This window comes from Rickettsia endosymbiont of Ixodes scapularis (genome assembly GCF_000160735.1).
GTDB lineage: Bacteria > Pseudomonadota > Alphaproteobacteria > Rickettsiales > Rickettsiaceae > Rickettsia > Rickettsia tamurae.
In genome coordinates this window covers 1,153,791-1,211,461 of the sequence record NZ_CM000770.1, presented here as the reverse complement: position 1 = coordinate 1,211,461, position 57,671 = coordinate 1,153,791, and the positions used below count along the sequence as shown (strand labels likewise).

Here is a 57,671-nt window from a genome sequence, read left to right as displayed (position 1 = left end):
TGTTAAAATTACTTTAGGTAATTTAAACCAAGTAGCTCTAATAAATTCTAATCTAACAAATACTACGGTTATTAACTCCGTCCTTTCTAATTCACAAATAAATAATATTAACTACCAAGCATATTCCGGTTTTATTAATACTAACGTTTTTAATAATATTATTTTAAATAGCGATAATTCGAGTAAAATTCCACCAAATAATATAGTAATAAGTTCGGTAAAAGATTTGCAAAAAATAACTAACTTAACAAATATAAATTTAACAAATCTTGACTTAAGTAATTTAGTGTTTAATGGAGTAGATTTTTCAAATAATATCTTTAAAAATACTAATTTAACAAATACGGTAATAAAAAACTCTATTCTAAAAGAAGCTAATTTTTCTTCTGCAATACTTACTAAAACAGATTTCTCAAACTCAATATTAACAGATAGCATATTTAAATCAGCTAAAATTGATCAGGCGGGCTTTAGTAACTCTGACCTAACAAATGCCGATTTTACCGAAGCAACAATTAAAGATACTTCATTTGATAAAGCTAAGACAAGCGGAATGAAAGGGGTGGATAATCTTTAAATACCTTGATCCCTATACGAACATTCAGTATGTCATTCCCGCATGGATCAATTCCACCGCTGTCATTCCGCGACTTGATCGCGGAATCCAGTTAAAAATACTAATAATTTTAGTATTTTTTATTGTTTTTGGATACCGTGGTCAAGCCACGGTATGACACCGAATCCATTTTTTGATCCACACGAACAATACCCCGCAGGAATGACATAGAATTTACCTTTGGTTGCCCTTTGAAGATTTTTCTTTATTAGTAGGTGTATTAGAGGGTGTAAATGAATTATTATTTATAAAAGCAGTAGGACTTTGCTTCTTCATTCTATTGATAATTTGTTGTTGTTTAAGATTATTTATCTTTTGTTTTCCGGCTATCCTTATAGATTTAGTAATTTTGGCAGTTTCTACAAATATTTCCTTAGGAGTTTGTAGCTGATCAATTCGCTCATAATGTTTTTTAAGAAACTCTTCTTTTATCTTTGGCTTTACTCCTTTCAAATCAACATATGTTTTATATAACTTCTTTAATTTTATTTTAGATTCTTTTATTTGTTGTTTGGAAGATTTTTGAGGAAGTGATTTAATCGAATTAACAAGACTACTAACTATTTCTTTTATAATATTAACTGCAGGCGAAGCTATTTTCTTTATTCCTTCATAAATTTTACCTAACCCACTAGCGATAACATCTAATATTTTAGGCTCATATTCTTTAGATATAGGGGGTATATCCCTAATAATATCTCTAGCTTCAGTTAGATTATTAGCTAAATGAAGTAATGCTTTTTTCTCTTCTAGCTCGGTAGATCGATTAGCATATAAACTAGCTATATCTGCCTGAGCATCTATAGTATCGGTAATTATTGATTTAGTATCATTAAAAGAAAGATCTATAGGTGTCTTTTTTTGCGTTATAGGGCTGTCTTCTCTTAATTTATCTAGCCTATCACGTATTGCTTGGTCTTTTTGATCATTGAGGCTTTTACTTTTTTGTTCTAGTTTAAGCTCAGATTGCATCTGCTCAATTAGATTGTCTACTTCATTACCGAATTTTTTTGTGGGGATATAAAGTCTATCTTGGAGCTTTGCAAACCTTTCTTCTAATTCTTTTATTATTTGATCATCCTGCTTTTTCTTAGACATATATACCTCTATAATAATTCCTAGATTTTGTGAAGAAAATTAATAAGATTCTTGAGAGGATAGTTGTTCCTATTTCAAAAAAATCTTATGATTTACAGCAAAAAATAGACTAATTTAATTTTCTTTCACAGAGCCTAGTTATTAATAACACAAACTACTAAATAAAATAAAGTATTTTTTAATATGAGTTAAGATATAATTACATAAAGATAGTATTGTTGCGTGGATACCAAATCGTCATTGCAAGCAGGCATTGTTGCGTGGATCAATTTCACCTCTGGTGTGTCATCCCGTGGTCAAGCCACGGGATGACACAGTGGGGGTTTACCGGTCCACGCAACAATGCCTTGCGAGCGACTAAAGGCGTTATTGTATAGCTTGTTTATGTCATTCCCTAACTTCATCAGTAGTATAAGTTTTAAAATCAGGGGCGTTAATGTCCCCCTTCGGGGATAAGAAATCCCTCGCCTTCAGGCGAAGGGAAGATATAATGAAATTGCTTTAGCAATGAATTTATATCAAGAAACATGAGAAGTTATAGAAAGAATAGTCATAGTCAGTATGATTTAAAAGTACATCTTATATGGATACCAAAATATAGGAAGAGAGTATTGATAGGCAAAGTAGCGGAAAGGGCTAGAGATTTACTAAGGCAGATTTGTATGGAACATGAAGTATATATAATTTCAGGGAAAATATCATGTGATCACGTACATATGTTTATCTCATATAAATCACAAATATCTCTTAGCAAGTTAGTACAGTATTTAAAAGGTAGTAGCTTAAGAATTTTATTGCAAGAATTTGCTCATTTAAGAAAACAATTTTGGGGCAATCATTTGTGGGCTAGGGGCTATATGGCGGTCAGTTCAGGTAATATAACTGATGAAATGATACAGCGCTATATTGATGAACAGGAAGGTGAATGATGATCGATTTCTAATCGATGGGTCTGTCAGATTTTTTGTGTAAGTACGATTTCTCCATTTGCCCAATTTTGTAAATTAGTATCACAAAGTATAGCAAATTGATTTAAAGCCATGGCCCAATTCTTAATAGGCATTGTCCATTTTTTAGAAGCATTTGTCAATGCTAAAAAGATTATTTTCTGAATCGATTTATCATCTGGAAATACCCCCTTATTTTTTATAATTTTACGAATTTGACGGTTAGTTGATTCAATAGCATTAGTAGTGTAAATCGCCTTTCTAATGTCTTCCGGAAAGCTAAAGAACGGAGCTATTCCAGACCAATTTCTCTGCCATATATCAAAAATAACTTATTGCAGAATAAACTGCCTTTAAATCAGCTGTTACCAATTTTAAATCTTTATATGATACATATTTTACAGAGTTTCTTACCATATGAACAATACACAGTTGTACTGTGGTTTTTGGGAAAATGCTATTTATTGCTTCTGGAAAACCTTTAAGACCATCAACACACGCAACATATATTTGTTCTACACCACGATTCTTCAGTTCTGTTACTACTTGCATCCAAAATTTAGATCCTTCATTCTTGCCTATCCAAATACCTAATAGTTCCTTCTTGCCTTCTATATTCACGCCAATAGCTAGATAAACTGCTTTATTTATTATTATATGATTGTCTCTTGCCTTAACATGAATACAATCTACATTATAGGATATACACTATCAAGTGCTCTATTCTGCCACGCAGTAACTTCCTCTAAAATGCCATCAGTTACCTTTGATATTAACTCAGATGATACTTTGGTGGCATATAGTTCTTCTAAGTGCCCTTGTATTTCTCGAATAGTCATTCCCCTAGCATATAAAGATATTACTTTATCATCAAATCCTTCAAATCTCCTTACTCCTTTTGGAATTAGTTGAGGTTCAAATTCTCCTTCCCGATCCCTTGGCACTTCTACTATCAATTTACGACCCTCGGAATCTATTAGAGTCTTTTCATAATTGCCATTACGTCTATTATCTGACTCCTTGGTATTCTTAGAATGCTTCTCATAACCTATATGAGATTCCATTTCTTTTTCTAAAATCTTATTTACTATCTGCTTTTTAATTTCCTGAAATATTCCTTCTTTGCCAAATATCTCAGATGGATCACTTTGTGATAGTATTTCTGATACTACTTTTTCTATAGTCGGATTTGATACTTTACTCTTATTCTTCATATTAGCCTCATGTAAGTTGTTTTAATTAATTTTATTCTTAACTATTTTTATAACTTACCTTACTACATGACAATTTTTCATTTTATCATCTTTGGATATTGGAATATCAAGGACAACAGCTGTATCCAACGTACTAAGTAGAAATATTATACAAGATATTAACCAATGTATCTAATCCAACACGAAATATACTAACATATAAATATTTTATATTTAGCTGTCAGTTTTCATGGTATAACGATCCCCCTTTTTGGAATTTTCTAAGTGATAAAAAGTGTGGTAACTCTGATTATATTGAGCGTATTGATCTGATGGAGTGTTTTTTAGAAGTTTTTGACAAAAACCGCATTGAAGCATTAACCGCTGATAGAGAATTTATAGGTAAGGAATGGCTCTCTTGGCTTAGAACAAATCAAATAAGATACGTTTTTCGAGTTAGAGAAAATAGACAATATATCAGTAATGCAAGGGGAAAAATGGTTAAAATACAAGAGTTATTTCGCCCTCTAGCCATAGGATCGCATGTGAGTTTGTCACAACGTAGAATTGGTACAAAAGGTGAAATATTTAATGTAGTAGGGATCAGAAATAAGAAGAGTGAACTTGCAGTCTTAATACATAGTGATGAGATCAAAAATCCTGCTGAGATTATATGCTCAAAGATGGCAAATTGAAACAATGTTCAAAGCTTTTAAATCAGCAGGATTCAACTGTGAAGCAATTCATATTACTAATGATTTACGATTAGATACATTGATGCAAATATTGTCTATTGCATTTTGCCTAGCTTATCAAACTGGAGAGATTATAGTTTTAGATAAACCAATAGTTATTAAAAAACATGGTTATAGGCAAAATAGTATATTTCGTGTTGGATTAGATACATTGGTTAATATCTTGTATAATATTTCTACTCAATTAGTACGTTGGATACAGCTGTTGTCCTTGATATTCCAATATCCAAAGATGATAAAATAAAAAATTGTCATGTAGTAAGATAACTTACACAAACTTTCTGACACCCCCTCGATTTCTAATCGATTCCACTTTATAACCCCTCAGCTTATAGCTGAGGGTTCTTTAGTTCTTTGTAAAGCAATTTTAGCGTCCTCCATATCTTCTTGCATTTCCTGTAGATAATATTCAATTGCTTTACGTACTATATACTTCTTTAACATGAAGAGTTGTTAAAGTGATTAGGAACAATAGTTTGGAAATTGTCATTTACCAATGAAGAAATTTTATTTCTATATTTTTCAATATTCTCAAAAAATAACCTTATAGAATCAGTAAATGTTTCAAAATTTGCATAAAATTTATTGTTACTTATAATAGAATGCATAAATTTCCACAGTCGTTCAATGGGATTCAGATTGGGACTATACGGTGGCAAAAAGACTAGCTCTATTTTACTATTTTGTAGATATTCTCTAACCTTTTTTGACCTACGATATCCCGCATTATCACATATCAGATAAATCTTACTTTTATCTTGATTATTTTCTTCCAATTTCTTTAAAAATTCAATGATATAATCGCCATTAACCTTAGGATTATCAGTTGTTACTACATTTAGACTTTTTAGATTAATTGCACCTATAATATGCTTACGTTTCCATCCACTAAAGCTTGGTAATGTTTTTACTGCATTCTTTCTAATCCAACCAAATCGAGCCCTAGTTTGATATTGTGGATGAACACTATCCATAAAATAAATACACTCATCACTTGCTAAATTATTTCTTAACAAACTATATTGAAGCTTAAATTCCTCTTGTTTATCTAAATCTATTTTTCCAGGAATTAACTTAGGTTTTTTATAACTAAAACCTAATCTGTGTAATAACTTTATTACACCAGCTAATGTATAGATTACTCCATATTGATTTTCTATATACAAACCTATATCTCTAGCATACACATAATTATTAGTTTCAAGGTGCTCTATTAATTCTTCTTCTTGATTTCTAGTAAGTTTACTACAACTACCACCATTTTCCGGCTTCAGCTTCTGATCATTATGATAATCTATTAAATGGTTCCTTATCCCTTCATCACTCAGTATTAACACTTTTGATATCTCACCAATACTATAGCCATCATCATACATAAGAACAGCTTTGATCCTCTGATCCTACCGTCTCTCTCCTGCTTATGACGACTCTTTAATTCTTGCTTTTCTATTATTGATAATTTTTTATATTCCATGATTACTTATTAGCATATTATCTCACTATAAGCAATGTTTCATTTACTAGAGGTATATATCCAAAATTTGGTCAAACTATGGAATGGAACATAGCGGCAGGTCATGCTTTAATTAAAGCCGGCGGCGGTAATATTTTAGATACGCATGGACAAGAAATTACTTACGGCAAAGAAAATTTCGCTAATCCTAATTTTTTGCCTGTAGTAAATATTGATTGGAAAGGGAGGCAAAAATGTCATCCCGCGACTTGATCGCGGGATCTAGTTAAAAATACTAAAATTATTAGTGTTCTTAGTTGTTTTTCTGGATACCGTGGTCAAGCCACGGGATGACATCGAACGCGTTTTTCGATCCACGCATACACTGCCAAACTCACATCAAACCAACTTCTTTAACTCATAAATTAACTCAAGTGCTTCTTTAGGGGATAGTTTATCAGGATCTATAGTTCTAAATTTTTCATCTAATTTGTTGCTTATAGTAGTTTTATTAGGCTCAAGATTGAACAAACTCAAATTATTTGATTCCGTCGATAAGATATTTTTTCCTTTACCTGTAGAAGTTTTTTCAAATTTAAGCAGAATCTGCTCAGCTCTGTTTATAACACTCGCAGGAAGACCGGCAAGAGCCGCAACATGAAGACCGTAAGACCTATCGGCAGCACCTGATATAATATTATGTAAAAATAGAATATCTTTACCTGACTCCTCAATAGCAATAGTATAATTTTGCAAAGCCGGTAGGAAATTACTCATAACGGTTAGCTCATGATAGTGCGTTGCAAATAAACAGCGACATTTTAGCTTATCATGGATATATTCAAGCACCGACCATGCTATAGATACCCCGTCATAAGTGGATGTCCCTCTACCTACCTCATCAAGTATGATTAGTGAGTTTTTTGTAGATTGGGCAAGAATCGCTGAGGTTTCAAGCATCTCTGCCATAAAGGTCGATTGTCCCTTAATTAAGTCATCGGCAGCACCTATTCGGCTAAATATTTTGTCGACTACTCCTATTTTAGCACTTTTAGCCGGCACAAACGAACCTATTTGAGCAATGATTGCAATAATGGCGTTTTGACGTAAAAAAGTACTTTTACCTGCCATATTAGGACCGGTAATTAACCAAATACGCTCAAGCTCCGATAAATGACAATCATTATATACAAAGCTTTTGCTTTCTTGCTGTAGTGCTTTCTCTACTACAGGATGCCGTCCTTTAACGATGTCAAAGCTTAAATCATCGGTAAATTCAGCCTTAACATAATCATATTCATCAGCGATGTAAGCAAAATTACAAAATACGTCAAGTCCGCTTAAAGAGCTTGCAAGTATTCGTAAATAGGAAGCTTTTTCAATTACTTGGCTACAAATATCCGCATATAATTCTTTTTCCAAACTTATTACTAAGGTTTTGGCATTGACTAAGTCGCTTTCAAGCTTTTGTAATTCGGCAGTAGTGTAACGGACATTATTAACTGTGGTTTGACGGTGAATAAATTTGGAATCGGTAATTTTATTGATATTTTTAGCAGTTATATCGATAAAAAGCCCTATAACATTATTATGGGATATTTTTAAACTGTCTATTCCCGTTTCTTTGCGATATTGCTCTTTTAGCTTTTCAATATGTAATTTTCCGTTATTAATTAAATCATGTAATTGTGCTACTTTCGGATGATATTCATGTTTTATTATACCCCCTTCATTTAAATTATTCGGTGCATTTTCCCGTATTGTTTCATCTATTAAATTATATAACTCTTCATTACCTGACAGTGGCTTAATAATTTTTTCAATAAAATCAGGCAAATTAAAACCGTAAGCATCAAAAAATACTCCTTTAATAATCGTTGCAGTTTCCAAGGTATATTTAATACTAAGTAAATCACGACCCGAACTTCTGTTCATCGTAATACGGGTTAAGCAGCGTTCTATATCACTAGTTTTTTTTAGAAGTTCTCTAGTTCTTTTTACTATTTCTAAGTTGGAATAAAAGAACTCGGTAATATTTAAACGATGATTTATTTTAGCAATGTCGGTTAAAGGACTTGAAAGAAAATTATATAGTAAACGTCCGCCTTGTTTAGTAACCGTATGATTAAGGGTGCTTAGTAGACTTCCTTTCGAGCCGCCTTGTGAGTTTGTTACAATTTCAAGATTGCGTCTAGTTGCAAAATCAATAGTCATATAGCTATGAAAATTGATAATTCTAGGGATTGGCAAATGAGGAATATTTTGTTTTTGCGTTAACGATAAATATTCTAAAATGCTACCTATGGCACAAATTTGACTGCTAGATATTTCTCCAACTCCTTTAATATCTTTCATTTTATAAAAATCTAAAATAATTTTTCCACATTTATTAACTGCAAAAAAACTATCAACTTGATAGGTAATACGAAAATTTAATTGTTTAAAAATACTATCCGCAAGATTAGAAGATCTTAGATTTTCGCTAAGTAAAATTTCACGAGGTTTTAAACGGGCAAGTTCATTAAGAATTTCGGCTTCCGGTACATTAACTACAAAATTTTCGGAAGTAGAAAGATCAACATAACAAAGGCTAGCCGTTTCTTTATTTTTTGGTATTACGAGACTTGCTAAATAATTAGGTTCTGCTGAAGCAATTAGATTTTCTTCAATTATAGTTCCTGGAGTTATAATACGTGTGACGTCTCTAGTAACTACCGCTTTATAACCGCCTCTATTCTTTGCTTCTTCAGGTGTTTCTAGTTGATCACAAATAGCAACCTTATAATTTTCTTCAATTAACTTAGTTAAATAATTCTCAAGAGCATGATAAGGTACTCCGCACATCGCAATTTCTTCTTCGCCATTTTTGCCTCGCTTTGTTAAAGCAATGCCAAGTACATTGCTTGCTAGAATTGCATCTTCATAGAACATCTCATAAAAATCACCCATTCTAAATAATAATAAACAATCTAAATGAGCAAATTTAATGTCTAGATATTGCTGCATCATTTTCGTTGCAACATCGTAATTATATTTTTGTTTAAACTCTTGAAGATTCATATTAAGCAAAGTTATATATTAGTTTATCAGATATAGGCTTTATTGCGTAGACCAGTTTCCTAATTGTCATACCATGGCTTGACCATGGGATCCAGTTAAAAATACTAAAATTATTGGTGTTCTTAGTTGTTTTTATGGACCCAGTGGTCAAGCCACGGTATGACACCGAGTGCTTTTTTATATCCATGCAACAATGCCCGCTCGCAATGACGACGTCTATCTATATAAAACTACTTTATCTTTGATAGGCGGGTGCTATGTCTGCCGCCTTCAAATTTGGTAGTTAAAAACTTATCTATAATACCAAATACTATTTTGTGATCTACGGTTTTTGCTCCGAGTATCAAAATATTAGCGTCATTATGAGCTTTAGCATTTTCGGCAGTTAATATATCATTGCACAAAGCGGCTCTTATCTCCGAGCTACGATTAGCAGCTATAGACATACCAATCCCCGTATCACTAATTAAAATACCGATAGGTGCTAATTTTTCAATAATAATATCTACTACTTTCTTAGCATAATCAGGATAATCAACGGTTTGTGTATTATTCGTTCCGCAGTCATAAATCTTTAAAGGTTTCTGCTCTAAATAATTGATAATTTCAGACTTAAGCTCATAACTTGAATGATCACTAGCTATGACAATATTATAAGTTTTCATAGTTAATTTTTTGATGGAAAATAATGATAAAAATTATATACTATGTAAGATTTGTTTTCTAATGTAAATAATAGTTTTGTTAAATATATGAAATATCCTGTTGCACTTAGTATCGTTATATGTTTTTGTTTAGTTTCTTGTGTTGATCAGCCACCGGCTCCAATTGAGTATAAAGTAGGAGATGTTACTGCAAATAATAATTCTACCGAACTAGAACACGACGAGGGGTTGATAGTTCAAAGAACTATGGAAGACGATCCCGTATCAGAAAAAGTTAGCGGTAGACTCGAAGAACCAAAGGCAAAAATTATGGAAGATGATAATGATAATATTGAGATTCCTATATTTCGGAATGAAGATGAAGATGAAGAAGCGATAGAACAATTAAATTTTGTAAAACCGTTAAATGGGATAATTATTACCGAGTTTAGAGCCGGTAAAAGTAAAGGGATAGATATTGCCGCTAAAGAATATAGCGAAGTTAAATCTATTGCTGCAGGAACGGTAATATATTCAGGCTTTAATAAACAATTCGGTAATTTAGTAATAGTTAAGTTAGATAAAGATGATTTGGAAGTAGCATATGCGAGTTTAGACGATTTGTTACTTAAAAAAGGTGATAAAATTGCTAAAAATAGTGTTATCGGACATGTAGAACATAAGTTATATTTTGCTATGCGTAAAAACAAAATAGCGGTTGATCCAAGCAAATATATAGAATTTTAAATGGAAGATTTTATTACTCTTACCAAATACGGCGAACCTCAAAATGTTATAGTAAGGAGGAGTAGCAAAGCTAAAAATATAGCCATCCGAATTACGTCTAAAGGTGCAGAGCTTGTATTACCTCTTAAGGTAAAAGTCGAAAAAGGTCATAATTTTTTATTAAGTAAAGAATATTGGGTTAGGCAAAAATTACGTCGTAATGTAACTGAGATACCAAAGGATGAAGATAAGATTTCTATTTTGGGTAAATCTTATGAAATAATACATATTGATTCGTCTAAAAATCAGATAAAACTAAATGATTCTAAGTTAGAAGTGTATTGCAGTAAGGTACTAAAAAAACTTAGTATAGAAGTATTCCTTAAAAAGAAATTATTAGCAGAAATAAAAATAATAGTAGAGAATATATCCAAAAAACATAATTTGACTTATTCTAATATTAGAATAATGGAAAATGTTAGCCGTTGGGGGAGTTGTTGTAGCAAAGGGAATCTTGCTTTTAATTGGTGGGTAGTTTTTGCCCCCTTTGAAGTACTAAAATATTTAGTAGCTCATGAAATGGCACATTTAAAAGAAATGAACCATAGCAAAAATTTTTGGCAGTTAGTTGAGGATATATATCCTGAATACCAACCGGCAAAATTATGGCTAAAAAGAAACGGTAAAAATTTATATAGTTATTTGTCATGAAATGTCATGCCGTGGGCTTGTCCACGGTATCCAGAAAAACAATAAATAAATACTAATAATTTTAGCATTTTTAACTGGATCCCGTGGTCAAGCCACGGCATGACATAGGTGAAATTGATCCACGCAACAATACCAAGCGGGAATGACATCGGAAAGGTTAATTTAAAGAAAAACATAAAGGATAAATAGAATGCACAACACCACAAAAAGAGTAACAGTTCCGGCACTTGAAGAAATCTTATATGAGCCTATAAAAGTGTTAGATCACGGCTTTATTAGAGTTATCGACTATATGGGGGATGATAGTGCTATAGTACAAGCAGCTCGTGTTTCTTACGGTAAGGGTACGAAGCAATTAAACCAAGATAAAGGGCTGATAAACTACTTGCTTCGTCATTATCATACCACTCCTTTTGAGATGTGTGACATCAAGTTCCATATTAAACTACCGATATTTATTGCACGGCAATGGATTAGGCATAGAACAGCTAGCGTTAACGAATATTCGGCAAGGTATTCTATTTTAGGCAACGAATTTTATTTACCCGAACCGGCAAATATTGCTTCCCAATCTGCCGTAAATAAACAATGTAGGGAAGGGGATAGCTTACCGAAAGAAGTGGCTGAAAAGGTCCTTGCAATTTTAGAGGAAGATGCTAGACAGTGCTACGGGCATTATAAGGAACTGATGAATGCCGATGAAGAAGGTAATATTATAGATGAGAACGCCACAGGGATAGCAAGAGAGCTTGCTCGTATGAATTTAACTTTAAATTATTATACGGAATGGTATTGGAAGATTAATTTACATAATTTACTTCATTTCTTAAGGTTGCGTGCCGCCCCTCACGCACAATATGAAATTAGAGTTTATGCCGAAAAAATGCTTGAGATAGTTAAAGCTTGGGTACCTTTTACTTACGAAGCTTTTGAGGAATATCGTTTGCAGGGAGCGAATATTTCACGTAAAGGTTTAGATGTAATTAAAAGAATGATAAAAGGTGAAAAAGTTACCCATGAAACTAGCGGCATGACTAAAAGAGAATGGGAAGAATTAATGAAGATTTTTGGGTAGTGGATGTCATTCCTGCGAAAGCAGGAATCTAGTAACCTTTAATGTCATACTGCGACTTGATCGCAGTATCCAAAAAAATAACTTATAATAGTGTTGCAAGCTGGATCCCGCGATCAAGTCGCGGGATGACACCGTGCTGACGGAATTTGATAAAAAGGAGTATTTTGAGTGAGAAATATTATATATTTTATATTATCACTATTATTTAGCTTTACCGGCTATGCACTTGAAACAATAAATATTGAGCATGGGCGAGCCGACCCTACGCCTATAGCAGTAAATAAATTTAATGCTGATAGTTCTACTGATAACGTAGTAGGTCACGATGTGGTTAAAGTTATCTCTAATGATTTAAAGCTTTCGGGATTATTCCGTCCTATTTCCTCTGCATCTTTTATAGAAGAGAAGACAGGAATAGAATATAAACCGCTTTTTGCTGCATGGCGTCAAATTAATGCTAGTCTTTTAGTAAATGGTGAAGTTAAGAAACTAGAAAGCGGTAAACTTAAAATTAGCTTTATATTATGGGATACATTGCTTGAAAAACAGCTCGCCGGTGAAATTCTTGAAGTACCTGAAACCTTATGGAGAAGAGCGGCACATAAAATTGCCGATAAAATTTATGAAAAAATTACCGGTGATGCCGGTTATTTTGATACCAAAATAGTGTATGTATCAGAAAGCAGTTCTTTACCGAAAATAAAAAGAATTGCTTTGATGGATTATGACGGGGCTAATAATAAATACCTTACCAATGGAAAGTCATTAGTCTTAACCCCAAGATTTGCTCGTTCGGCGGATAAGATTTTTTATGTTTCATATGCTACCAAAAGAAGAGCACTTGTTTATGAAAAAGATTTAAAAACAGGCAAAGAAAATGTAGTAGGTGATTTTTCCGGTATATCTTTTGCTCCTAGATTCTCACCGGACGGTAGAAAAGCTGTAATGTCGATAGCTAAAAACGGCTCGACGCATATCTATGAAATCGACCTTGCTACTAAACGGCTTCATAAATTAACTGACGGATTTGGTATTAATACCTCTCCTAGCTATTCACCGGACGGTAAAAAAATTGTGTATAATTCCGATAGAAACGGTGTACCTCAATTATATATCATGAATTCAGACGGAAGTGACGTTCAGCGTATTAGTTTTGGTGGAGGTTCTTACACTGCTCCTAGCTGGTCGCCTAGAGGAGATTATATAGCATTTACTAAGATTACTAGAGGAGACGGAGGAAAAACTTTTAATATCGGAATTATGAAAGCATGCCCCCAAGATGATGAGAATAGCGAAAGGATAATAACAAGCGGGTATTTAGTCGAAAGCCCTTGTTGGTCGCCTAACGGACGAGTTATTATGTTTGCTAAAGGTTGGCCTTCAAGAGCTAAAGCTCCAGGAAAGAATAAAATTTTTGTAATTGATCTAACAGGTCATAATGAAAGAGAAATTATAACACCGACAGATGCTTCTGATCCGGAATGGTCAGGTGTGCTGAACTAATGTCATTCCTACGAAAGCAGGAATCCAGTTTTTTAAGCAAATTATATACTAAATTTTCATATAATTTTCTTTATTTTTATCATTTTTTTACTGGATTCCCGCTTTCGCGGGAATGACATAAACGAGTTGTGCAACAAGGTCATACCTCTGCAGGAATGAAGTTAAGCTACTTCTCTACTATGGTTTAAAATAAACTTCTTTATTTTTTCAAAAGCCGTATTTTCTATTTGTCTAATACGTTCCTTAGAAATATTATACTCACTGCTTAGAATATCTAGAGTTTTAGGAGTATCTGTTAATTTACGCTCTGTTAAAATACGAAGTTCCCTATCGTTTAAAATCTTCATAGCATTTGATAGTAACTTCCTTTTACTGGTAGAATTTTGCTTATTAATAGCCATAGCTTCGGGAGTAGGGCGTGTTTCCGGTAGTAGTTCTATTAACTCTCCGGATTCTGCATCGTCACTATTTATAGAGTTATTTAACGATAAATCAGGACCTGAAATTCTAGTATTCATTTCGGAAACTTCATTAATCGAAACGCCTAGCTCATCTGCTATTTGTGCAAAATCATCGGTAGTAATAGCCCTTGAGTATAAATTAGTAATTTTATGCTTAACTTTATTAAGACTAAAAAATAATTTTTTTTGTGCGGCCGTTGTTCCCATCTTTACTAATGACCAAGATTTTAATATATATTCTTGTATGGCTGCTTTAATCCACCACATCGCATATGTTGATAGGCGGAAACCAAGTTCGGGATTGAATTTTTTTACTGCCTGCATTAAACCTATATTACCTTCTGAAACCAATTCGGTAATAGGAAGACCGTAAGTCCTATAGCCGCTTGCAATTTTTGCAACAAGCTTAAGATGGCTCGTTACTAATTTATGTGCAGCTTGTAAATCATTCTCTTCTAAATAGGATTTCGCTAATAAAAATTCTTCTTCTTGCGTAAGTGAAGGAATTTTATTGATTTTCTGTAAGTAGCTATAAAATCCTGATTCGCTAGAAATTGCTAATGCATTAATATTATTAGTCATACTAACCTTAAAAACTATTTTTCTTTATACTAACACATATATGATCTAAAATAAACTTTTTCTAGAGTATTTTTAAATAAAATCAAATAATGTCTAAAAAATCCAATAAAAATTTAGCTTTTTCCTTGCTGGGATTAATAATTAGCATGGTGTTACTAAGCTTTGCTTCCGTACCTATCTATAATTTATTTTGTAAAGTTACAGGATATGGCGGCACTACTGCAAAAGAAACGGTGAGTGTATATTCTAAGGTAAAAGGCACTAAACCTATAATTATCGAGTTCGATGCTAATGTTGATAAAGATTTGCCTTGGCGTTTTATCCCAAGGCAGCAAAGAGTGCAAATTGTTCCGGGGCAGAATACTCTAGTGTTCTATGAAACGGAGAATCTAAGTGATAACGATATAATAGGTACTTCCGTATATAATGTTACTCCAAATAAAGCAGGAAAATATTTCGTAAAAATTCATTGTTTTTGTTTTGAAGAACAATTATTAAAAGCCGGCGAAAAAGTCTTAATGCCGGTTACATTTTATATAGATAAGGATTTTGAGCTTGATCCTGAAATGCAAGACATTAAAGTACTTACTTTATCTTATAGTTTCTTTAAAGTAAGAGAACTATAGCTGTCACCCCGGACCACGGGGTGACAACGGAGCGTTTTTCAAGAGCCATGCAACAAAGCCCATCATTGATGTTCAATAACCCATTTACGAAGTATAACGATCGGCGGAGTATTTATAAGAGCAGTAGAAGGTAAAACTTTGCCGTTAGTATTAAAGTTAATTATAGGATCTATACCGTATATGCTATACCAAGGCTTTAACGGCGAGCTATTTGAATATTTACGGTGAAACCAAGATAAAGAAGGTGTTGTTTCTTCATACTCTATTACTTTAACCGATTGTGGATTTTTGTGATATATAAGGCTAAGTACCGATTGGTCGGAATGATGCCATTTATATTCATCGTAATTAGGGTAAATATTATAATCTTTGCCTGAAAGAATTCTAATATCTTCACAACTTTTTAGCCATTTTTCAATAAAAGAACGAGAAAGCTTGGTATTACGTACAATAATAACGGCACACCAAATGTGATCGTCATTTCTGCATTCGTCAGTAAGACAATCCATTAAAGCAAAAGTTTCACCTTTAACAAAACTACCGTTTTTACGATTGCGATCATGTACCAGTAATATATCATTATCGTCTAAAAGATTTGTTAAATTACTGATATGCTTTTTAATAACAAATGCTGAATCTAAATATACTATAATAGCTCCTTCCGGTGCATTTTTCATTGTTTCAAGTATAATATAAGGCTTCCATAGCCATAACCCCGCTCCTGCAGGTTCATTAAAAATTTCTTGATTTTTTTCTATAAATGCTTGATTTATATGCTTTTTCTTATAGTTAAATATGAAATCTATACCTTTATTAATCGCATAATGAGTAGTTGCATTTTGATTACGATAAACATACTCCGGACCGTCGGCATAAGAAACTAAATAAATAGGCTCCTTTATAGAATTCTGAATAGATAAATCTACTTTTTGTAATGATAGGTCATTAATAAAACCTTGACGTGCATATTCTAAAATAATCAGTAGAAAATAAATTAGAGCTAATGTAATAACTGTTTTGTATAATATTTTAAATAACATATAATTTTTTAAGCTATGTGTCTTGTTGTGTGGATCAAAAAATGCGTGCGATGTCATACCGTGGCTTGACCACGGTATGACACAGTGGATTTTATCGGCCTACGCAACAATGCCTGCTCGCAATGACGAAATCGATAATTATTAGACAACACCAATTATAGCATTTTAATATATTAAAAGATAGTGTTGTAATTTAATTATAAATTTAGTATAATTTGCTGTTTGTTTAAGGTTGGTATGATTAATTTAGGAGATAAGCAGTCTACTATAGTTGTCGCAATGTCAGGCGGGGTTGATAGTTCGGCGGTTGCCGCAATGCTGCATGAACAGGGACATAATGTTATAGGTATTACCTTGCAGCTATATGATCACGGTATGGCAGTAGGGAAAAAAAATGCCTGTTGTGCCGGTCAGGATATTTACGATGCTAAAATGGTAGCAAATAAGCTAGGTATTCCCCATTACGTACTTGGTTATGAGAGCAAATTTAAAGAGTCGGTAATAGATAATTTCGTCGATAGCTATTTACAAGGTGAAACACCGCTTCCATGCGTGCAATGTAATAAATCGGTAAAATTTAGGGATCTAATTAAAACGGCTAGAGAACTTGGGGCAGATAAGCTTGCTACCGGTCATTACGTACGAAAAATAAACGGTGATAATGGAGCGGAATTACATACAGGGCTTGATCCGGCAAAAGACCAAAGTTATTTTTTATTTACGACAACTAAAGAGCAATTAGAATATTTAAGCTTTCCTCTTGGAGGACTTACTAAGGATGAAACACGAAAGCTTGCTAGTAAATTTGGGCTTGAGGTAGCGGATAAGCCGGATAGCCAAGATATTTGCTTCGTACCTGACGGGAATTATAAGAGCGTAATAAATAAAATACGTCCCGGTAGCAGCGAAAGCGGTAAGATTGTTCACGTAAACGGGTTTGAGCTAGGAGAACATAGTGGTATAATTAATTACACTATAGGGCAACGTCGTGGGCTTGGTATAGCTTATAACAAGCCTTTATATGTAGTAAAGATTGATCCTAAGGACAATATAGTATATGTAGGACCGGAGTCTGCATTACATGTGCAGGAGTTTATAATTAAAGACGTGAATTGGCTTGCAGATGAGACTAAAGATAACGAAAAGCTAGAAGTAGCCGTTAAAATCCGCTCAACAAGACCGCCTCGTTTAGCCGAAATAAGTAAACTCGGTGATGATAAAATGAAGATAAAATTTTTATCCGAAGAAAAAGCCGTCGCCCCTGGACAAGCATGCGTTATTTATGCCGGAGAGAGGGTACTTGGCGGCGGATGGATTACTAGGGATATGAGGTAATTGCGTCATTGCGAGATCGGATAAAAGCGAAGCGACGTGGCAATCTAGTTAGACCTCCTGAGATTGCCACGCTCCTTTTAGTCGCTCGCAATGACACAATTAAAAAAATAAGCTCACTAAAACAGGAGAAAATAATGAGTTTTTTTAAGAAGAAAAGTTTTGAATCAGTAAAAGAGATAGGTAGCTCAAGCGGTCTTAGTAAGACGCTTGGAGCATTCGATTTAATATTACTGAGTCTTGGTGCAATGGTTGGTACGGGCGTATTCGTTGTTACCGGTATAATTGCCGCTAAATTTTCAGGACCTGCAGTGATGATATCTTATATGATCGCCGGTATTACCTGTATTTTCGTCGCACTTGTTTATACCGAACTTGTTGCTATGCTTCCGACTTCCGGCAGTATTTATACTTACTCTTATGTTGCATTCGGTGAAGTATTCGCTTGGATGATCGGTAGCGTTATAATATTAGAGCTTGGAGTATCTGCTGGAATAGTAGCTGCCGGTTGGTCAGGTTATATACAAGGAATATTGGAAGCAGGCGGAGTATATTTACCAAAAGCTTTAACTACCGTACCTTCAAATGGTGGAGTAATAAATTTACCGGCATTTTTAATTTCGGCATTTATTGGATTTATTTTATTTTTAGGTACTAAAGATAGTAAAAAAATAAATGCTATTTTAGTTTTTGTAAAAATGGCAGCAATATTTGCTTTTGTTGTGGCAGCTGCTCCGCATTTTGATGCTACTAATTGGAGTAATTTTATGCCTTTCGGTTTCGGTGGCGTCGTGATGGGTTCTTCTATTTTGTTCTTAGCTTTTACGGGATTTGGAACAATTGCAACTGCAGCTGAAGAATGTAAAAATCCAAAGCGTGATATAATGATCGGTATTATAGGATCACTAGTTTTAACTACTTTAGTATATGTGGTAATGTCAGGCTTAGTTACCGGTATAGCTCCTTTTGATCAGCTAAATAATGATCGTCCGCTTGCTTATGCCTTAACTATCAATAATAGTAAAATTGGTTCAGCAATTGTTTCAACCGGAGCGGTTTGTGGTATGATGACGGTGTTGATGATGAATATTTACGGTACTTCTCGTATTTTTTATGCTATCGCACGTGACGGTTTACTACCGAAAAGTTTTGCAAAATTGCATCCTAAATATGATAGTCCATATGTTACGATTATAATATTCTCTGCACTTGCAGCGTTTTTAGGAGGTTTTTGTCCCACTGAAATTATAACGCAATTAACTTCAATGGGAGCACTTATTGATTATATTGTTGTAGCAATAATAGTAATGATGTTTAGGATAAAATTACCGACTGCTCAAAGAGCATTTAAATGTCCTATAGTATTTGTTATTGCACCGTTTATTTTGTTTGCTTGTATCTATCTATTACTTACACAAATGTATGGTGATGAAATATATAAAGGAAACTTTAATATATTAACGGCAGGTTGTGCGTTAATATATTGGTTTATTACGATATTTGTTTTATATATTATAAGATCGTTCTTTATGAAAGAAGAGCAAAATTAGGGACGTATGTTATACCGTGGCTTGACCACGGTATCTAGAAAAAATAAAAAAACTGGATACCGTGGTCAAGTCGGCGTTGTTGCATGGATACCCGAGTCGTCATTGCGAGCGACTGAAAGGAGCGTGGCAATCTCATGAAGTAGTAAAAATTCCTGAGATTGCCACGTCGAGGCTTTGCCTTTCCTCGCAAGGTATTGTTGTGTGGATCAAAAAACCTACTCGATGTCATCCCCGCGAAAGCGGGGATCCAAAAAAATAACTTCAATATTGATATATAAGTTACATATTTGGTAAAATAAGTCTAAAAAACAAGTTTTTTTAGATTTTACTGGGGCCCCGCTTTCGCGGGAATGACATAAAATGGTCCATGCAACAACGCCTCCTCGCAATGACGTTAATCCATACAAAACCACAAAATTAAGCAAATGACTGAAAAGCTGCAACCACTCCGAGGACTGAAAGATCTTTTGCCGGATGATTATAAAGTTCACGACTATATAATTAACAAAGCAAGAGATGTTGGAGTATTGTACGGCTATAAGCAAATGAGTACTCCTATTTTGGAGTATACTAAAGTCTTTAACCGCTCGATGGGTGAAAGCTCTGACGTAATCAGCAAAGAAATCTATAGTTTTTTAGATAAAAGCAATGATTCCGTAGCATTACGACCTGAATTTACAGCAGGTATTATAAGAAGCCTTATCTCAAACGGATTACAACATAAATTACAATTAAAGTTCTTCTCTACCGGTCCTGTTTTTCGTTATGATAGACCGCAAGCAGGGCGTCAAAGACAATTTCACCAACTAAATTATGAGTATATCGGTGCTAAAGGAGCAATTACTGATGCTGAAACTTCGAAGTTAGCCGTTGATATATTAAAAGCACTCGAAATAGAGCAGGATACTACCTTAGAGCTTAACTCTCTTGGATGTAGTGAATCAAGGAGCGTTTATCAGCAAAAATTAGTAGAATATCTAAATGATTTTAAAGATCAATTATCAGAAGAAAGCAAAATAAGGTTATCCAAAAATCCAATGCGGATACTTGATTCTAAAAGTGAGACCGATCAGAAAATAATAGCAAACGCACCGGTTTTATCTGAATATTACACTGATGAGTCTAAAGAATATTTTGAGGAGTTAATAAAGTATCTAGATATTTTAGGCGTAGAATATACTATAAACCCACGTTTGGTTAGAGGACTTGATTATTACTGTCATACTGCTTTTGAATTCACTACGAAAAAGCTTGGGTCACAATCTACTATTCTAGCCGGCGGACGTTATGACGGGCTTGCTAAAATCATGGGTAATAACGATGATGTACCGGCTATCGGTTTTGCTGCCGGTATCGAGCGAATTGCTTTAATGCGAGAATATAATATATCTGAAGTAAAGCCGGTATTTGTATTACCTATAGGCGAAAATAATATTTGCTATGCTTTAGAAATTGTAGATAAATTGCGAACAGAAAATATTGCTACTATCATAGAACCCCTAGGTAAAATAGCTAAAAGAATGCAACGTGTTCTTAATGAAAATGCTAAACTTATTATTTTTATAGGTGACGAAGAGCAGACGAATAATAGCTTAAAAATCAAAGACTTAAAAAAAGAAGAAGAATATATAGTAGATTTTGCAAAAGCTCTTGAGTTATTGAAGAAATATTAGCATTGCTCCGAAGTAGTTGATATCGTCATTGCGAGGAGAGAAGAGGGGGTTGCACGGATCGGATTCTCATTGTCATCCCGCGACTTGATCGCGGTATCCAGTTAAAAATACTATATTTTAAGTAGTTTTTTGGATCCCGTGGTCAAGCCACGGGATGACACCTAGTGCGTTTCCCGATCCACGCAACAACGCTTACGGCTGCTCGCAATGACGCCTCAGTATCCACACAATAATGCCAATAAGGTCTTTTTAAGGGTTGTATAAAACAAAACCATCTTTTTACCCTAAATTTAACCACAACATCTAAAAATATGATTATTAACGTGAGTTTCGTATTAAGATGCCTAAATTATGGTTAATGAATATGCTATAATGCTTATCCTTTCAAGGTTTGTAAGAGGTGTGACAAGTTTTACAATTTAATAGTTATAGTCAAAAAAGACAATTTACTAAAAATTTATGCAGTTTTAAGTACATTTTATAACAAAAACAGTATTATCAAGATCCCCGTAACCCAGTGTTTATCAGCTATACAGCGACTTTTTGAATACGAAACTCGCGTATATTAAGAAAACAATTAATTTATTAAGGAAATTAATATGCCAAAACAAGAAGATCTAAGACCTTATATGATACCGGATATTTTCATAAATATTTTGCTGGATTTGGATTTGAATAATACAAAAAAATATTGTACAAAATAGAAATTGGATTTATAATTTGTACAATATTAAATAAATTATATTATGTTTGATCGTGATATAACCGATTATATAAAATATTCAGCAAAATATTACCCGGTAGTTACTGTTACAGGGCCTCGTCAATCCGGCAAGACTACTCTAGTAAAAATGATTTTTTCAGATAAACCTTATGTCTCGCTTGAAGATGTAGATATAAGAGAATTTGCTAAAAAAGATCCTAGAGGTTTTTTATCTACTTATAGCCAAGGAGCAATTATTGATGAAGTACAATATTGTCCTGACTTATTTTCATATATACAAACGAAAGTAGATAACGACCAAATCGCCGGACAATTTATTTTAACAGGCTCACAGAATTTTTTATTACTTGAAAGTATCTCACAATCCTTAGCAGGTAGAGCAGCTATAGTATATTTACTGCCTCTTAGTCATAACGAAATCAATAGTAAATTACCTGTTACGGGAGAACCTCTAAATTTTATATTTAAAGGTTTTTACCCTAAACTTTACACTCAAGACTTATTGCCTACAATATGGTATAGAAACTATATACGTACCTACATCGAAAGAGATGTTAGGCAACTTAAAAACATTACCGACATTTCAACATTTCAAACTTTTTTGAAAATCTGTGCTACTCGTATAGGACAATTAGTAAATTTCTCATCTATAGCTACTGAATGCGGTGTTAGCTATAACACGGTAAAGTCATGGCTTTCTCTATTACAAACAAGCTTTATAATCTATTTAGTTAAACCACATCATAAAAACTATAATAAACGTTTAGTTAAGCAAGAAAAATTATATTTTTATGATACCGGTCTTGCATGCACTTTACTTGGACTCGAATCAATTGAGCAGTTAGAAAAATATTATGCTAAAGGAAGTTTATTTGAGAATATGATAGTAGTTGAAATACTTAAAAATCGTCTTAATAAAGGGCAAGAAGAAGGTATATATTTTTGGCGGGATAGCCATGGACATGAGCTTGATATATTAATTGAAAGTAATACGCTAACTCCAATTGAAATTAAAGCAAGTAAAACTATAATTCAAGAATTTTTCAAAGGAATTAATTATTGGAACAATTTAGCAGGTCAAGCAAACGGTTATATTATATATGCAGGCACTACTGAGCAAATAAGAGGAAACATAGAAGTTTTGCCTTGGAATAAAATTAATAAAATCATTACATCTGTATCACCCAAAACTCCAACTTAAATATAAAGACCTTTTTATTTCTAACTAAACATTCACTATCATTTTAAATTAAAAACTCTATAGCATAGGCAATTAAGATAGTGATATTAATAAAAGGATATGGTAAAGTAATTAGAAAATAGTTATGCCAAGTCCATATTCATATGATTTAAGAAAGAGAGTGATTCAATATATTGAGTCAGGGAAAAGAATAATAGAAGCAAGTCAAGTATTTAATATCAGCCGTAAAGTAATATATGATTGGAAGAAACTAAAGAACCCTCAGCTATAAGCTGAGGGGTTATAAAGTGGAATCGATTAGAAATCGATCATCATTCACAGGTTCACCTTCCTGTTCATCAATATAGTGCTGTATCATTTCATCAGTTATATTACCTGAACTGACCGCCATATAGCCCCTAGCCCACAAATGATTGCCCCAAAATTGTTTTCTTAAATGAGCAAATTCTTGCAATAAAATTCTTGAGCTACTACCTTTTAAATACTGTACTAACTTGCTAAGAGATATTTGTGATTTATATGAGATAAACATATGCACGTGATCACATGATATTTTCCCTGAAATTATATATACTTCATGTTCCATACAAATCTGCCTTAGTAAATCTCTAGCCCTTTCCGCTACTTTGCCTATCAATACTCTCTTCCTATATTTTGGTATCCATATAAGATGTACTTTTAAATCATACTGACTATGACTATTCTTTCTATAACTTCTCATGTTTCTTGATATAAATTCATTGCTAAAGCAATTTCATTTTATAACAAAAACAATATTACTAATATCCTCGTAACCCAGTTACTATCAGCTATTCAGTTCCTCTATTAATACGAAACTCGCGTTTAATTGTTCGGTTGATCAGATATTAGGTAGACGCAACTTTTTACCTGCAATAAATTTGACAGTATCTTTTAATAATCTGGACTTACATGATATAAATTCTAATCTCTGTAATTTTTTAAAAGAAAAAATAGCTCAAAATGATATATCAACTTATGTTTTAAGCCTTACTACATGACAATTTTTAGAGATGTAAGGACTAAAGGATTGAATTTTGCTGATAATTCATGATGATAACAGGGAAAGAACTTGGTTTACATATGAAAGATCATTCCGCCCCTCTAGTCGAATTATTACAAAAACATATTTCGCTTAATTTATCAAGAGCAAAATGTTTAGGATTATTTATCATTTCAATGCTTAACAGCATGACAGTAAACATGTCATTGTTATGCAATAGAATGCCGTCTGGGATTAAAGCAGCTTCATGGTATAGAAGGATGCAAAGATTTATCTCTGAAATCTCAATATCATGGAGAGTATTACCTGTTATGTTAGTCATGATGACTGGGTTTGAGCAGGAGCAAAAATGGTTATTGTGTTTAGATAGAACGAATTGGAAATTTGCTTACTACATGACAATTTTTCATTTTATCATCTTTGGATATTGGAATATCAAGGACAACAGCTGTATCCAACGTACTAATTGAGTAGAAATATTATACAAGATATTAACCAATGTATCTAATCCAACACGAAATATACTATTTTGCCTATAACCATGTTTTTTAATAACTATTGGTTTATCTAAAACTATAATCTCTCCAGTTTGATAAGCTAGGCAAAATGCAATAGACAATATTTGCATCAATGTATCTAATCGTAAATCATTAGTAATATGAGTTGCTTCACAGTTGAATCCTGCTGATTTAAAAGCTTTGAACATTGTTTCAATTTGCCATCTTTGAGCATATATCTCAGCAGGATTTTTGATCTCATCACTATGTATTAAGACTGCAAGTTCACTCTTCTTATTTCTGATCCCTACTACATTAAATATTTCACCTTTTGTACCAATTCTACGTTGTGACAAACTCACATGCGATCCTATGGCTAGAGGGCGAAATAACTCTTGTATTTTAACCATTTTTCCCCTTGCATTACTGATATATTGTCTATTTTCTCTAACTCGAAAAACGTATCTTATTTGATTTGTTCTAAGCCAAGAGAGCCATTCCTTACCTATAAATTCTCTATCAGCGGTTAATGCTTCAATGCGGTTTTTGTCAAAAACTTCTAAAAAACACTCCATCAGATCAATACGCTCAATATAATCAGAGTTACCACACTTTTTATCACTTAGAAAATTCCAAAAAGGGGGATCGCTATACCATGAAAACTGACAGCTAAATATAAAATATTTATATGTCGTTTACCAAATTTCCAATTCGTTCTATCTAAACACAATACCCATTTTTGCTCCTGCTCAAACCCAGTCATCATGACTAACATAACAGGTAATACTCTCCATGATATTGAGATTTCAGAGATAAATCTTTGCATCCTTCTATACCATGAAGCTGCTTTAATCCCAGACGGCATTCTATTGCATAACAATGACATGTTTACTGTCCTGCTGTTAAGCATTGAAATGATAAATAATCCTAAACATTTTGCTCTTGATAAATTAAGCGAAATATGTTTTTGTAATAATTCGACTAGAGGGGCGGAATGATCTTTCATATGTAAACCAAGTTCTTTCCCCGTTATCATCATGAATTATCAGCAAAATTCAATCCTTTAGTCCTTACATCTCTAAAAATTGTCATGTAGTAAGGTACAAAATACAAATTGCTAACTAAAGAACCCTCAGCTATAAGCTGAGGGGTTATAAAGTGGAATCGATTAGAAATCGATCATCATTCACAGGTTCACCTTCCTGTTCATCAATATAGTGCTGTATCATTTCATCAGTTATATTACCTGAACTGACCGCCATATAGCCCCTAGCCCACAAATGATTGCCCCAAAATTGTTTTCTTAAATGAGCAAATTCTTGCAATAAAATTCTTGAGCTACTACCTTTTAAATACTGTACTAACTTGCTAAGAGATATTTGTGATTTATATGAGATAAACATATGCACGTGATCACATGATATTTTCCCTGAAATTATATATACTTCATGTTCCATACAAATCTGCCTTAGTAAATCTCTAGCCCTTTCCGCTACTTTGCCTATCAATACTCTCTTCCTATATTTTGGTATCCATATAAGATGTACTTTTAAATCATACTGACTATGACTATTCTTTCTATAACTTCTCATGTTTCTTGATATAAATTCATTGCTAAAGCAATTTCATTATATCTTCCCTTCGCCTGAAGGCGAGGGATTTCTTATCCCCGAAGGGGGACATTAAAATATGGTATTTATAGTATTAGAAAAAAGTTTATAGGTTATTGAAAAAACTTTAAGAGCAATAACCTATGATAATGGATTTTACAGAAATATTTTGTTACGTCGATGATTTTTTTCAAGAATTAGACAAGCATACAAATTCAATTACTAACCATAACAACAAATCTGGTCCTAAAAAGTGAGTTTGGATTCGGATTCTATAAAAACGCGAGTTTCGTATTAATAGAGGAACTGAATAGCTGATAGTAACTGGGTTACGAGGATATTAGTAATATTGTTTTTGTTATAAAATGTACTTAAAACTGCATAAATTTTTAGTAAATTGTCTTTTTTGACTATAACTATTAAATTGTAAAACTTGTCACACCTCTTACAAACCTTGAAAGGATAAGGATTATAGCATATTCATTAATCATAATTTAGGCATCTTAATACGAAACTCGCGTTATAAAACAACCACTAATAAAATTAAGAGAAAAGATAGTTGAGTTGGTACCGTCTTTAGAGTTTTTATGCATCTTAAAAATTGAAGATACTCATGAGAGTACAATAAAAGCGATGACAGAGTGTAAACTACTTCAAGTTGAAGCAGCAGGAGAAGAGGTGGTTCCTACTGACTTAGTTTAAAGATTGAGGCTGGTACTATGTCATTCCTGCGAAAGCAGGAATCCAGTTTTTTTCGGTGTCATACCGTGGCTTGACCACGGTATGACAATAATTGCTTCACACTATCAACCCTTTTACTTTACTTGAGAGTTCCATAATTTTTGATATAGCTTACTATTTTTCAGTAATTCTGCGTGGCTACCGTCATCGATTATACTACCTTTTTCAAAAACTAAAATTCTATCCATATTGAGTAAAGTAGATAATCTGTGGGCAATAACTATCACGGTTTTATTTTGCATTAAATAATCCATTGATTCTTGAATTAGGCTTTCCGTTTCGCTATCTAAACTACTTGTTGCTTCATCGAGAATTAAAATAGGAGCATTTTTTAAGATAGCTCTTGCTATAATGATTCTTTGACGCTGACCGCCGGATAAATTATTTCCCCGCTCTCCGCACATAGTATCGTAACCGTCCGGTAAATTATCGATAACATCGTGGATATGTGCAACTTTTGCTGCTTCTATAACCTCTTCAAGAGTAGCTTCTTTTTTTCCGTATCTGATATTTTCCAAAATAGTACGATGAAAAAGTACCGGTTCTTGCGGTATAAGGCTAATAGCTTTTCTAAGAGAGTCTTGAGTTACGTTTTTAATATTTTGATTATCTATTAAAATCACCCCTTCTTCTATATCATGTAACCTAGTGAGCAAACTAATAAAAGTGGTTTTCCCTGAACCGGAAAAGCCGACTAGTCCTACTTTTTGTTTACTCGGTATTAATACTGATTTATTATAAAATAGATTGTTATTATGGTGATAATTAAACGTAACATTTCTAAATTCAATAACACCTTCTTTGATATCTAAAGGAGTAGCATTTTCAATATCCGTTATAATATGCGGTGCCATTAGGGATAAACCTTGATTAAATGCTCCGACCTGCTCAAACATATCACCGATTTCTTGCGTTAAATCCCAAATATCGTCTGCTACATTTATACATAATGTTAGCACTAATACGCAATCACCTATGCTTATAGATAATTCGCTATGAAGTTTAGATAAATAATAAATCATTATAAAAATCATTATTGAACAAGAAGTCCCAAGAGCATAACGCAATTTGAACATAAAGAATTGCATAGTTTGTTCATCGGCTACGGCATTTTCTACTCTTGTTTCTAGATGTTGACGTTCAAGTTTATGGGCTGTAAACATTCTAACCGCATTAATATTGCTAATTGCATCTACAATACTGCCGGCAACAAAAGATTGGCTTCTAGCATAATTTAACGAGTATTTATTGATTTTATCTGAGAAAAGAACGTTAAGTCCTAAAAAAACTGTAATCCATAAAATAAATATCGTAGCAAAAACGTAATGTACGGAATATAAAGCAATTAACGCAAATACAATAATGGCAAGTTTATGAAGAATTTTTTCGCCGAATATTGAAATGATCATCTCAAATGATCTTGCGGTTTCGGTAATACGATTGCTAATATGTCCTGCTAGATTATCCTGAAAGAATTTATGGCTATGATATTGGGTATAATTATAAAATTCATTTAGTATTTTCCCTTTTATTACGGGCATAGTCTTTAGATACAAATAATCATATGAACGATATGCTATATTAATACTCTCCCACCAAAAAGCATAAAATACTGCCCAGTAAATCATGGAAGATAAAGGATTATTAGCGTTCTCATCGCTGAAAGATTCTATTAAATCAATGATTTTCTGAAGTAATATACTATCAATCGCCGGAATCATACCGAGTAAAATACAAATTACAGTCAATAAAGTAATTTTAACTTTATCGAATTTTAAAAAATAAATACCTAAGCTAAATGTTGATTTAGATAAAGTAGGGTATTTTATCACGATAATGTACCTCGATTTTAAAATAATATATTAATTCGCGTGTTATTTTGGAGCATATAATTTAATTATTTTGCAAAAATATACCTAAAAATATTAAATCTATGGAAAAATAATAAACAAGCCTTGCTTCTTACCTTAAATAATGCTACAAAATTCAGAAAATAACTTTAAAATCATTAGAAATGCAAGAAAAAGAATTATCTAATAATTTTTTAGAAGAACAGGAAAAGTCTAAGGAAGACGATTCTCCATTCTTTGATGTAAAATATATTTGTCAAGCGAGTTTATTAATTACGGATTCTATCCGAAAAGGGTATGATGTAACGCAATTGTCCAATGGTAATATTAATGTTACAGAAGTAAGAATAGTAAATGTTCATTATAATTGGAACTCTAAAAAAGGAAAATTTGTTAAAACTAATCAGATAGAATTTAATAATAGCAAAGGTGGATGATTAAATCAAATACTGTATTGATGTTATTGTGTGCTTCAGTTTTTTTGTCATTGCGAGGAAAAATTGAAAATTTTAACAAAGCAATCCAGTAAAAAATTTTGATTTACAGAATTTTTTATTATTTTTCTAGATTTCTACGCTCCTTTTAGTCGCTCGCAATGACGTTGAATCTTAAAACAGCAGCTTAAATATGGAATTTGATCAAGTATTATTATCGAGGATTCAGTTTGCTTTTACCATAAGTTTTCATATAATATTTCCTGCTTTTACTATAGGGCTTGCAAGCTTTTTAGCGGTAATTGAAGGGTTATGGTTAAAAACAAAAAAGCCGGTTTATCAAGAAATATACAAATTTTGGGTGAAGATTTTTGCCGTTACTTTCGGTATGGGAGTAGTTTCGGGCGTTGTAATGTCTTATCAATTTGGGACTAACTGGTCGAATTTTTCAGATAAGGTTGGAAATGTCCTTGGTCCGCTTCTCGGTTTTGAAGTATTTACTGCATTTTTCCTCGAATCTTCTTTTTTAGGTATAATGTTATTCGGCTTTAATAAAGTCAGTAAAAAAGTACATTTTATTTCTACGTTAATAGTTGCCGTTGGTACTGTAATCTCAGCTTTTTGGATACTTGCAGCTAGTAGCTGGATGCATACGCCTGCTGGTTTTGAACTGCGAGGCGAAGGATTCTTTTATCCTTTGAATTGGTTAGAAATTATCTTTAACCCTTCTTTCCCATATCGCTTTTTCCATATGATTACGGCGGCTTATTTAACTACTTCTTTTGTTATCGGTGGTGTAGCTAGCTTTTATTTACTAAATAATCGTTATAAAGAGCATGCTAAAATTATGTTTTTTATGGCGGTGTTAATGGCGTTAATTGTTGCACCTATTCAAATATTTATCGGTGATCTGCATGGTTTAAATACTCTTAAATATCAGCCGGTTAAAGTTTCGGCTATGGAAGGTATTTGGAATACGGAAAAAGGAGCAGCTTTTAATCTTATCGGCTTTCCTGACGGGGAAGAAGAAAAAACAAAATATGCTGTAGAAATACCTTATGCTAATAGTTTAATCTTAACGCATAGTTTAGACGGTGAAGTGAAAGGATTAAAAGAATGGATAAAAGAAGAGCGTCCGCCGGTTGCAGTAGTATTCTTTAGCTTCCGTATTATGGTAGGAATCAGTTTCTTAATGGTATTTACAGGTATTGCCGGCTTATATCTTTATTTGAAGAAAAGATTATATACTACGCATTGGTTTCAATATTGGTATATATTAATGTCACCTTCAGGTTTTATTGCAGTACTTGCCGGCTGGTTCGTAACCGAGGTAGGTAGACAACCTTATATAGTGTATAATATTTTAAAAACCGTAGATACGGTATCACCGGTACTCGGCAAATATGTATTTATTTCTCTAATTGCTTTTGTAGTAGTGTATGTGATCATTTTCGGAGCGGGTATATATTATATAATGCATTTGATAAAGAAAGGTATAGAAGCGATAGATAATAAAGAAATGTACGGAGAGATCGGTTTGAATAACCCATTATTAGAAAAGTAATAAGCTTATGTTAAATTTTGCACCTTATATAGATTTACCACTTGTTTGGGGTGGGCTTATAGCTACCGCTATTTGTTTATATGTTTTATTAGACGGTTTTGATTTAGGAGTAGGGATCTTATTTCCATTTGCACCTACTGATGATTGCCGTCATAAAATGATTAATTCTATTGCTCCTTTTTGGGACGGTAACGAAACTTGGTTAGTACTTGGCGGCGGTGGTTTATTTGCAGCTTTCCCGCTGGCATATTCGCTATTAATGCCGGCTTTATATATTCCTATTATATTAATGTTACTTGGCTTAATATTTCGTGGTGTAACTTTTGAATTCCGTTTTAAGGCTCATATAGGTCATCGTTATATTTGGGACTACGCTTTTCATTTCGGTTCTATGCTTGCTGTTTTTTGTCAAGGTTTAATGCTTGGTACGTTTGTCCAAGGAATAGAGATAGAAGGACGAGAATTTGCAGGGGGGAGCTTTGATTTTCTTACTCCCTTTTCCGTTATAACGGGGATAGCATTAATATTCGGTTATGCACTTTTGGGTGCTACTTGGCTTATTCTGAAAACAGAAAAGAAAACACAAGATTGGGCTTATAAATCTGCTTTATATATTTTATTTTATGTTGCACTTTTTATGGGACTTGTAAGCTTATGGGTTCCTTTCTTAAATAACCACATAAATCATCGTTGGTTTAGTGTACCTAATATTTACTATTTATCTATTGTACCTATTGTAACTGCTTTAATATTTATCAAGTTAATTAAAGCCGTTAAGCAAAAAAAAGAAGTAAAGCCGTTTATTTATACGATCTTGTTATTTTTATTAGGATATTTAGGGCTTGCGATAAGCATATGGCCATATATCGTTCCTTATAAAGTTACGCTTGAAACTGCAGCAGCAGCACCGGAGTCACAGTCTTTACTGTTGATAGGGGCTGGAATATTCCTACCTGTCATACTTGGCTACACATTCTATTGTTATTATATATTCCGTGGCAAATCATCTCATCATCCGATATATTAAAAAAATAACCTCTTGTCTAAAAGGGTGGCAATGGTTTATTATTCTATGGCTCAGCGGATTATTATCCACATTACTTTTAACTTATGTAGTTAAGTTGGTGTTTAGGATGATAGGGTAACGCGAGTTTCGTATTCAAAAAGTTGCTGAATAGCTGATAGTAACTGGGTTACGGGGATCTTAATAATACTGTTTTTGTTATAAAGTGAGTACAAAATACAAATTGCTAATTAAAATATGGTATTTATAGTATTAGAAAAAAGTTTATAGGTTATTGAAAAAACTTTAAGAGCAATAACCTATGATAATGGATTTTACAGAAATATTTTGTTACGTCGATGATTTTTTTCAAGAATTAGACAAGCATACAAATTCAATTACTAACCATAACAACAAATCTGGTCCTAAAAGTCGACTGAACAGAAGTGAGGTAATAACAATTATAATAGGCTACTGGCAGTCATCTTATGATTGTTTTAAGAATTATTATCTGAAGCAAATATGAATTCATCATCAAAGAGATTTTCAATTAGTAAGCTATAGTCAATTTATAAAAATAATAGGTCCACATTTACCACTATTAGTACTAATATTCAATTCTATTTTGGATCAGTGTGACGGACTCTCTTTTGTAGATTCAAGTAGTATAGAGGTATGTAAGAGATACCGTATTTCAATGAATAAAGTGTTCGCCGGCATAGCAGCAAGCAGTAAGACAACAAAAGGTTGGTTCTATGGACTTAAACTACATCTAATAATTAATAGAGCCGGTGGTATAGTTAAAGCATCTTTTAGCCCTGGCAATAAGGATGATAGAAAACAGCTGGAACTGATAATCAAAAATCTTTTTGGTAAAGTATTCGGAGATCGTGGTTATATTTCGCAACAATTATTTCTACAACTTTTAGAGCAAGGAATTTTTATGGTAACTAGGGTAAAGAAAAATATGAAAAATAAACTTATGTCTATGTTGGATAAAATATTATTGCTTAAAAAAGCATTAATAGAATCTGTGTTTAGTAAAATTAAACTATTGGGGAAGTTTGAGCATTCAAGGCATAGATCAGTTACAAATGCCTTTGTGCATATGGTTGCAGCACTGATAAATTATCAAATGTCTGATAATAAACCTTCTATTACATCTCTCTTGATATGCTAAATCCTATGCTATATTAATTCAAAACTCGCGTAGGGTAGGTTTATTTTTTGTTGTCACCCCGTGGACAAGCCACGGGGTGACAAGGGTGGAATTGATATATGCAACAAGACTGGTTCACGGAATGACACCGAATACATGCAATGACATTAAAGTATAGGTATATGACAAAAATCTCAGCATTTATTATTACTAAAAATGAAGCGGCAAGGATAGCAATAGCTATAAATAGCGTAAAAAATATTGTCGATGAGGTGATAGTAGTAGATAATGAAAGTACTGATGATACAGTTAGTATAGCTGAAAAATTAGGGGCAAAGGTAGTGATAAAACCTTGGCTTGGTTATGTAGGACAGAAATCTTTTGCCGAAAGCCTTTGCGTAAATGATTGGGTCCTTAATATTGATGCCGATGAGGAGTTATCTAAAGAGTTACAAGATGAAATAGAGTATATTTTTGCATCTAAGAATCAAGATCAATATCTAGCTTATAAAATAAAGCTGTTAATAATGCATCGTAATGACCAAAAGCCAAGAATGTTTGCTCCATTTAATAAATGTACTCGGTTGTATAATAAAAAATTTGCAAGCTTTGCAAATACCGTAAATAATACTACTCATGATTCGGTGATATTTAATAAGGATATTGATTTTGCAAGTAAAATTTATCTATTAAATGAAGCTGCTTATCATTATTCGGGTACTTCAATTGAGCAGTTGGTAACTAAAGCAAATTTTTATTCTAGCGAGCAAGCAAAAGATTTAATGATGCAAGATAAAAAAGTTTCAAATATCCGCATAGCATTTGAAATGTTATGGTGGTTTTTTAAAGCATTTTTTATCAGACGATATTTTGTATTCGGTTTTGACGGTTTTGTAGATTCAATAATTTTTGCTTTTGCAAGGTTTCTAAGGCTTGCGAAATTAAGAGAGTCGTTATTTAAATCAAAAAACGTCATTGCGAGCGACTATAGGCATTATTGCATGGATACCAAGTCATCATTGCGAGGAGCGAAGCGATGCGGCAATCCAGAAAAATAATTAAAAAAATTCTGATTTACAGAATTTTTTACTGGATTGCTTCGTCGAATTACTACGTAATTCTTCTCGTAATGACGGAAAACCGATCCACGTAACAACGTCTCCTCGCAATGACGTTTTAGAAAATAAAATTATGAAAGAAAATTTTAACGTTAGTAAATTAAAAAACGGTTTGACAATTTTAACATATAATATGCCTTATGTTAATTCGGTAGCAATAAATTTAATTGCTAAAGTTGGAGCACGTTATGAAAATGCAGAAGAGGAAGGCATATCTCACTTTCTTGAGCATATGGCTTTTAAAGGTACGAAAACTAGAACGGCAAAACAGATAGCGGAAGAATTTGACTCTATAGGCGGACATTTTAATGCCTATACCGGTCATGAGAATACGGTATATTATGCACGAGTCTTGTCTGAAAATTGTGATAAAGCACTTAATATACTTACCGATATAATTCAAAATTCTATTTTTGCTGACGAAGAAATAGCTAAGGAATATCAGGTGATAATGCAGGAAATTGCTCATCATCAGGATAATCCGGATGACCTAGTATATGAGAAATTTTATAATAAAGTTTATAGAGAGCAACCATTAGGTAAGTCGATTTTAGGTACTGCTAAAACCCTTGCAACTTTTACGAAAGAACATTTTTTTAATTTTATAGGTAAACATTATAATGCCGAAAATCTCTATTTATCAATTGCCGGTAATATTGATCATGATAAAATAGTAATTATAGCGGAACAGTTATTTTCTTCTTTGAAGCAAGGAGTAAAAAGTAGCTTTATTCCGGCAAAATATATAGGCGGAAGCGGCTTTATTAATAAGGAGTTAGAGCAAACTAGTTTAGTGTTAGGGTTTGAAGGTACATCATATATTAATTTAGAAAAGCTTTACCAAACCCATCTACTTTCTATAATATTCGGTGGTGGTATGTCATCGCGTTTATTCCAAACTATTCGTGAGAAATTAGGTTTAGCATATGCAGTAGGTAGTTATAATAGTGCTTATTTTGATAGTGGAGTGTTTACAATTTATGCATCCACTGCACATGACAAGTTAGAATTATTATATAAAGAGATTAAAAACGAAATAATAAAAATGACTGAAAAAGTAAACACAGAAGAGATTATTAGAGCTAAAACACAACTTCGTAGTAATTTACAAATGGCTCAAGAGAAAAATACCTATAAGTCAGAAGAAATAGGTAAAAATTATTCTGTTTTCGGTAAATATATTTCTCCTGAAGAGATTATGGAAATTATCATGAGTATAAAAGCTGATGATATTATTAATACGGCAAATAAAATATTTAGAGGTGCTACTACATCGGCAATTATAGGTCCTCATGATCTTCAGGGATTTTAATGATATGCTTGTGTAGATACCAGAGTCGTCATTGCGAGCGGCCGTAGGCTGCGTGGCAATCTCATGAAATAATAACAAACTCCTGAGATTGCTTCGTCAATTATTTGCGTAATTTCCTCGCAATGACGAGGAAAATGAATTTTGAGACAAATAAATGAAAAAAAAATTATATGAAGGTTCAAGTAAAATTTTATATTCCGCCGAAGAAGATTTTTTACTTATAATGGCTTTTTCCGATAAGGCTATTTTAGAAACCGGCAAAACTGTTGATATATCAGGTAAAGGAGTGCTTAATAATAATATTTCTTCCTTTCTAATGGATAAACTGGAAATGATTGGCATTGAAAATCATTTTATCGAAAAAATAAATATGAGGGAGCAATTAATTCAATATGTCGAAGTTTTCCCAATACAAGTAATAATATCATCGGTAGCGTGCAGTAGATTTGTAAAAGAATTCGGAATGGATGAAGGGTATGTATTTGATAAACCGATCATTGATTTTAAGGTCCGAAGTCGTGAATTTAAATATCCGATAGTTAATGAGTATCAAATATTAAATTTTGGCTGGTTAACTAGGGATGAAATTAAAGCGGTAAAAGAGCAAGCTTTGCGTATATATGATTTTCTAAGCGGCTTATTTATCGGTGTCGGGATTCGGCTTGTTGAGTGTAAATTAGAATTTGGGCGTGTGTTTAACGGTGAAGAATCTATCATTATGTTAACTGATGAAATTAGTCCGGATAATTGTAGATTATGGCATATTAACAGTAATGAAAAATTAGGATTTGAATTGCTTGAAAAAGAACCAAATAAGGTTTTTGAATCATATCAGCTAATAGCTGATCGTTTAAAAGAAAAATAAATATATTTTTTAAGCGATATATGCTATTTTGGACTTGAAAAGCGCTCCGATGTCATGCCGGTTTTGTTGCATGATTCGGTTTCATCGTCATTGCAAGAAGACATTTATGTCGACGAAGCAATCTCAGCAAACAAACAAAAGATTGCCACGCAGTCCGCCTGCTCGCAATGACGATTTGGTATCTACGCAGGAATAACATTTTTGATTTTTAATAATTTTTTACAGTAGAAAAGATGAAAATACGATTTATTATAATAAGCTTTTTAGCTTTAATATTAGTAGGGTGGGGATACGCTGCCTATAAATTTGAACATCAAAGTAAAGAGAATATTATCTCTATTTTTGATAAATATGAAGAATATATAACTTATGATGCAATAAAAGTTAATAAATATGGATTTAGTGTTACTTTAAATAAAGTAATGTTAAAACCTATAGATTTTTATTTTGATGAAATAGTTATTAGGCATATACCGTTTTTGAATATTACAAAAATTGATTCTTACGGAAATAATGTAAAAATTACTACCGCTCAAGATGAAAAAAATATTTTTTACTCACCTGATCATCATACAACAATTTGGTTTAGAAAATCTTTGTTTAATAGAGAGCCTGATTATTGGAAATTAAGCTTGAGTGACAATAAATCAACTCTTTATAATTCTCTAGATGCAGAAAAATTAGCAGAGAGTGATATTAGTGATTCTGTAATTACTAATACTAAAACATCGGATAATCTTAATTTATTGACTGTGGATGGAAAAAGCACCGTTTCTTTTACTTCTGAAAACTATAGTAAAAATTTATCTGATAAAGTTTTTAAATTTTTAAGAGATAAAATAGGAGAGGAAGCTAATTTTAACTCATTTGAATATGATATAGCACAGTTGGATGTGTTAAATGTGCCAATTACTTATAATAGTCAATTAAAGCTTAAATATAGTGATGAGCTATTAGCTCTTGGGAAATTATTGATTCAAAACTTTTCTCTAGATCAAAAGCAAGATGAGAATATGCATGCTGTTATTTTTATGCAGATATTAGGAGAATTAGTAAAAGGTAAGCCGTTTTTATTTGCTTGTGATTTTGAAAGAAAAGGAAAAATAGAAAGTAATTTATACAAATTAAATATAGAAAAAGATAAAATTTTTGATTTTGCTTTAAATATTAAATCTACTATAGAACCTTCTGAAACATACCAAAAAACGGCAGTTGAAGCTTTAGGACGTTACTTTAGTAATGGTTTAAACAAAAGAGCTGAGTTAGATAAAATTTTTAAACTAACTAGCCCTATTACTCAAGAAGACGGGGAAAAAGTAATGGGTGTTTTTGCAAAAATAAATAATTCCGAATTTAATTTAAAAGGTGAGTTTGATCCCGAAGAAAAAAAATTATTCGGTAAAACTAATCTTGTAATGGATGATTTTAATTTTGCTATTGATATTGATGTGCCTAATTTAGAGAATCCTATGAATCTAGAAAGCGTAATAAAATTATCGGATCCGAGTGCGGTTATAAATAATTTTGTGAATTATACTAATAATGCTATTATACCGGTGCTTAATAAAATAGAAGATTCCAAGGAATTTGCTTTAAATCTAGGAAAACAATCTTCAGTAATAAAGCAATACGGCTTTAGGGCAATAGAAGCTTTTAGTAAAAATTCTGAATTGAAAGACGGTGAATCTTTAGTAGTTGACGTGAAAGGTAAAGATGCTGGACTAACCTTTAACGATAAAGCTATTGATCAGATCTTTAGTGATGCAAGAGTATTAGAATTTATGAATGCCATGGTTATGATAGATCAAGAAAGAAAAGTTGAAAATAAAAAATAATCTTAAGAATTATATTGATATGCTCAAACATATAGTATTATTTAAATTTGCAATAACTGCTTCAGAAAGGCAAATAGAGCAGGCTTTAGCAAAATTAGGAAATTTAAAAAATACTACTATTCCACAAATTAAATCTTTTAGTTTTGGCAGAAATTGTAGCCCTGAAAATTTAAATAAGAGTTTTAGCTATGCTTTTGTTATGGAGTTTTTAAGTGAGGAAGATAGAGAAGATTATTTAAAACACCATGATCATATTAGAGTAGCTTCTGACGATATTATGCATTTAACTGAGGATGGGATAAATTCGGTGATAGTATTAGATTATAAATTTTAAGATAAAGAAATAAGTTATAAAATAATGATTAATATTTCCTTTCCCGATGGGAGTATAAAACAATTTGAAAAAAACATTACCGCCTATGAAGTAGCAAATGCGATTTCAATGTCACTTGCAAAACGAGCAATGGTTGCTGAAATAAACGGTGAGCTTAAAGATTTAAGTACCGTAATTGAAAATGATTGCAAGCTTCGTATTTTAACCGTAAAAGATCCTGAATGTCTTGAGATAATAAGGCACGATGCTGCTCATTTAACTGCTGAAGCCGTAAAGGAACTATTCCCTGAAACTCAAGTAACAATAGGTCCTGCAATTGAAAACGGTTATTATTACGATTTTGCTCGTGATAAACCTTTTACCACTGATGATTTAGCTGTTATAGAAGCTAAAATGCAAGAACTTTCAAAAAAGAACGAGAAAGTAACAAGAGAGCTATGGGATAGGGATAAAGCCGTAGAGTTTTTTAAATCGATAGGAGAGCATTATAAAGCCGAAATTATTGCTTCAATTCCGGCAGGTGAACCAATTACTTTATACAGGCAAGGTGATTTTATTGATTTATGTCTAGGTCCGCATGCCCCCTCTACAGGGTTTGTTAAGCATTTTAAGTTGATGAAAGTTGCAGGAGCTTATTGGCGAGGTGATAGTTGTAATGAGATGTTGCAGCGTATATACGGTACGGCGTGGGCTACGAAAGAGCAACTAGATAATTACCTTTTTATGCTTGAAGAAGCCGAAAAGCGTGATCATAGAAAGCTTGGGCGAGAGCTTGATTTATTCCACTTCCAAGAAGAAGCTCAAGGAATGGTATTCTGGCATGATAAGGGCTGGAGTATATATAATATTATCGAGCAATATATTAGGAAAAAGATTCGTAAAAACGGTTATATTGAAGTTAAGACTCCTGTTTTGGTGGATAAAAGCCTTTGGGAGGCTTCAGGACACTGGAAAAAATTTCGTGATGATATGTTCGCGTTAGAAACAGATGACAAGACATTAGCTTTAAAGCCAATGAATTGCCCTTGCCACGTGCAGATTTTCAAACAAGGTATCAAGAGCTATCGTGATTTACCGCTTCGTATGTCGGAGTTTGGTTTGTGTCACCGTAATGAGGCGTCCGGTGCATTGCACGGTTTAATGAGAGTGCGTAGCTTAGTGCAAGATGATGCACATATATTTTGTGCCGAGGAACAAATTACCGATGAAACGGTTAGTTTCTGTAAGCTACTGACGGAAGTTTATAAAGATTTCGGCTTTAACGATATAAAGGTAAAATTTTCTGATCGTCCTGAAATCAGAGCAGGAAGTGATGAAGTTTGGGATAAGGCTGAGAATGCTTTAAAAGAAGCAGTAGAAAAAGCAGGGTTTACTTATACGCTAAACCCAGGTGAGGGTGCATTTTACGGTCCAAAGCTTGAGTTTGTTTTAACCGATGCGATAGGACGGCAGTGGCAATGCGGTACGCTTCAGATGGATTTTGTATTGCCGGAGCGACTCGATGCTAGCTATATCGCAGCAAGCGGTGAGAAAAAAAGACCTGTAATGCTGCATAGAGCAATCCTTGGTTCGCTTGAGCGTTTTATCGGTATATTGATCGAAGAATATGCGGGACGTTTCCCGCTTTGGATTACTCCTATACAGGTCGCTGTGGCGACCATTACCAGTGATTTAAACGATTATGCTTTAGAAGTACAAAAAGCTTTAATTGATAATGGTGTAAGAACGGATATTAATATCTCACCTGATAAAATTAACTATAAGATTCGTGAGTTTTCTAATCAAAAAATACCGATGATTGCCGTAATCGGTAAGCAGGAAAAAGAAAATAAACAAGTAACGATAAGAAGACTCGGAACTACCGAGCAGGAAGTATTATCGATTGAGCAGTTAATAGCTCTAGTTAAGGAAGAGAATAGTAGGTATCTATAATATCTCGTATAGCTTTTTTGATGTCATTTCTAACTAAAGCGGCATTGTTGTATAAATCATAAGGCATGTTCGGTGTTGTCATACTGTGGCTTGACCACGGTATGACACCGGAAAGAGCTAAATTTCTGCCTATGTAGGAATGCATACCAGAGGGTGTCAGAAAGTTTGTGTAAGTTATAAAAATAGTTAAGAATAAAATTAATTAAAACAACTTACATGAGGCTAATATGAAGAATAAGAGTAAAGTATCAAATCCGACTATAGAAAAAGTAGTATCAGAAATACTATCACAAAGTGATCCATCTGAGATATTTGGCAAAGAAGGAATATTTCAGGAAATTAAAAAGCAGATAGTAAATAAGATTTTAGAAAAAGAAATGGAATCTCATATAGGTTATGAGAAGCATTCTAAGAATACCAAGGAGTCAGATAATAGACGTAATGGCAATTATGAAAAGACTCTAATAGATTCCGAGGGTCGTAAATTGATAGTAGAAGTGCCAAGGGATCGGGAAGGAGAATTTGAACCTCAACTAATTCCAAAAGGAGTAAGGAGATTTGAAGGATTTGATGATAAAGTAATATCTTTATATGCTAGGGGAATGACTATTCGAGAAATACAAGGGCACTTAGAAGAACTATATGCCACCAAAGTATCATCTGAGTTAATATCAAAGGTAACTGATGGCATTTTAGAGGAAGTTACTGCGTGGCAGAATAGAGCACTTGATAGTGTATATCCTATAATGTAGATTGTATTCATGTTAAGGCAAGAGACAATCATATAATAATAAATAAAGCAGTTTATCTAGATATTGGCGTGAATATAGAAGGCAAGAAGGAACTATTAGGTATTTGGATAGGCAAGAATGAAGGATCTAAATTTTGGATGCAAGTAGTAACAGAACTGAAGAATCGTGGTGTAGAACAAATATATGTTGCGTGTGTTGATGGTCTTAAAGGTTTTCCAGAAGCAATAAATAGCATTTTCCCAAAAACCACAGTACAACTGTGTATTGTTCATGGTAAGAAACTCTGTAAAATACGTATCATATAAAGATTTAAAATTGGTAACAGCTGATTTAAAGGCAGTTTATTCTGCAATAAATGAAGCAGAGGGATTAAGAGAATTACAAAATTTTGCTAAAAAATGGGATGAAAAATATCCAGTTATTTTTGATATATGGCAGAGAAATTGGTCTGGAATAGCTCCGTTCTTTAGCTTTCCGGAAGACATTAGAAAGGCGATTTACACTACTAATGCTATTGAATCAACTAACCGTCAAATTCGTAAAATTATAAAAAATAAGGGGGTATTTCCAGATGATAAATCGATTCAGAAAATAATCTTTTTAGCATTGACAAATGCTTCTAAAAAATGGACAATGCCTATTAAGAATTGGGCCATGGCTTTAAATCAATTTGCTATACTTTGTGATACTAATTTACAAAATTGGGCAAATGGAGAAATCGTACTTACACAAAAAATCTGACAAACCCATCGATTAGAAATCGATCATCATTCACAGGTTCACCTTCCTGTTCATCAATATAGCGCTGTATCATTTTATCAGTTATATTACCTGAACTGACCGCCATATAGCCCCTAGCCCACAAATGATTGCCCCAAAATTGTTTTCTTAAATGAGCAAATTCTTGCAATAAAATTCTTGAGCTACTACCTTTTAAATACTGTACTAACTTGCTAAGAGATATTTGTGATTTATATGAGATAAACATATGCACGTGATCACATGATATTTTCCCTGAAATTATATATACTTCATGTTCCATACAAATCTGCCTTAGTAAATCTCTAGCCCTTTCCGCTACTTTGCCTATCAATACTCTCTTCCTATATTTTGGTATCCATATAAGATGTACTTTTAAATCATACTGACTATGACTATTCTTTCTATAACTTCTCATGTTTCTTGATATAAATTCATTGCTAAAGCAATTTCATTATATCTTCCCTTCGCCTGAAGGCGAGGGATTTCTTATCCCCGAAGGGGGACATTAAATTTTCTTCCATATCTACAAGTCCAAAACAAAAGAGCAAAACAAGACCTAAAGTAAAGCGGTCAAATGTCTCAATACTTTGTATTTCCTTTGTCTTCTTCCAAAGACTGGTAATATCCATCTGCTCGCCTAAAATCTCAAGTAGATAGGTACCACTTCTTAGCAATGTGTCCTCTTCTTCAATTAATGTTGTCGGTAGTATCATCGTGATACCTCGGGAGCTTTAGTTTTGCTGTGACTCGCTGATACTACACATGACTTGAAGGTTTTAGCAGAAACACGATTGTCGTTAGTGTAAGCCTGCTTGCCACATAGCGTGCCTCTAATTCTATCCAAACTGCATAAATTTTTAGTAAATTGTCTTTTTTGACTATAACTATTAAATTGTAAAACTTGTCACACCTCTTACAAACCTTGAAAGGATAAGGATTATAGCATATTCATTAACCATAATTTAGGCATCTTAATACGAAACTCGCGTGAACTTAGTATATTGGGTATATTTGATAGGAGTATTTGTATACGTAATTTACTTGCGTAATCTTGGTGAGATCGGTATCGGTGATATCGCTTTTATTATGTCACTAACTTTTTTATTTGCTGAAAATTCTTGGCATGCTACTATGAGAGTTAAAGACTTTTTAGAAGATGTAGCAGCGTTTCGCTCCGCCTTTACAATCATGCAAACCCCGCAAGATACTATAGATAAAGAAAATGCTGCTGAATTAAAAATCTCTAAAGGCGAGATTATATTTAAGGATATATCTTTTGCATACAAAGAGGGTAGTAGTGTATTTAGCAATCTTAATTTGCATATTAAGGCTGGTGAGAAGGTAGGTATTGTAGGGCATTCAGGTAGTGGTAAATCTACTTTGATTGCATTATTGTTGAAAAATTTTAAAGCTGAAAAACCGGCGATATTATAATCGATAACCAAAGCCTTTACGATACTTCCTCTGACAGCCTGTGGGAGCAGATATCATTAATTCCTCAAGATATTATGCTTTTTCATCTAAGGAAATAAAAAATGCTGCCAAAGCTGCAAATATCCATGAATTTATCGAGAGTTTACCGGAAAAATATAACACCATTGTCGGTGAGAGAGGAGTAAAGCTAAGTGGCGGACAGAGGCAACGTATAGCAATTGCTCGTGCTATTCTTAAAAACGCTCCGATTTTGGTTTTAGATGAAGCAACTTCAAGCCTTGATAGCCATACCGAGCAAGAAGTGCAAAAATCTATTAATACCATGCTTGATATTGAGAATGTAACTATAATTGCTATAGCCCACAGATTATCTACTATCAAGCATATGGATAGAATTATTGTTATGGATAAAGGCAAGATCATAGAAGACGGCACTTTTACGGAACTCGTTCGTAAGGAAAAGGGTAAGTTTAAGGAGCTTTGGGAGCATCAAGTTAACGGATTTGTTTGAGCCTTATTTTAAACCGGCGTATATGCAAGGTATAATAATTTTAGGAAACAAAACTAACTATGAAGTTCATAACTTAATAAAAGGCATTTATTACATTTATAATCAAATATTCCATGAAATGTTGTTTTTAATTGCCAATCTTTTTCACAAGATGGACAATTTGAATAATTAGAACGTGCATATGAGTTTTCTGATACCGGTTCTGCTATAGGATAAAAAACTTTCTTTTTTAAACATTTTTGTATTCGCTTACTAATTTTGCTTCCTTCTATAGAAATATCACTGTCTAATTCTGCTAATTGTCTTTCCATTAACGGTTCTAATTTTTTATAGCTTGAAAGCCATAATCTGCGAGCCGCAGCATAGTCCTCTCTCCAAAAAGTAATTGTTCCTCCGAGATATCGGTCTTTATCATTTATTATATATAAAGGTAGATATTTCCCTTCATCTGTACGTAATACAAGTTGCTCTTCATAAGCTTTTGACCAGGAATATAGAATATAAATAGAGAAATTTTGCATTTTCAATATTTTCTTGAATATCAATAGGGGTTTCACTAACATAGTCTGCTGTTATTTTATAACTAATTATTACGCCCAATTGCTCTAATTCATCTTTATCTTTCAATGCATGATAGCTTAAATGTGAAGCCATGCAAAGCATCTTTATTAGGAATTACTGCATAAAAAACCAATTTATTTTTTGTAGAACTAAAAAATTCTCCATTATAATATATTACCGTTTTGATATAAAGAACCGATAAAACTACAAAGTAAATGCCAAGCCTTCCCATAATCCTTTAGTAAGAATTGCTTACTTTTATTAAATGATATAGTAACAAGATATATGCTAGACATAGTTTAAATAAAATTTACCTATTTAGCTAAGAATGCTGCCTTTTATAATCTAACTTAATCGGAGTTTATTCCTAAATAGTAATATTAGTATTGATTTTAAACCTACTTTAAAAAGAAGTATAAAATACTACTTTTTAAAGAAAAGAGTTACACCCCTAAGGCTTTTTTATCTTTAGATTGTTCTTGTTCAACTGCTTGAGTATGAGATTTGACTTGAGGGATTGCAAGATCGACTACATGTTCATATCTAACGCCGTTTTCAAATAAAACTTGACCGCATTTATTCACTTGAATAACATCTTCTTTAGAGAATTTATTTAAAATAACTTCCGTGATGTCATAAAGGAATTTCCAAGATAATTCTATTCTTTCTTGTAATGTCAGCTTTTTATTTTCCGGTTTTTGACTATTAAGGGCAACATTTGGTGAATCGTCAATATTACCTCCTTCAGCAGGTAATATATTTTTTTTACGTGCTGCTGTTTTCTTATACATTAAAAATATTAATAATAATGCTAAGCAACCTACGGCAATTAAAATATGAGTATTAGAATTAGACACTATTTTGCTCTTCCTTGTTGTTGAGTTAAGTTTTGTGTTTTAGAAAGCATCGTAACCACTGCTTTACCTATATTAACTAAGTTAGCTATATCAGGAGCTAGCTTTGCAACTGCTAAGACCGGAGGCGGTAATAAGTTAGTTTTTATTGTTAGACTTATAACATTTCTGAGTTCTTTACTTCCTGGTATTACTCCTACTATTTTTTTATGTCGCTTGCAATTTCCTTAGCTTTTTCTGTTGCTTTACATAAGGATTCTATCTTTTCGCCAAAAGAAGCTTCCGGATTTAATACTTTTAATAATTCTGTTTTAGCTTCATTTAGATTACCCGAAATAGTATTCTTTACAGAGTTTAATTTGTCAATATTTATATCTTGTGGAATTGCACTTTCAATATTACTTTTTAGTTCTGCTATTTTTTCTTCTACTTCATCTTTGCTTTTTGGTATAGCTTTAGCAGCTTTTGCAACATTCTCTAGTGAAGCTTGATTATTAGGGTTTTTATTTGCTATTTCAATAATTTTTCGAGGCGGTTCTTTTGATATTTCTGAAATTGCGGCAACTTTTTTGGCTTTTTCATAGATGTTTTCAAGCTTCTCATTAGATTTAGTCTCTTCTCTTATTTCTTTTATATCGTTATGCAATTTTGTTATTTTGGGCAATAATTTTCAGAGTCAATAAAATTATTTACTTTTTCAAGTATTCCGCTTGTTTGTATAAATATTCCAAGCATCGGTATTTGAGTGGATATAACCCCGACTAATATATTTTCTAATGATTCTATAATTTTTTTAGAAGCTCCAGGATAGAGTTTATCTAATTCTTGCTGAAATTTTAAAACTTGGTCTAAAACGTTTAAACATTTTTCTACAATAACCCCGTCAAATAAAAAGATATCTTTTGTTTTTAGCTGTTCTTGATATGCTTTCTCAAGTGCTTCAGATAAAGTAGTTAGAGATTCTTGGATTGTCCTATTAAAAAGTTTTTCTATTTTCTCTAAATCGATATTTTCAGTATGAGATAATTCATTTAAAGAATTTTGTATAATATAAAATAAATGATCTTCTAAATCTTTTACATTCATTTTCAAAGATTTTGTAAAACCTTTTAATTTTATTAAAAGTCTTTGTAGTTCTTCTTGTTGTTTTTTGTTTAATCCGCTGAAACTAGAAAAATCAATTATAGACATAAAATTTATTATTTTGTTATCAAATATTAATTAATCTTAAAGCTTTATAACCGTAAAATAAAATGTAAAATAGTTATCATTGCCCTTGAGATTAATTTTTGTTATATTACGTGCTAACATTGCTACAATAGATATTATATTGTTTTATTAGGATATAGGTATATTCTTGAAAGATTAAACTAATCTAACTAACATATTATCAATTATTCAAAAAATTTATGCGTAAATTAACTACATTTATTGTTACATTATTGCTAACTAGTTTGGTTGCCGCTGTTGATTTGCAGGAAGCTTTAACTGAAGGGTATAAGAATAATGAGGAGCTGAAAGCTGCTAGAATTAAGTTTTTAGACTCGATTGAGCAGTTTCCACGAGCTTTTTCGGGGTTTATGCCTAGTGCTGGAATGAAGATTGAAAGAAGTAATAGTAAAACCAAATATAATAAAAAATATGCAGATAGGCTTGGTCTTACTCCAAGGGAAACAGATAGTGATCAAGGTACATTAACAATTCAACAGTCTCTATTTAATGGTGGTTCTAGCGTTGCGGCTCTTAAAGCTGCTCAAGCAGGATTTAGAGCCGCACGGGGTGCATATTATGCCGGTGAACAAAAAATATTATTAAATTTAATAACTGCGTATCTTGATTGTTTTGAGAGCAAAGAGAAATATGATATTTCCGAAAGTAGGGTTCGCACTAACATACAACAAGTTAACACCGTTGAGGAGAAATTAAGACTTGGAGAAGCAACAGAAATAGATATAGCAACCGCAAGAGCAGGACTTGCAGTGGCAGAAACGAATAAACTAGTTGCCTATGCCGATTTTCAAGGAAAAAAAGCAAATTTTATTAGAGTATTTGGAATAGAGCCGACTAATATAACTATGCCTGAGTTACCTAAAATGTTACCTGCTTCATTAGATGAGTTAACAAAAAGAGCTGCTAAGCTCAATCCTGATATTGATTCGGCAAGGCATAATATAACTTCGGCTAAAGCCTTAGAAATGGCAGAAAAAGGGAAATTATTACCGCAAGTAAGCGTGCAACTGCAATCCGGTAGAACGCACTACAATCCACAAGATGATATAAATGCTAGAAATGTAAATGCTATAAATAATGGAAGCTATACTACTACTCTTTCGGTAAATATTCCTATTTATCCTGAGGGAGGAGCTCAATATTCAAGAATCAGATCGGCTAAAAATCAAACAAGAAATAGTGCAGTTCAACTTGATAGTACGATAAAGCAGACCCAAGCAGGGGTTGTAAGCGTATGGGAGGGATTTGAAGCAGCAAAATCTCGTATTGTTGCAGCTAATCAAGGAGTAGATGCTGCTCAAATATCATATGACGGTACTGTACAAGAAGAAATAGTAGGGTCTAAAACAATATTAGATGTTTTAACTGCCGAAGAAAAATTATATGAAGCAAAAATAACTCGTGTGGATGCGTATAAATCTTTAGTACTTGCAGCATATCAAATGAAATTGTTAACCGGCGAGCTAACGGCTCAAAGTTTAAAACTTAAAGTAAAATATTTTAGTCCTGAAGAAGAGTTTAAGACTATTAAAAAGAAAATATTTATAGGTTTCTAATGTGAGTAAAGAAAATAAAAAAAAACAAGATATGTCGATAGAAGACATATTAAAATCGATTAAAGGAGTAATTAACGAACGTAAAAATCCTATTCACGAAAATGATAGTGAAGATGAAGATATATTAGAGCTAACGGAAATAGTAAATCAAGATGAAGAAGAAAAGTTAATATCAACTAAATCTGCTGAAGAGGTAGGTGATATTTTTAAAAGTTTTACCGATACTATTGAAGATAAAAAGCTGGATAATAATATCTCATCTAAAAATGCACTGGAAGAATTAGTCGTTGAGATGTTAAAACCGGAACTTAAAGCTTGGCTTGATAAAAATCTACCTTTACTTGTTAAAGAGTTAGTAGAGATTGAAATAAAAAAATTGGTGCAGAATAGTAAGAGGTAGAGGGGTAAATGTCATTGTACGGCTCTTTATGTCATTCCTGCGAAAGCGGGAATCCAGTAAAAAAATACAAAAAACATATTTTTTGTATTTTTATTTCATCAAAGCTTGTAATTTTGTGCTAGGTTAGTCTTGTTTATTCTGGATTCCTGCTTTCACAGGAATGACATAGCAACAATGCCTACAGTCGCTCGCAATGACGTTTTAGGATAATTATTTATTTAATGTCCCCCTTCGGGGATAAGAAATCCCTCGCCTTCAGGCGAAGGGAAGATATAATGAAATTGCTTTAGCAATGAATTTATATCAAGAAACATGAGAAGTTATAGAAAGAATAGTCATAGTCAGTATGATTTAAAAGTACATCTTATATGGATACCAAAATATAGGAAGAGAGTATTGATAGGCAAAGTAGCGGAAAGGGCTAGAGATTTACTAAGGCAGATTTGTATGGAACATGAAGTATATATAATTTCAGGGAAAATATCATGTGATCATGTGCATATGTTTATCTCATATAAATCACAAATATCTCTTAGCAAGTTAGTACAGTATTTAAAAGGTAGTAGCTCAAGAATTTTATTGCAAGAATTTGCTCATTTAAGAAAACAATTTTGGGGCAATCATTTGTGGGCTAGGGGCTATATGGCGGTCAGTTCAGGTAATATAACTGATGAAATGATACAGCACTATATTGATGAACAGGAAGGTGAACCTGTGAATGATGATCGATTTCTAATCGATTCCACTTTATAACCCCTCAGCTTATAGCTGAGGGTTCTTTAGTAAGGAATTATATGTTAAATAAATTATGTAAGATATTATTTTTTATCAATCTGTTATTGGTTGCAGTGCAAAGTTATGCTTCACCTCCGTCCTTACCGCCATCATTACCGGTTGCCGAAGTAGATACTAAAGATAAGGATGTTAGCTCTAATTCCGATATTTCTTTTTTTGATAAAATTAAGCAATTTTTTAGTAAATCAAAAAAGAAAAATATACCCCCTAAACAGGCAAATGAACAAACTAAAGCAGCCCATAAAGAAGAACCAAAGCTAGCTTCCCAAGAGTCTAATGAAAATGAACAAGCTGAGCCGTTTATAGATGTTGGTAATACAGCATTGCCTAGTGCCACCGCAATTAATGAACATGAAAGTAGTGTAAATTTAGCTTCTCATGATAACACACCGGATAAACAAGTTACACAACAAGAAACTAATGAATCGGAAACATCTGAACCTTTTATAGATATTGGTAGTGCAAAGTTACCTAGTGCTACAAGTAATGAAATGCATGAAGAAGAAGTTGATTCTAATGAGCATAAAGATACAAATTTAGCTTCTAATATTATAACTCCTAACGTACCGAGACCGATAGTATCTATGCCTCCGGCTCAAGCAGGAAGTTATATAGTGCCTCCGCAGCGACCGGTGCAAATATATAAACCGACCAATTTGCCGCCCGTGCATAAGCCTATTCCGCTTAATCCACCTCCTGATGCTAATAAAGAGGAAGAAAGCGTAGCACCGATAGCACCGCCGTCTATACCTAATATGCCTGCTGTTTCTCCGCCTGTGGTTAGCCCGCCGGTAACCCAAGATATTACACCAAGTACTATGCCGACAACAGTACCTCCTGCAGAAACTCCGGTAGTACCTAGTAATGCGCCTGCACCGCTGGTAATGCCTACAAATCAACAATCTACACAGCCTATAACACCGGCTAGCCCAAATACACCCGTTACTACTCCGCCTAAAGTAGTTCCTACAACCGATTCTTCAGCGGAAATCAATAACTCGCAGGAGACATTTGTTGCTGTTTCAGATGTCCCAAAAAAACAAGATTGGAATACTCCGCTTATCCCCGTTGTTGTAGTGAAGCCGAATCAACCTCAATCTCAGCCTTTAGAGAAGCAAATTAAGAATAATCAAACTACAAATAATCAAGAGAAATCACTGCCGATAAGCTCTCCAAATGTCACGATTCAAAAACAGGATGATAAGGTGAATAATGAAACCTCGAAATCGACAACAAAATTCGTTAAAGATGAAACGCAAATGTTACTTTTACCTGATGATGATATAGTTCTTGGTAAACTAACAGAGCAAGCGACTTTAGAGCAGATGGATATGTATGCATATATAGAGTTATTCCAAAAGAAAGAAGAATGGATAGCAAGTGCCGAAAGAAGAAAAGCTGTAGAGAGTTTTATTAAATATGATAATGATATAAATAAAAAGAAAGATATTTATGCCAATCTGTCTTATTGTAGTGCAGTAGATAATGCTTTTAGAGCAGTTGATAGAAACAATCTTTTTGAGCTGCGTGCGTTACTTGATGTTTATCCGATATTGCAAGAAAAGAGCAGATTAGGTGAAACATTACTAACTGCTGCTATTTATAACGATAATTACTATTTAGCAAAATTTTTGGTCGTACGAGGTATTAAAATTTCTACTCTAAATGATGAGTGCCAATATCCATTAGATATTGCATTAGCTCAAGGAAACGCTAACATAGCTTGCATGTTAATCAAAGCTAAGGGGTACTAATAAGATTATTTTTATCGTCATTGCGAGCGACTGCAAGGAGCGTGGCAATCTCATGAAATAGTATAAAATCCTGAGATTACTTCATCAAAACTTACAGTTTTTCCTCGCAATGATGTAGAATTTTCAAACAATTTCTTTAAAGCTTAATTGCTTTTCTAGGTTAAATAGTTTAATTTAGGAAAGAAAACAATTAATTCCTCTCCTACATATATGAATGATTTATTCAGCTTTAACAAAGAAAAAAAAAATAAGCTAGTCGATAATAACTACAGTGCAAAAGATATTGAAGTATTAGAGGGGCTTGAGCCTGTTCGTAAAAGACCGGGGATGTATATCGGTGGCACTGATTCAAATGCTATGCATCATTTAGTATCTGAAGTGCTGGATAATGCTATGGACGAAGCAGTCGCCGGCTTTGCAAGTATCATCACGATAAAAATGCATCAGGATCATAGTATTACTATATTTGATAACGGTCGCGGTATCCCTATTGATAATCATCCTAAATTTCCTGATAAATCAGCTTTAGAAGTAATTTTAACTACTCTTCATTCAGGAGGTAAATTCTCAAATAATGTTTATCATACTGCAGGCGGATTGCATGGTGTTGGAATATCGGTAGTAAATGCTTTATCTAAACATTTAGAAATAAATGTTTATAAACAAGGTAAATTATATAGTCAAAGTTATTCTAAAGGAGAAAAGTTAACTGATTTAATATGTGAAGAAGCATCTAAAAGGCTAAGAGGTACATCAATAAATTTCACTCCCGATCCGGAAATTTTTAGTGGAAAATTACATTTTAATCCTAAAAAGATTTATGAGCTTGCAAGGTCAAAAGCTTATTTATATCGCGGTGTTACTATAGAATGGGAATGCGAAGTAGAAGTACCGTCAGATATACCTAAAAAGGCATTAATAAATTTCCCAAACGGTTTAAAAGATTATTTAAGTTCAAAAATAACTTTAGATAATTTAGTTATTCCGGAAATTTTTTCAGGCAATATAGAGTCTACGCTGGACGGGATAAAACTTGAATGGGCAATCTGCTGGCAAAATAACGATAGCTCGGCGTTTATTCAATCATATTGTAATACCGTTCCGACTCCACAAGGAGGAACGCATGAGCAAGGACTTAAGTCAGCTATTTTACGTGGGCTTAAAGCATACGGTGAAATGATAGGGAATAAAAAAGCTGCTAATCTAACTATTGAAGATATTTTAGAAACCGCAAGTGTCGTACTTTCTATTTTTGTAGCTGAGCCGTCTTTTCAAGGACAAACTAAGGAAAAATTAGTATCAAACGGTGTAAGTAAACCGGTCGAGAATATAATAAAAGATCATTTTGACCATTTTCTTAGTAGCGATAAAGCTTTAGCTACTAATTTACTTGAGCATGTAATTAGCATTGCCGAATTTAGAATAAGTAAGAAAAACGAAAAAAATATTTCTCGTAAAAATGCCACTCAAAAATTACGTTTACCTGGTAAACTTGCCGATTGCACACGAACTTCACCTGAAGGGACGGAATTATTTATTGTAGAAGGTGATTCGGCAGGAGGTTCTGCAAAACAAGCACGTAATAGAGAAACGCAAGCAGTATTACCGCTATGGGGTAAAGTTCTAAATGTTGCGAGTTCTACGCTTGAAAAAATCGTTAATAATCAAGCGATACAAGATTTAGAAATAGCTCTTGCCTGCGGTAGTTTAAAGAATTATAAAAAAGAAAATCTGCGTTACGAAAAAATAATTATTATGACTGATGCAGATGTTGACGGTGCTCATATAGCTTCACTATTAATGACTTTCTTTTTTTTACGAATGCCGAAATTGGTAGAAGAGGGGCATTTATATCTAGCTAAGCCTCCGCTTTATCGTTTAACGCAGTCTAATAAAACTTATTATGCAGGCGATGAAGAGGAAAAAGCTAAGTTAACGGATAAATTATCAAAAGCTAGTAAAGCTAAAATTGAAGTAGGTAGGTTTAAAGGTCTCGGTGAAATGATGCCTGCACAATTAAAGGAAACTACTATGCATCCGGAAAAAAGATCGCTTTTAAAGGTAACTTTAGAAGATTTTCAAAATGTTGATAAAATAGTAGATGATTTAATGGGTAAAAAGCCGGAAAAAAGATTTCAATTTATTTATGAACAGGCTTTAGTTAAAATGGATAAAATTATTAGTGAACTGGATATTTAATCGTCATTGCGAGGAGCCGTAGGCGACGCGGCAATCTCGTCAAATATCCTGAGATTGCTTCGTCAAATTATTTCGTAATTTTTCTCGCAATGACGCTTTGCTTAAAAACACACATATTTGGAGTATTATGTTATTACGTTTAATTATAACACTATTTTTTATTATAAATTCTATTTGTGCATTTGCAGAAGGAGAAAAAGAAACTGAAAATAAAATATCAAATCAGGAAGCTTATAAGCAATTTCAAGACGTATTTGAACGTATTGAAAAGGATTACGTACAAGTACCCAATAGGCAAAAAATGATAGATGAAGCAATTAATGGTATGTTAAACTCGCTTGATCCTCATTCAAGCTATTATACCGATGAGGATTTAGAAGATATTTTTACTTTTACAAAAGGTGAATTCGGCGGAATCGGTGTTGAAATAATGTATGATAGCGGAGCAATTAAGATAATATCGCCTATTGACGATTTGCCGGCTTTCAAAGCGGGGCTTAAAGGCGGGGATTATATAGTAGGCGTGAATGACGAGTTAGTCTCTACGCTTGGTCTTAATAAAGCTATAAAAGAGATGCGTGGTACGCCTGGTACTAAGGTTAAATTGTTGATAATTGGGGAAGAAGAGGCAAAACCGCAAGAGCTAGAGCTTACTCGCGAAATAGTAAAAATCAAGCCGATAAAAGCACATTTAGAAAAAAATAATATTGCATATATACGTATAACTACTTTTAATGAGTCAACAATTTCTGAGCTGAAGGCAGCAGTAAAGAAGTTAAAAACTGAAAGTAAAGATGACCTTAAAGGTATAATTCTAGATTTACGTAATAATGCCGGAGGTATACTCGATCAAGCTATTGCCGTTAGTGATTATTTTATTGATTCCGGTGTAATTGTAACAACAAAAGGTAGAACTATATCAAGTAATAGCGAAACTAAAGCAAATGAGTTTTCGTTAAAAGCTCCCAAAGTACCTATGATAGTTTTAATAAATGGTAATTCTGCCTCTGCCTCGGAAATAGTTGCCGGAGCTTTGCAAGATCATAAAAGAGCAATAATACTTGGCACTAAGTCTTTCGGTAAAGGATCAGTTCAGGCTTTAATGCAAATCAATTCTAGGGCTGCCGTAAAACTGACTATATCTAAATATTACACCCCAAGCGGTCGTTCTATTCAAGCAGAAGGAATAGAGCCTGATATTTTAATTGAGCCGGCGAAAGTTGAGTATCCAGAAGTGAAAAAAATAGATAAGCGTTTTTCTGAGAGTTCTTTAAAAAATTATTTGAAGAATGATAATGAAAAAAATAAAGATAATTCATCTAAAAACAAAGATAGCAAAAAAGAAACAAAAGCCAAAAATAATAAACAAGAAGAGAATGAATTATCGGAATTATACAAAAAAGATTATCAATTTGCTCGTGCTTATGATGTAATTACAGGGTTGATTATTAATAAGAAGCTGGAAACAAAAGAGAAAGTTAAACAAGAAGATAAGTAGAGAGGATAATTTCATTCTCGGTTTTGCTGCATGGATAGATTCTTCGTCATAAGCTACGGAAAAACTGTAAGTTTTGTACGTACGCAATCTCAGGAGCCCTGCTTTATGAGATTGCCACGCTCCTTTTAGTCGCTTGCAATGATGATTTGGTATGCAAGCAAGCCTTTCCGCAGGGATGACATCAGTTGAGCTAAAAATAACTACTGGGTCTCGTAATGAACCATAATAAGTATATAGTAAGATTGTCATTCATTATATTGTTTCTTAATATTGTCATAAATATGATGTTTTATCGTTATTTTATGATAAAAGAAATGATAGTAAAACAAGTGGCTTTGGAACATACTAAAATTGTAGAACTTTACACTGATAATATTTGGAATACTCATCAGAACGTAATCAGTAAATTACATAAATTCGATTATTTAAAACTATTACAAGATCAAGATTTTATTAATTTTGCAAAGATTACCGCTCAATGGTTCACCAATCTTAATATTAATATTTCTATCTACGATCTCAAAGGTAATAAATTCATCACTAGTAATATGTTACATATGTATAGTGTAGACAATTATAAAGATGATAGTTTGGTTGAGATAGTTACCGCAAAAATCGATAAATTTTTTTTAAAGTCTTTTACTTCAAAAGCTCCGCTTCAAGATGCTTTTGAAGGTATTACAAGTCATATATTATTACCAAGGGTAGTAATAGAAAATGAAAGTGATTTAACAGTGGGAGAAGCTTCTTTTGTTACTAGCTATATCCCTGTTATAGATAATAATTTAGATTTTCCCGTAGATGCAGTATTTGAGATTAACACTAATATTACCAGCCAGTGGCAAAATATAACCTCTCTTGAGCAAAAGGTTTTTATAGCTTTTATCATTATTTTTATAATATTCTGCACTATAATTATTAGTAATACTAACTATGCTAGACAAATTATTGAGGAGCAGCTTGAAACAAATAGAAATTTAAAAGCTCAAATAGTAAAATTAGAAAAAACCAGCTCTTCAAATACAAAGTTTTTTGCTAATATTAGTCATGAATTGCGTACACCACTTAATGCTATAATAGGCTTTTCGGAAATTCTTATGTCGGAAAGAGATGCAGAAAAAAGTAAAAATTATATTAAAGATATAAATGATGCCGGTAAACATTTGCTTAGTATGATTAATGATATTTTAGATCTTTCTAAAGCTTCTGCCGATAAATTAAAAGTAGATAGTATAGATCTTGATTTAAATAAATTAATTAGTTCTTCGCTGATACTTGTTAAGCCTCGTGCCGATCAAGCCGAAGTGGCTTTAATTAGTAGATTACCGAAAGAGCATGTGGTTATAAAGGCTGATCCAAAAAGGCTAAAACAAGTATTCTTAAATCTTTTATCAAATGCCGTGAAATTTACAAATTCTGGAGGAAGTGTTACTATTGCACTTGAAAAAGATGAGTTAGCAAAATTAGTATATATAAAAGTTATAGATACCGGCATCGGTATTGAGGAAAAAGATATCCCAAAAACTTTATCGGCGTTCGGTCAAATTGATAGTGAGCTTAGTCGAAAATATGAGGGTACCGGTCTTGGGTTGCCGCTTACTAAAAAGCTGGTTGAGCTTATGAACGGTAAGTTTGATTTGCAAAGTAAGATAAATGAAGGTACCACCATAACAATAACTTTTACATATGACGGTAGTATTGAAATATAAAAAATTGTGTGGAATATTAAAAATTTTTCGTTATACTTGTTTAATTTGAAAATTGGCTACGTCGTTTTATAAGATCTGCGGTTCTCACGTATTAAGTATACGCAGCACACCTCACCTTATAAACTCCTTGCTCTTTTCCAAATTAAACTTCGTCTACTTACTCTTCGTTTATTCAGAGTATATTATAAAAAAAAATTATAAATCTTTAAAAAATATATGAAACTGATTGTCTTATTATTTACTTTTTTATTTTCTATGGTTTCTTTCGGAGAAAGCGAAACTATTAAAGGAAAGCCTTTAAAATATGCAGCAAATAATGATTTTGAAAATAGATTAGATGAACAGGAACAAGAAATCAGAAGATTAATCGGTAAAGTTGAGGTTTTACAGCATAAAATTGATATGCTAACGCAGAACTCAAATATTCCAAATCAAGAAGAAAATACTGAAGTTTTAGAAGCCGGTGATTCAAAAAAACAAGATGTTTTTGATATAGCTTTGCTTAAAGACATGCCGGATAATGTTCCTAAAAAACCTATTGCGGTTAATAAGGATATAGCTCCCGATAAGCAAGCTTACGATTTGGCTCTTGCTGCTTATAAAGATAATAAACTTACTGAAGCAAAAGATAAATTTAAAAATTTTATCCAAAAATATCCTAACAGTTCGCTGATTAGTAATGCTTATTTCTGGTATGGGGAATGCTTTTTTAAACAAAAAGACTATAACGGAGCAGCGGTTAACTATTTAAAAGGCTATAAAGAGTTACCGAAAGGGGCAAAATCTTCTGATGGATTATTGAAGTTAGCACTTTCCTTAGGCGAACTAAAAAAAACTCAGGAAGCATGTAATATGCTTGCTAAGTTTGATAAGGAATTTTCAACTAATAGAACTGCTGCATCCAAGAAAATGGCAGAGGATACTAAGATCAAATTTGGCTGTAAAAATAAATAAAAATAATAAGATATGACTGATATTTTGGATGAAATACTGAGTGATCAAAATGAAGAAAAAAGGTTAATTTTTTTCAAAAAGCTTTTACCTATAATAATCATCATTTCTATAATAGCTATTACTATAATGGTTGTTATTAATAATTATAAAGATAAAAGAATTAAAAATAACCAAAAAAACGGTGATATTCTTATTAAGACTGTTGGTTTGGAAACAACAAAAGATAATGAAGAATTAGCTTTTAATACTTTAGAGAATTTGGTTACTACTAGTAATACTAAAATAAAAGAAATAGCTGCATTAGAACAAGTAGCCATAAAGATTTCGGAAAAAAAATATTCAGAAGCAAAAGATCTGCTTAATAAAATTATTGAAAATAAAGAATATTCCGAAATTTCTACTTCTTATGCACGTATTTCATGGTGTGGTCTTGTTATTGATGATCAAAATCTAGATA

At 32.9% G+C, this 57,671-nt stretch carries 53 protein-coding genes and 3 pseudogenes (2 of these 56 cut by a window edge); 38 read left to right on the top strand and 18 right to left on the bottom strand.

Annotated features, from left to right (window positions below; all coding sequences use genetic code 11):
• Window positions 1–577: the 3' end of a pentapeptide repeat-containing protein gene (locus tag REIS_RS06145; RefSeq protein WP_037214508.1), read on the top strand. The gene continues 1,175 nt to the left of window position 1, outside the view; only the last 577 of its 1,752 coding nucleotides appear in the window; its start codon lies off the left edge, out of view; its stop codon occupies window positions 575–577.
• A 213-nt stretch (window positions 578–790) separates the two neighbouring features.
• Here the strand turns inward: REIS_RS06145 and REIS_RS06140 are convergent, their stop codons facing one another.
• Window positions 791–1,714 carry a hypothetical protein gene (locus REIS_RS06140; protein ID WP_008580384.1) on the bottom strand — a complete coding sequence of 308 codons (924 nt, stop codon included), beginning with the start codon at window positions 1,712–1,714 and terminating at the stop codon, window positions 791–793.
• Window positions 1,715–2,241: 527 nt separating this feature from the next.
• Between REIS_RS06140 and tnpA (REIS_RS06135) the strand changes: the two genes are divergently transcribed.
• Window positions 2,242–2,643: an IS200/IS605 family transposase gene (gene tnpA / locus REIS_RS06135; RefSeq protein ID WP_008580383.1), complete on the top strand. Its 402-nt coding sequence runs from the start codon at window positions 2,242–2,244 to the stop codon at window positions 2,641–2,643.
• A 26-nt stretch (window positions 2,644–2,669) separates the two neighbouring features.
• Here tnpA (REIS_RS06135) and REIS_RS06130 read toward each other — a convergent pair.
• Window positions 2,670–3,875: pseudogene (locus REIS_RS06130) on the bottom strand (IS256 family transposase).
• Window positions 3,876–4,186: 311 nt separating this feature from the next.
• Between REIS_RS06130 and REIS_RS16485 the strand changes: the two are divergent.
• On the top strand, window positions 4,187–4,549 hold the full coding sequence (locus REIS_RS16485) for a transposase (RefSeq protein ID WP_008579487.1): 363 nt from the start codon (window positions 4,187–4,189) through the stop codon (window positions 4,547–4,549).
• 4 nt (window positions 4,550–4,553) lie between these two features.
• Window positions 4,554–4,853 carry a hypothetical protein gene (locus REIS_RS16480; RefSeq protein WP_050755372.1) on the top strand — a complete coding sequence of 100 codons (300 nt, stop codon included), beginning with the start codon at window positions 4,554–4,556 and terminating at the stop codon, window positions 4,851–4,853.
• 193 nt (window positions 4,854–5,046) lie between these two features.
• On the opposite strand, the gene REIS_RS06115 is transcribed toward REIS_RS16480, so the two are convergent.
• Entirely contained in the window at window positions 5,047–6,000 is a 954-nt protein-coding gene (locus REIS_RS06115) for an IS630 family transposase (protein WP_256377136.1), read from the bottom strand.
• A 137-nt stretch (window positions 6,001–6,137) separates the two neighbouring features.
• On the opposite strand from REIS_RS06115, the pseudogene REIS_RS12900 reads away from it, so the two are divergent.
• Window positions 6,138–6,298: pseudogene (locus tag REIS_RS12900) on the top strand (inositol monophosphatase family protein); the annotation flags it as partial.
• 163 nt (window positions 6,299–6,461) lie between these two features.
• Here the strand turns inward: REIS_RS12900 and mutS are convergent.
• Window positions 6,462–9,122, bottom strand: a complete 2,661-nt coding sequence (gene mutS / locus REIS_RS06110) for a DNA mismatch repair protein MutS (protein ID WP_037213783.1) — start codon at window positions 9,120–9,122, stop codon at window positions 6,462–6,464.
• 230 nt (window positions 9,123–9,352) lie between these two features.
• Window positions 9,353–9,787: a ribose 5-phosphate isomerase B gene (rpiB, locus tag REIS_RS06105; RefSeq protein ID WP_008580377.1), complete on the bottom strand. Its 435-nt coding sequence runs from the start codon at window positions 9,785–9,787 to the stop codon at window positions 9,353–9,355.
• A 51-nt stretch (window positions 9,788–9,838) separates the two neighbouring features.
• Between rpiB and REIS_RS06100 the strand changes: the two genes are divergently transcribed.
• From REIS_RS06100 to tolB, 4 genes are all read left to right on the top strand, one after another.
• Window positions 9,839–10,513 (top strand): murein hydrolase activator EnvC family protein, encoded by a 675-nt coding sequence (locus REIS_RS06100; protein WP_037213786.1) that lies wholly within the window; start codon window positions 9,839–9,841, stop codon window positions 10,511–10,513.
• Window positions 10,514–11,203, top strand: a complete 690-nt coding sequence (locus REIS_RS06095) for a M48 family metallopeptidase (protein WP_008580375.1) — start codon at window positions 10,514–10,516, stop codon at window positions 11,201–11,203.
• A gap of 190 nt (window positions 11,204–11,393) precedes the next feature.
• A complete protein-coding gene (gene thyX, locus REIS_RS06085) occupies window positions 11,394–12,278 on the top strand; it encodes an FAD-dependent thymidylate synthase (RefSeq protein WP_008580374.1) in 885 nt (294 codons plus the stop codon).
• A 168-nt stretch (window positions 12,279–12,446) separates the two neighbouring features.
• Window positions 12,447–13,781, top strand: a complete 1,335-nt coding sequence (gene tolB / locus REIS_RS06080; RefSeq protein ID WP_008580373.1) for a Tol-Pal system beta propeller repeat protein TolB — start codon at window positions 12,447–12,449, stop codon at window positions 13,779–13,781.
• 161 nt (window positions 13,782–13,942) lie between these two features.
• Here the strand turns inward: tolB and rpoH are convergent, their stop codons facing one another.
• The gene (gene rpoH, locus REIS_RS06075; protein WP_008580372.1) at window positions 13,943–14,824 is read right to left on the bottom strand and encodes an RNA polymerase sigma factor RpoH; all 882 of its coding nucleotides are present in this window, start codon (window positions 14,822–14,824) and stop codon (window positions 13,943–13,945) included.
• Window positions 14,825–14,913: 89 nt separating this feature from the next.
• On the opposite strand from rpoH, the gene REIS_RS06070 reads away from it, so the two are divergent.
• Window positions 14,914–15,450, top strand: coding sequence for a cytochrome c oxidase assembly protein (locus REIS_RS06070; RefSeq protein ID WP_008580370.1), 537 nt, complete (start codon window positions 14,914–14,916; stop codon window positions 15,448–15,450).
• 62 nt (window positions 15,451–15,512) lie between these two features.
• Here the strand turns inward: REIS_RS06070 and REIS_RS06065 are convergent, their stop codons facing one another.
• A complete protein-coding gene (locus tag REIS_RS06065) occupies window positions 15,513–16,490 on the bottom strand; it encodes a hypothetical protein (RefSeq protein WP_008580369.1) in 978 nt (325 codons plus the stop codon).
• Window positions 16,491–16,727: 237 nt separating this feature from the next.
• Here REIS_RS06065 and mnmA point away from each other — a divergent pair, with 237 nt between their 5' ends.
• From mnmA to REIS_RS12885, 5 genes are all read left to right on the top strand, one after another.
• On the top strand, window positions 16,728–17,825 hold the full coding sequence (gene mnmA, locus REIS_RS06060) for a tRNA 2-thiouridine(34) synthase MnmA (protein WP_037213788.1): 1,098 nt from the start codon (window positions 16,728–16,730) through the stop codon (window positions 17,823–17,825).
• Window positions 17,826–17,959: 134 nt separating this feature from the next.
• A complete protein-coding gene (locus REIS_RS06055) occupies window positions 17,960–19,372 on the top strand; it encodes an amino acid permease (RefSeq protein WP_008580367.1) in 1,413 nt (470 codons plus the stop codon).
• Window positions 19,373–19,797: 425 nt separating this feature from the next.
• A complete protein-coding gene (gene hisS / locus REIS_RS06050; protein WP_008580365.1) occupies window positions 19,798–21,045 on the top strand; it encodes a histidine--tRNA ligase in 1,248 nt (415 codons plus the stop codon).
• Between the two features lie 746 nt (window positions 21,046–21,791).
• Window positions 21,792–22,970 carry an ATP-binding protein gene (locus tag REIS_RS06045; protein ID WP_008580364.1) on the top strand — a complete coding sequence of 393 codons (1,179 nt, stop codon included), beginning with the start codon at window positions 21,792–21,794 and terminating at the stop codon, window positions 22,968–22,970.
• A 124-nt stretch (window positions 22,971–23,094) separates the two neighbouring features.
• The gene (locus REIS_RS12885; protein ID WP_008580363.1) at window positions 23,095–23,241 is read left to right on the top strand and encodes an IS630 transposase-related protein; all 147 of its coding nucleotides are present in this window, start codon (window positions 23,095–23,097) and stop codon (window positions 23,239–23,241) included.
• A 9-nt stretch (window positions 23,242–23,250) separates the two neighbouring features.
• Here the strand turns inward: REIS_RS12885 and tnpA (REIS_RS06035) are convergent, their stop codons facing one another.
• On the bottom strand, window positions 23,251–23,691 hold the full coding sequence (gene tnpA, locus REIS_RS06035; RefSeq protein ID WP_008579210.1) for an IS200/IS605 family transposase: 441 nt from the start codon (window positions 23,689–23,691) through the stop codon (window positions 23,251–23,253).
• A gap of 347 nt (window positions 23,692–24,038) precedes the next feature.
• Here tnpA (REIS_RS06035) and REIS_RS12875 point away from each other — a divergent pair, with 347 nt between their 5' ends.
• The gene (locus REIS_RS12875) at window positions 24,039–24,461 is read left to right on the top strand and encodes a hypothetical protein (protein WP_040614706.1); all 423 of its coding nucleotides are present in this window, start codon (window positions 24,039–24,041) and stop codon (window positions 24,459–24,461) included.
• On the opposite strand, the gene REIS_RS11225 is transcribed toward REIS_RS12875, so the two are convergent.
• From REIS_RS11225 to REIS_RS06015, 4 genes are all read right to left on the bottom strand, one after another.
• Window positions 24,398–25,072 (bottom strand): transposase, encoded by a 675-nt coding sequence (locus tag REIS_RS11225; protein WP_241760926.1) that lies wholly within the window; start codon window positions 25,070–25,072, stop codon window positions 24,398–24,400. The two genes, REIS_RS12875 and REIS_RS11225, sit on opposite strands and share 64 nt — an antisense overlap.
• A 38-nt stretch (window positions 25,073–25,110) precedes the next feature.
• The gene (locus tag REIS_RS11220; protein WP_008579269.1) at window positions 25,111–25,527 is read right to left on the bottom strand and encodes a hypothetical protein; all 417 of its coding nucleotides are present in this window, start codon (window positions 25,525–25,527) and stop codon (window positions 25,111–25,113) included.
• A 112-nt stretch (window positions 25,528–25,639) separates the two neighbouring features.
• A complete protein-coding gene (gene tnpA, locus REIS_RS06020) occupies window positions 25,640–26,080 on the bottom strand; it encodes an IS200/IS605 family transposase (protein ID WP_008579210.1) in 441 nt (146 codons plus the stop codon).
• 833 nt (window positions 26,081–26,913) lie between these two features.
• Entirely contained in the window at window positions 26,914–28,671 is a 1,758-nt protein-coding gene (locus REIS_RS06015; RefSeq protein ID WP_008580360.1) for an ABC transporter ATP-binding protein, read from the bottom strand.
• 182 nt (window positions 28,672–28,853) lie between these two features.
• On the opposite strand from REIS_RS06015, the gene REIS_RS06010 reads away from it, so the two are divergent.
• The 11 genes and pseudogenes from REIS_RS06010 (at window position 28,854) to REIS_RS05960 (ending at window position 41,738) form a co-directional block, all read left to right on the top strand.
• Complete coding sequence (locus REIS_RS06010) at window positions 28,854–29,126, top strand: DUF2671 domain-containing protein (protein ID WP_008580358.1); 273 nt, start codon at window positions 28,854–28,856, stop codon at window positions 29,124–29,126.
• A gap of 190 nt (window positions 29,127–29,316) precedes the next feature.
• Window positions 29,317–30,687: a cytochrome ubiquinol oxidase subunit I gene (locus REIS_RS06005; RefSeq protein ID WP_008580357.1), complete on the top strand. Its 1,371-nt coding sequence runs from the start codon at window positions 29,317–29,319 to the stop codon at window positions 30,685–30,687.
• Between the two features lie 7 nt (window positions 30,688–30,694).
• A complete protein-coding gene (gene cydB, locus REIS_RS06000; protein WP_008580356.1) occupies window positions 30,695–31,714 on the top strand; it encodes a cytochrome d ubiquinol oxidase subunit II in 1,020 nt (339 codons plus the stop codon).
• A 502-nt stretch (window positions 31,715–32,216) separates the two neighbouring features.
• Window positions 32,217–32,870 (top strand): IS982 family transposase, encoded by a 654-nt coding sequence (locus REIS_RS11215; protein WP_083787731.1) that lies wholly within the window; start codon window positions 32,217–32,219, stop codon window positions 32,868–32,870.
• Window positions 32,871–33,031: 161 nt separating this feature from the next.
• On the top strand, window positions 33,032–33,907 hold the full coding sequence (locus REIS_RS05990) for a glycosyltransferase family 2 protein (protein WP_037213796.1): 876 nt from the start codon (window positions 33,032–33,034) through the stop codon (window positions 33,905–33,907).
• A gap of 133 nt (window positions 33,908–34,040) precedes the next feature.
• On the top strand, window positions 34,041–35,279 hold the full coding sequence (locus REIS_RS05985; protein ID WP_008580353.1) for a M16 family metallopeptidase: 1,239 nt from the start codon (window positions 34,041–34,043) through the stop codon (window positions 35,277–35,279).
• 154 nt (window positions 35,280–35,433) lie between these two features.
• The gene (locus REIS_RS05980) at window positions 35,434–36,144 is read left to right on the top strand and encodes a phosphoribosylaminoimidazolesuccinocarboxamide synthase (RefSeq protein WP_008580352.1); all 711 of its coding nucleotides are present in this window, start codon (window positions 35,434–35,436) and stop codon (window positions 36,142–36,144) included.
• Between the two features lie 233 nt (window positions 36,145–36,377).
• Window positions 36,378–37,979: a hypothetical protein gene (locus REIS_RS05975; protein WP_008580351.1), complete on the top strand. Its 1,602-nt coding sequence runs from the start codon at window positions 36,378–36,380 to the stop codon at window positions 37,977–37,979.
• Window positions 37,963–38,313, top strand: a complete 351-nt coding sequence (locus tag REIS_RS05970) for a Dabb family protein (RefSeq protein WP_050755371.1) — start codon at window positions 37,963–37,965, stop codon at window positions 38,311–38,313. The genes REIS_RS05975 and REIS_RS05970 overlap by 17 nt, the downstream gene beginning before the upstream one ends.
• A gap of 24 nt (window positions 38,314–38,337) precedes the next feature.
• Window positions 38,338–40,245 (top strand): threonine--tRNA ligase, encoded by a 1,908-nt coding sequence (gene thrS / locus REIS_RS05965; protein WP_008580349.1) that lies wholly within the window; start codon window positions 38,338–38,340, stop codon window positions 40,243–40,245.
• A 227-nt stretch (window positions 40,246–40,472) separates the two neighbouring features.
• A pseudogene (locus REIS_RS05960) lies at window positions 40,473–41,738 on the top strand (IS256 family transposase).
• Here REIS_RS05960 and tnpA (REIS_RS05955) read toward each other — a convergent pair.
• Both tnpA (REIS_RS05955) and REIS_RS15790 read right to left on the bottom strand, forming a co-directional pair.
• Window positions 41,722–42,174 (bottom strand): IS200/IS605 family transposase, encoded by a 453-nt coding sequence (tnpA, locus tag REIS_RS05955; RefSeq protein WP_008580345.1) that lies wholly within the window; start codon window positions 42,172–42,174, stop codon window positions 41,722–41,724. The pseudogene REIS_RS05960 and the gene tnpA (REIS_RS05955) overlap by 17 nt on opposite strands.
• A gap of 22 nt (window positions 42,175–42,196) precedes the next feature.
• Complete coding sequence (locus REIS_RS15790) at window positions 42,197–42,472, bottom strand: ABC-three component system middle component 6 (protein ID WP_008580343.1); 276 nt, start codon at window positions 42,470–42,472, stop codon at window positions 42,197–42,199.
• Between the two features lie 274 nt (window positions 42,473–42,746).
• Here REIS_RS15790 and REIS_RS16475 point away from each other — a divergent pair, with 274 nt between their 5' ends.
• Both REIS_RS16475 and REIS_RS16470 read left to right on the top strand, forming a co-directional pair.
• Entirely contained in the window at window positions 42,747–43,193 is a 447-nt protein-coding gene (locus REIS_RS16475; protein ID WP_008580342.1) for an ATP-binding cassette domain-containing protein, read from the top strand.
• A 40-nt stretch (window positions 43,194–43,233) separates the two neighbouring features.
• The gene (locus REIS_RS16470) at window positions 43,234–43,704 is read left to right on the top strand and encodes an ATP-binding cassette domain-containing protein (RefSeq protein WP_008580341.1); all 471 of its coding nucleotides are present in this window, start codon (window positions 43,234–43,236) and stop codon (window positions 43,702–43,704) included.
• A 53-nt stretch (window positions 43,705–43,757) separates the two neighbouring features.
• Here the strand turns inward: REIS_RS16470 and REIS_RS15780 are convergent, their stop codons facing one another.
• The 4 genes from REIS_RS15780 to REIS_RS12855 form a co-directional block, all read right to left on the bottom strand.
• Window positions 43,758–44,225, bottom strand: a complete 468-nt coding sequence (locus tag REIS_RS15780) for a DUF2310 family Zn-ribbon-containing protein (protein ID WP_233466277.1) — start codon at window positions 44,223–44,225, stop codon at window positions 43,758–43,760.
• 483 nt (window positions 44,226–44,708) lie between these two features.
• Entirely contained in the window at window positions 44,709–45,122 is a 414-nt protein-coding gene (locus REIS_RS05925) for a DUF2660 domain-containing protein (protein ID WP_008580340.1), read from the bottom strand.
• A gap of 196 nt (window positions 45,123–45,318) precedes the next feature.
• Window positions 45,319–45,765, bottom strand: coding sequence for a hypothetical protein (locus REIS_RS05920; protein ID WP_241760894.1), 447 nt, complete (start codon window positions 45,763–45,765; stop codon window positions 45,319–45,321).
• Window positions 45,766–45,770: 5 nt separating this feature from the next.
• Window positions 45,771–46,310 carry a hypothetical protein gene (locus tag REIS_RS12855; protein ID WP_008580338.1) on the bottom strand — a complete coding sequence of 180 codons (540 nt, stop codon included), beginning with the start codon at window positions 46,308–46,310 and terminating at the stop codon, window positions 45,771–45,773.
• A gap of 218 nt (window positions 46,311–46,528) precedes the next feature.
• On the opposite strand from REIS_RS12855, the gene REIS_RS05910 reads away from it, so the two are divergent.
• From REIS_RS05910 to REIS_RS05870, 9 genes are all read left to right on the top strand, one after another.
• Window positions 46,529–47,905 (top strand): TolC family protein, encoded by a 1,377-nt coding sequence (locus REIS_RS05910; protein WP_008580337.1) that lies wholly within the window; start codon window positions 46,529–46,531, stop codon window positions 47,903–47,905.
• Window position 47,906: 1 nt separating this feature from the next.
• Complete coding sequence (locus REIS_RS05905; protein WP_008580336.1) at window positions 47,907–48,305, top strand: DUF2497 domain-containing protein; 399 nt, start codon at window positions 47,907–47,909, stop codon at window positions 48,303–48,305.
• 312 nt (window positions 48,306–48,617) lie between these two features.
• Window positions 48,618–49,058 (top strand): IS200/IS605 family transposase, encoded by a 441-nt coding sequence (gene tnpA / locus REIS_RS05900; RefSeq protein WP_008579210.1) that lies wholly within the window; start codon window positions 48,618–48,620, stop codon window positions 49,056–49,058.
• 41 nt (window positions 49,059–49,099) lie between these two features.
• Window positions 49,100–50,854, top strand: a complete 1,755-nt coding sequence (locus REIS_RS05895; RefSeq protein ID WP_008580335.1) for an ankyrin repeat domain-containing protein — start codon at window positions 49,100–49,102, stop codon at window positions 50,852–50,854.
• A 210-nt stretch (window positions 50,855–51,064) separates the two neighbouring features.
• The gene (parE, locus tag REIS_RS05890; protein WP_008580334.1) at window positions 51,065–53,053 is read left to right on the top strand and encodes a DNA topoisomerase IV subunit B; all 1,989 of its coding nucleotides are present in this window, start codon (window positions 51,065–51,067) and stop codon (window positions 53,051–53,053) included.
• 127 nt (window positions 53,054–53,180) lie between these two features.
• Window positions 53,181–54,551, top strand: coding sequence for a S41 family peptidase (locus REIS_RS05885; protein WP_037213811.1), 1,371 nt, complete (start codon window positions 53,181–53,183; stop codon window positions 54,549–54,551).
• 215 nt (window positions 54,552–54,766) lie between these two features.
• Window positions 54,767–56,260: a sensor histidine kinase gene (locus tag REIS_RS05880; RefSeq protein ID WP_008580332.1), complete on the top strand. Its 1,494-nt coding sequence runs from the start codon at window positions 54,767–54,769 to the stop codon at window positions 56,258–56,260.
• A 216-nt stretch (window positions 56,261–56,476) separates the two neighbouring features.
• Window positions 56,477–57,214, top strand: coding sequence for a tol-pal system protein YbgF (ybgF, locus tag REIS_RS05875; RefSeq protein WP_008580331.1), 738 nt, complete (start codon window positions 56,477–56,479; stop codon window positions 57,212–57,214).
• A gap of 12 nt (window positions 57,215–57,226) precedes the next feature.
• Window positions 57,227–57,671 carry the 5' portion of a DUF2659 family protein gene (locus REIS_RS05870; RefSeq protein WP_008580330.1) on the top strand. The gene runs 218 nt beyond the window's last position, so 445 of the gene's 663 nt are visible here — the first part of the coding sequence; the start codon lies at window positions 57,227–57,229; the stop codon falls past the right edge of the window.

Coding starts and splice junctions, on each gene's coding strand:
- REIS_RS12855 (WP_008580338.1), bottom strand. CDS start 46,310: ATGTCTATAATTGATTTTTCTAGTTTCAGCGGATTAAACAAAAAACAA.
- REIS_RS12885 (WP_008580363.1), top strand. CDS start 23,095: ATGCCAAGTCCATATTCATATGATTTAAGAAAGAGAGTGATTCAATAT.
- tnpA (WP_008580383.1), top strand. CDS start 2,242: ATGAGAAGTTATAGAAAGAATAGTCATAGTCAGTATGATTTAAAAGTA.
- REIS_RS05985 (WP_008580353.1), top strand. CDS start 34,041: ATGAAAGAAAATTTTAACGTTAGTAAATTAAAAAACGGTTTGACAATT.
- hisS (WP_008580365.1), top strand. CDS start 19,798: ATGACTGAAAAGCTGCAACCACTCCGAGGACTGAAAGATCTTTTGCCG.
- REIS_RS05885 (WP_037213811.1), top strand. CDS start 53,181: ATGTTATTACGTTTAATTATAACACTATTTTTTATTATAAATTCTATT.
- REIS_RS05895 (WP_008580335.1), top strand. CDS start 49,100: ATGTTAAATAAATTATGTAAGATATTATTTTTTATCAATCTGTTATTG.
- rpoH (WP_008580372.1), bottom strand. CDS start 14,824: ATGACTAATAATATTAATGCATTAGCAATTTCTAGCGAATCAGGATTT.
- tnpA (WP_008579210.1), bottom strand. CDS start 26,080: ATGAGAAGTTATAGAAAGAATAGTCATAGTCAGTATGATTTAAAAGTA.
- REIS_RS05975 (WP_008580351.1), top strand. CDS start 36,378: ATGAAAATACGATTTATTATAATAAGCTTTTTAGCTTTAATATTAGTA.
- REIS_RS16485 (WP_008579487.1), top strand. CDS start 4,187: ATGGAGTGTTTTTTAGAAGTTTTTGACAAAAACCGCATTGAAGCATTA.
- REIS_RS15780 (WP_233466277.1), bottom strand. CDS start 44,225: ATGCAAAATTTCTCTATTTATATTCTATATTCCTGGTCAAAAGCTTAT.
- ybgF (WP_008580331.1), top strand. CDS start 56,477: ATGAAACTGATTGTCTTATTATTTACTTTTTTATTTTCTATGGTTTCT.
- REIS_RS12875 (WP_040614706.1), top strand. CDS start 24,039: ATGATGATAACAGGGAAAGAACTTGGTTTACATATGAAAGATCATTCC.
- REIS_RS05980 (WP_008580352.1), top strand. CDS start 35,434: ATGAAAAAAAAATTATATGAAGGTTCAAGTAAAATTTTATATTCCGCC.
- mutS (WP_037213783.1), bottom strand. CDS start 9,122: ATGAATCTTCAAGAGTTTAAACAAAAATATAATTACGATGTTGCAACG.
- REIS_RS15790 (WP_008580343.1), bottom strand. CDS start 42,472: ATGATACTACCGACAACATTAATTGAAGAAGAGGACACATTGCTAAGA.
- REIS_RS06005 (WP_008580357.1), top strand. CDS start 29,317: ATGGAATTTGATCAAGTATTATTATCGAGGATTCAGTTTGCTTTTACC.
- cydB (WP_008580356.1), top strand. CDS start 30,695: ATGTTAAATTTTGCACCTTATATAGATTTACCACTTGTTTGGGGTGGG.
- tnpA (WP_008579210.1), bottom strand. CDS start 23,691: ATGAGAAGTTATAGAAAGAATAGTCATAGTCAGTATGATTTAAAAGTA.
- thyX (WP_008580374.1), top strand. CDS start 11,394: ATGCACAACACCACAAAAAGAGTAACAGTTCCGGCACTTGAAGAAATC.
- tnpA (WP_008579210.1), top strand. CDS start 48,618: ATGAGAAGTTATAGAAAGAATAGTCATAGTCAGTATGATTTAAAAGTA.
- REIS_RS06055 (WP_008580367.1), top strand. CDS start 17,960: ATGAGTTTTTTTAAGAAGAAAAGTTTTGAATCAGTAAAAGAGATAGGT.
- REIS_RS06070 (WP_008580370.1), top strand. CDS start 14,914: ATGTCTAAAAAATCCAATAAAAATTTAGCTTTTTCCTTGCTGGGATTA.
- REIS_RS06140 (WP_008580384.1), bottom strand. CDS start 1,714: ATGTCTAAGAAAAAGCAGGATGATCAAATAATAAAAGAATTAGAAGAA.
- REIS_RS06095 (WP_008580375.1), top strand. CDS start 10,514: ATGGAAGATTTTATTACTCTTACCAAATACGGCGAACCTCAAAATGTT.
- REIS_RS11220 (WP_008579269.1), bottom strand. CDS start 25,527: ATGATGATAACGGGGAAAGAACTTGGTTTACATATGAAAGATCATTCC.
- rpiB (WP_008580377.1), bottom strand. CDS start 9,787: ATGAAAACTTATAATATTGTCATAGCTAGTGATCATTCAAGTTATGAG.
- parE (WP_008580334.1), top strand. CDS start 51,065: ATGAATGATTTATTCAGCTTTAACAAAGAAAAAAAAAATAAGCTAGTC.
- REIS_RS06045 (WP_008580364.1), top strand. CDS start 21,792: ATGTTTGATCGTGATATAACCGATTATATAAAATATTCAGCAAAATAT.
- REIS_RS05910 (WP_008580337.1), top strand. CDS start 46,529: ATGCGTAAATTAACTACATTTATTGTTACATTATTGCTAACTAGTTTG.
- REIS_RS16480 (WP_050755372.1), top strand. CDS start 4,554: ATGTTCAAAGCTTTTAAATCAGCAGGATTCAACTGTGAAGCAATTCAT.
- REIS_RS05990 (WP_037213796.1), top strand. CDS start 33,032: ATGACAAAAATCTCAGCATTTATTATTACTAAAAATGAAGCGGCAAGG.
- thrS (WP_008580349.1), top strand. CDS start 38,338: ATGATTAATATTTCCTTTCCCGATGGGAGTATAAAACAATTTGAAAAA.
- REIS_RS06010 (WP_008580358.1), top strand. CDS start 28,854: ATGCAAGAAAAAGAATTATCTAATAATTTTTTAGAAGAACAGGAAAAG.
- REIS_RS05880 (WP_008580332.1), top strand. CDS start 54,767: ATGAACCATAATAAGTATATAGTAAGATTGTCATTCATTATATTGTTT.
- REIS_RS06065 (WP_008580369.1), bottom strand. CDS start 16,490: ATGTTATTTAAAATATTATACAAAACAGTTATTACATTAGCTCTAATT.
- tnpA (WP_008580345.1), bottom strand. CDS start 42,174: ATGAGAAGTTATAGAAAGAATAGTCATAGTCAGTATGATTTAAAAGTA.
- mnmA (WP_037213788.1), top strand. CDS start 16,728: ATGATTAATTTAGGAGATAAGCAGTCTACTATAGTTGTCGCAATGTCA.